General features: G+C 39.5%; 56 protein-coding genes and 2 riboswitches (2 of these 58 running past the window's edge). Of the genes, 26 read left to right on the plus strand and 30 right to left on the minus strand.

Going from position 1 to position 57671, the window contains the following annotated elements:
• From V6C17_RS13760 to V6C17_RS13780, 5 genes are all read left to right on the plus strand, one after another.
• Positions 1 to 1002: the 3' portion of a citrate/2-methylcitrate synthase gene (locus V6C17_RS13760; RefSeq protein WP_333523140.1), read on the plus strand. 108 nt of this gene lie to the left of the window's left edge; the window shows 1002 of its 1110 coding nt (coding positions 109–1110); its start codon lies off the left edge, out of view; its stop codon occupies positions 1000 to 1002.
• A 38-nt stretch (positions 1003 to 1040) separates the two neighbouring features.
• A complete protein-coding gene (locus V6C17_RS13765) occupies positions 1041 to 2972 on the plus strand; it encodes an aconitate hydratase (RefSeq protein ID WP_333523141.1) in 1932 nt (643 codons plus the stop codon).
• Between the two features lies 1 nt (position 2973).
• Complete coding sequence (locus tag V6C17_RS13770; RefSeq protein WP_333523142.1) at positions 2974 to 3969, plus strand: isocitrate dehydrogenase (NAD(+)); 996 nt, start codon at positions 2974 to 2976, stop codon at positions 3967 to 3969.
• A gap of 261 nt (positions 3970 to 4230) precedes the next feature.
• Positions 4231 to 6063, plus strand: coding sequence for a YcaO-like family protein (locus V6C17_RS13775; RefSeq protein WP_333523143.1), 1833 nt, complete (start codon positions 4231 to 4233; stop codon positions 6061 to 6063).
• Between the two features lie 679 nt (positions 6064 to 6742).
• Positions 6743 to 7465 carry a sulfite exporter TauE/SafE family protein gene (locus tag V6C17_RS13780; RefSeq protein ID WP_333523210.1) on the plus strand — a complete coding sequence of 241 codons (723 nt, stop codon included), beginning with the start codon at positions 6743 to 6745 and terminating at the stop codon, positions 7463 to 7465.
• A 374-nt stretch (positions 7466 to 7839) separates the two neighbouring features.
• Here the strand turns inward: V6C17_RS13780 and V6C17_RS13785 are convergent, their stop codons facing one another.
• The 13 genes from V6C17_RS13785 to V6C17_RS13845 form a co-directional block, all read right to left on the minus strand.
• Complete coding sequence (locus V6C17_RS13785; RefSeq protein WP_333523144.1) at positions 7840 to 8103, minus strand: hypothetical protein; 264 nt, start codon at positions 8101 to 8103, stop codon at positions 7840 to 7842.
• Positions 8104 to 8347: 244 nt separating this feature from the next.
• Entirely contained in the window at positions 8348 to 9949 is a 1602-nt protein-coding gene (locus tag V6C17_RS13790) for a (Fe-S)-binding protein (RefSeq protein WP_333523145.1), read from the minus strand.
• The gene (locus V6C17_RS13795; RefSeq protein ID WP_333523146.1) at positions 9942 to 10877 is read right to left on the minus strand and encodes a hypothetical protein; all 936 of its coding nucleotides are present in this window, start codon (positions 10875 to 10877) and stop codon (positions 9942 to 9944) included. Before V6C17_RS13795 ends, V6C17_RS13790 begins: the two co-directional genes overlap by 8 nt.
• A gap of 32 nt (positions 10878 to 10909) precedes the next feature.
• Positions 10910 to 11269, minus strand: a complete 360-nt coding sequence (locus V6C17_RS13800; protein WP_333523147.1) for a hypothetical protein — start codon at positions 11267 to 11269, stop codon at positions 10910 to 10912.
• Positions 11270 to 11389: 120 nt separating this feature from the next.
• Positions 11390 to 12754 carry a YeiH family protein gene (locus tag V6C17_RS13805; protein WP_333523148.1) on the minus strand — a complete coding sequence of 455 codons (1365 nt, stop codon included), beginning with the start codon at positions 12752 to 12754 and terminating at the stop codon, positions 11390 to 11392.
• 23 nt (positions 12755 to 12777) lie between these two features.
• Positions 12778 to 13092, minus strand: a complete 315-nt coding sequence (locus tag V6C17_RS13810; RefSeq protein ID WP_333523149.1) for a TusE/DsrC/DsvC family sulfur relay protein — start codon at positions 13090 to 13092, stop codon at positions 12778 to 12780.
• 18 nt (positions 13093 to 13110) lie between these two features.
• Positions 13111 to 14448: a sulfate reduction electron transfer complex DsrMKJOP subunit DsrK gene (dsrK, locus tag V6C17_RS13815; protein WP_333523150.1), complete on the minus strand. Its 1338-nt coding sequence runs from the start codon at positions 14446 to 14448 to the stop codon at positions 13111 to 13113.
• Positions 14445 to 15218 (minus strand): respiratory nitrate reductase subunit gamma, encoded by a 774-nt coding sequence (locus tag V6C17_RS13820; protein ID WP_333523151.1) that lies wholly within the window; start codon positions 15216 to 15218, stop codon positions 14445 to 14447. The genes dsrK and V6C17_RS13820 overlap by 4 nt, the downstream gene beginning before the upstream one ends.
• A 19-nt stretch (positions 15219 to 15237) precedes the next feature.
• Positions 15238 to 16299 (minus strand): dissimilatory-type sulfite reductase subunit beta, encoded by a 1062-nt coding sequence (gene dsrB, locus V6C17_RS13825; RefSeq protein WP_333523152.1) that lies wholly within the window; start codon positions 16297 to 16299, stop codon positions 15238 to 15240.
• Positions 16292 to 17482, minus strand: a complete 1191-nt coding sequence (gene dsrA, locus V6C17_RS13830; protein ID WP_333523153.1) for a dissimilatory-type sulfite reductase subunit alpha — start codon at positions 17480 to 17482, stop codon at positions 16292 to 16294. Before dsrA ends, dsrB begins: the two co-directional genes overlap by 8 nt.
• A gap of 22 nt (positions 17483 to 17504) precedes the next feature.
• A complete protein-coding gene (locus tag V6C17_RS13835) occupies positions 17505 to 17687 on the minus strand; it encodes an indolepyruvate ferredoxin oxidoreductase subunit alpha (protein WP_333523154.1) in 183 nt (60 codons plus the stop codon).
• Between the two features lie 126 nt (positions 17688 to 17813).
• On the minus strand, positions 17814 to 18719 hold the full coding sequence (locus tag V6C17_RS13840; RefSeq protein WP_333523155.1) for a LysR family transcriptional regulator: 906 nt from the start codon (positions 18717 to 18719) through the stop codon (positions 17814 to 17816).
• A 178-nt stretch (positions 18720 to 18897) separates the two neighbouring features.
• Positions 18898 to 19326 carry an OsmC family protein gene (locus tag V6C17_RS13845; protein WP_333523156.1) on the minus strand — a complete coding sequence of 143 codons (429 nt, stop codon included), beginning with the start codon at positions 19324 to 19326 and terminating at the stop codon, positions 18898 to 18900.
• 229 nt (positions 19327 to 19555) lie between these two features.
• Between V6C17_RS13845 and V6C17_RS13850 the strand changes: the two genes are divergently transcribed.
• The 12 genes from V6C17_RS13850 to V6C17_RS13905 all read left to right on the plus strand — a co-directional run bounded on the left by V6C17_RS13850 (position 19556) and on the right by V6C17_RS13905 (position 31202).
• Positions 19556 to 19909, plus strand: a complete 354-nt coding sequence (locus V6C17_RS13850; RefSeq protein WP_333523157.1) for a PadR family transcriptional regulator — start codon at positions 19556 to 19558, stop codon at positions 19907 to 19909.
• 29 nt (positions 19910 to 19938) lie between these two features.
• Positions 19939 to 20961, plus strand: a complete 1023-nt coding sequence (locus V6C17_RS13855; protein WP_333523158.1) for an HlyD family secretion protein — start codon at positions 19939 to 19941, stop codon at positions 20959 to 20961.
• 15 nt (positions 20962 to 20976) lie between these two features.
• A complete protein-coding gene (locus V6C17_RS13860; protein WP_333523159.1) occupies positions 20977 to 22551 on the plus strand; it encodes a DHA2 family efflux MFS transporter permease subunit in 1575 nt (524 codons plus the stop codon).
• Positions 22552 to 22809: 258 nt separating this feature from the next.
• On the plus strand, positions 22810 to 23445 hold the full coding sequence (locus tag V6C17_RS13865) for an HD-GYP domain-containing protein (RefSeq protein WP_333523160.1): 636 nt from the start codon (positions 22810 to 22812) through the stop codon (positions 23443 to 23445).
• A gap of 31 nt (positions 23446 to 23476) precedes the next feature.
• A complete protein-coding gene (locus tag V6C17_RS13870; RefSeq protein WP_333523161.1) occupies positions 23477 to 24508 on the plus strand; it encodes a threonine aldolase family protein in 1032 nt (343 codons plus the stop codon).
• Positions 24509 to 24701: 193 nt separating this feature from the next.
• Positions 24702 to 25319, plus strand: coding sequence for a TetR/AcrR family transcriptional regulator (locus tag V6C17_RS13875; RefSeq protein ID WP_333523162.1), 618 nt, complete (start codon positions 24702 to 24704; stop codon positions 25317 to 25319).
• A 233-nt stretch (positions 25320 to 25552) separates the two neighbouring features.
• Positions 25553 to 26734 carry a putative heme d1 biosynthesis radical SAM protein NirJ1 gene (gene nirJ1, locus V6C17_RS13880; protein ID WP_333523163.1) on the plus strand — a complete coding sequence of 394 codons (1182 nt, stop codon included), beginning with the start codon at positions 25553 to 25555 and terminating at the stop codon, positions 26732 to 26734.
• A 41-nt stretch (positions 26735 to 26775) separates the two neighbouring features.
• The gene (gene nirJ2, locus V6C17_RS13885; protein ID WP_333523164.1) at positions 26776 to 27771 is read left to right on the plus strand and encodes a putative heme d1 biosynthesis radical SAM protein NirJ2; all 996 of its coding nucleotides are present in this window, start codon (positions 26776 to 26778) and stop codon (positions 27769 to 27771) included.
• A 188-nt stretch (positions 27772 to 27959) separates the two neighbouring features.
• Entirely contained in the window at positions 27960 to 28499 is a 540-nt protein-coding gene (rbr, locus tag V6C17_RS13890; RefSeq protein WP_333523165.1) for a rubrerythrin, read from the plus strand.
• A gap of 159 nt (positions 28500 to 28658) precedes the next feature.
• A complete protein-coding gene (locus V6C17_RS13895) occupies positions 28659 to 29201 on the plus strand; it encodes an NADH peroxidase (protein WP_333523166.1) in 543 nt (180 codons plus the stop codon).
• A gap of 13 nt (positions 29202 to 29214) precedes the next feature.
• Positions 29215 to 29535 (plus strand): DUF1540 domain-containing protein, encoded by a 321-nt coding sequence (locus V6C17_RS13900; protein WP_333523167.1) that lies wholly within the window; start codon positions 29215 to 29217, stop codon positions 29533 to 29535.
• Positions 29536 to 29825: 290 nt separating this feature from the next.
• Positions 29826 to 31202, plus strand: a complete 1377-nt coding sequence (locus V6C17_RS13905) for an S-layer homology domain-containing protein (RefSeq protein WP_333523168.1) — start codon at positions 29826 to 29828, stop codon at positions 31200 to 31202.
• Positions 31203 to 31402: 200 nt separating this feature from the next.
• Here the strand turns inward: V6C17_RS13905 and V6C17_RS13910 are convergent, their stop codons facing one another.
• Both V6C17_RS13910 and V6C17_RS13915 read right to left on the minus strand, forming a co-directional pair.
• Positions 31403 to 31954, minus strand: coding sequence for a GDYXXLXY domain-containing protein (locus V6C17_RS13910; protein ID WP_333523169.1), 552 nt, complete (start codon positions 31952 to 31954; stop codon positions 31403 to 31405).
• Complete coding sequence (locus V6C17_RS13915) at positions 31944 to 33248, minus strand: DUF2157 domain-containing protein (RefSeq protein WP_333523170.1); 1305 nt, start codon at positions 33246 to 33248, stop codon at positions 31944 to 31946. The genes V6C17_RS13910 and V6C17_RS13915 overlap by 11 nt, the downstream gene beginning before the upstream one ends.
• A 176-nt stretch (positions 33249 to 33424) precedes the next feature.
• On the opposite strand from V6C17_RS13915, the gene V6C17_RS13920 reads away from it, so the two are divergent.
• The 8 genes from V6C17_RS13920 (at position 33425) to V6C17_RS13955 (ending at position 41515) form a co-directional block, all read left to right on the plus strand.
• Entirely contained in the window at positions 33425 to 34081 is a 657-nt protein-coding gene (locus tag V6C17_RS13920) for a TerC family protein (RefSeq protein ID WP_333523171.1), read from the plus strand.
• 353 nt (positions 34082 to 34434) lie between these two features.
• A complete protein-coding gene (locus V6C17_RS13925; protein ID WP_333523172.1) occupies positions 34435 to 35382 on the plus strand; it encodes a hypothetical protein in 948 nt (315 codons plus the stop codon).
• A gap of 78 nt (positions 35383 to 35460) precedes the next feature.
• On the plus strand, positions 35461 to 36396 hold the full coding sequence (locus V6C17_RS13930) for a YadA C-terminal domain-containing protein (RefSeq protein ID WP_333523173.1): 936 nt from the start codon (positions 35461 to 35463) through the stop codon (positions 36394 to 36396).
• A gap of 199 nt (positions 36397 to 36595) precedes the next feature.
• Positions 36596 to 37096, plus strand: a complete 501-nt coding sequence (locus V6C17_RS13935; RefSeq protein ID WP_333523174.1) for a DUF6941 family protein — start codon at positions 36596 to 36598, stop codon at positions 37094 to 37096.
• A 153-nt stretch (positions 37097 to 37249) separates the two neighbouring features.
• Positions 37250 to 37351, plus strand: a riboswitch (glycine riboswitch).
• Positions 37352 to 37517: 166 nt separating this feature from the next.
• Positions 37518 to 38684 carry an ABC transporter substrate-binding protein gene (locus tag V6C17_RS13940; RefSeq protein ID WP_333523175.1) on the plus strand — a complete coding sequence of 389 codons (1167 nt, stop codon included), beginning with the start codon at positions 37518 to 37520 and terminating at the stop codon, positions 38682 to 38684.
• Between the two features lie 156 nt (positions 38685 to 38840).
• Positions 38841 to 39455, plus strand: a complete 615-nt coding sequence (locus V6C17_RS13945) for a TapB family protein (RefSeq protein ID WP_333523176.1) — start codon at positions 38841 to 38843, stop codon at positions 39453 to 39455.
• A gap of 82 nt (positions 39456 to 39537) precedes the next feature.
• Positions 39538 to 39622: riboswitch (cyclic di-GMP riboswitch) on the plus strand.
• Positions 39623 to 39764: 142 nt separating this feature from the next.
• Entirely contained in the window at positions 39765 to 40328 is a 564-nt protein-coding gene (locus V6C17_RS13950) for an FIST N-terminal domain-containing protein (protein WP_333523177.1), read from the plus strand.
• A gap of 44 nt (positions 40329 to 40372) precedes the next feature.
• Positions 40373 to 41515, plus strand: a complete 1143-nt coding sequence (locus V6C17_RS13955; RefSeq protein ID WP_333523178.1) for a sensor domain-containing diguanylate cyclase — start codon at positions 40373 to 40375, stop codon at positions 41513 to 41515.
• Positions 41516 to 41572: 57 nt separating this feature from the next.
• Here the strand turns inward: V6C17_RS13955 and V6C17_RS13960 are convergent, their stop codons facing one another.
• From V6C17_RS13960 to zupT, 12 genes are all read right to left on the minus strand, one after another.
• Positions 41573 to 42232, minus strand: a complete 660-nt coding sequence (locus V6C17_RS13960; protein ID WP_333523179.1) for a TetR/AcrR family transcriptional regulator — start codon at positions 42230 to 42232, stop codon at positions 41573 to 41575.
• Positions 42233 to 42309: 77 nt separating this feature from the next.
• Positions 42310 to 43341, minus strand: coding sequence for an ABC transporter substrate-binding protein (locus V6C17_RS13965; RefSeq protein WP_333523180.1), 1032 nt, complete (start codon positions 43339 to 43341; stop codon positions 42310 to 42312).
• Between the two features lie 21 nt (positions 43342 to 43362).
• Positions 43363 to 44139, minus strand: coding sequence for an ABC transporter ATP-binding protein (locus tag V6C17_RS13970; RefSeq protein ID WP_333523181.1), 777 nt, complete (start codon positions 44137 to 44139; stop codon positions 43363 to 43365).
• Positions 44140 to 44149: 10 nt separating this feature from the next.
• A complete protein-coding gene (locus V6C17_RS13975; RefSeq protein ID WP_333523182.1) occupies positions 44150 to 45238 on the minus strand; it encodes a FecCD family ABC transporter permease in 1089 nt (362 codons plus the stop codon).
• Between the two features lie 21 nt (positions 45239 to 45259).
• Positions 45260 to 46987, minus strand: coding sequence for an ABC transporter ATP-binding protein (locus V6C17_RS13980; RefSeq protein WP_333523183.1), 1728 nt, complete (start codon positions 46985 to 46987; stop codon positions 45260 to 45262).
• 38 nt (positions 46988 to 47025) lie between these two features.
• Positions 47026 to 47706 (minus strand): energy transducer TonB, encoded by a 681-nt coding sequence (locus V6C17_RS13985; protein WP_333523184.1) that lies wholly within the window; start codon positions 47704 to 47706, stop codon positions 47026 to 47028.
• 3 nt (positions 47707 to 47709) lie between these two features.
• Positions 47710 to 48120: an ExbD/TolR family protein gene (locus tag V6C17_RS13990; protein ID WP_333523185.1), complete on the minus strand. Its 411-nt coding sequence runs from the start codon at positions 48118 to 48120 to the stop codon at positions 47710 to 47712.
• The gene (locus V6C17_RS13995; protein ID WP_333523186.1) at positions 48107 to 48754 is read right to left on the minus strand and encodes a MotA/TolQ/ExbB proton channel family protein; all 648 of its coding nucleotides are present in this window, start codon (positions 48752 to 48754) and stop codon (positions 48107 to 48109) included. Before V6C17_RS13995 ends, V6C17_RS13990 begins: the two co-directional genes overlap by 14 nt.
• Positions 48755 to 48856: 102 nt before the next feature.
• Positions 48857 to 50809, minus strand: a complete 1953-nt coding sequence (locus V6C17_RS14000) for a TonB-dependent receptor plug domain-containing protein (protein WP_333523187.1) — start codon at positions 50807 to 50809, stop codon at positions 48857 to 48859.
• A 443-nt stretch (positions 50810 to 51252) separates the two neighbouring features.
• On the minus strand, positions 51253 to 51615 hold the full coding sequence (locus tag V6C17_RS14005) for a GIY-YIG nuclease family protein (protein WP_333523188.1): 363 nt from the start codon (positions 51613 to 51615) through the stop codon (positions 51253 to 51255).
• Between the two features lie 26 nt (positions 51616 to 51641).
• A complete protein-coding gene (locus V6C17_RS14010) occupies positions 51642 to 52406 on the minus strand; it encodes a DUF2087 domain-containing protein (RefSeq protein ID WP_333523189.1) in 765 nt (254 codons plus the stop codon).
• A 240-nt stretch (positions 52407 to 52646) separates the two neighbouring features.
• Positions 52647 to 53441: a zinc transporter ZupT gene (zupT, locus tag V6C17_RS14015; protein ID WP_333523190.1), complete on the minus strand. Its 795-nt coding sequence runs from the start codon at positions 53439 to 53441 to the stop codon at positions 52647 to 52649.
• A 225-nt stretch (positions 53442 to 53666) separates the two neighbouring features.
• On the opposite strand from zupT, the gene V6C17_RS14020 reads away from it, so the two are divergent.
• The gene (locus V6C17_RS14020) at positions 53667 to 54779 is read left to right on the plus strand and encodes a hypothetical protein (protein ID WP_333523191.1); all 1113 of its coding nucleotides are present in this window, start codon (positions 53667 to 53669) and stop codon (positions 54777 to 54779) included.
• A gap of 292 nt (positions 54780 to 55071) precedes the next feature.
• Here V6C17_RS14020 and V6C17_RS14025 read toward each other — a convergent pair whose 3' ends face one another.
• The 3 genes from V6C17_RS14025 to V6C17_RS14035 all read right to left on the minus strand — a co-directional run.
• Positions 55072 to 56277: a GGDEF domain-containing protein gene (locus V6C17_RS14025; RefSeq protein WP_333523192.1), complete on the minus strand. Its 1206-nt coding sequence runs from the start codon at positions 56275 to 56277 to the stop codon at positions 55072 to 55074.
• A 130-nt stretch (positions 56278 to 56407) separates the two neighbouring features.
• Complete coding sequence (locus tag V6C17_RS14030) at positions 56408 to 57526, minus strand: amidohydrolase (RefSeq protein WP_333523193.1); 1119 nt, start codon at positions 57524 to 57526, stop codon at positions 56408 to 56410.
• A gap of 26 nt (positions 57527 to 57552) precedes the next feature.
• Positions 57553 to 57671, minus strand: the final stretch of a protein-coding gene (locus V6C17_RS14035; protein ID WP_333523194.1) for a S66 peptidase family protein. 829 nt of this gene lie beyond the right edge of the window; only the last 119 of its 948 coding nucleotides appear in the window; its start codon lies off the right edge, out of view — the gene reads right to left on this strand; it ends in the stop codon at positions 57553 to 57555.

The following is a 57671-nucleotide window of genomic DNA, read 5'->3' on the forward strand; positions in this document are numbered from 1 at the left end:
ACATTTGAAGAGACTGTGTACCTTCTTTGGTATGGGCGCTTGCCTAATAGGTTAGAACTTAAAGCTCTTAAGCAAGATTTAGCCGAAAATTCCGTATTACCAGAGAAGATTTATGAATTATTACGATTATACGCGCCTTGGGGTAATCCTATGGCTAAGCTTAGAACCTGTATATCCTTTCTAACGCACTTTGATGATGAAGTAATGGACCATTCTTTTGCGGCAGATCATCGAAAAGCTGTTCGTATTATGGCCCGAATTGCAGCTATTGTCGCAGCTATTGACCGCATACGCAAGGGTCTGGATCCCATAGAAATGAATACTATTTCTCCTAATTCGCTAGCCGAAACTTTTCTATGGTTATTGAATGGGGAAAAACCAGACGAAATAGCTGTTAAGGCATTAGATAAATGCCTGGTGCTTCACGCAGAGCATGAATTAAATGCATCAACATTTGCAGCTAGAGTAACAGTATCAACCATGTCTGATATATATTCTGGCATTGTTTCGGCAATCGGAACACTTAAAGGGCCGTTACATGGAAATGCTAATGAACAGGTTGCCAAAATGCTTGATGATATTGGGGATGTTAACAAAGTTCAAGAATACATCAATCGCAAAATTGATGCTAACGAACTAATTATGGGTTTTGGCCACAGAGTTTATAAAAATGGCGACCCACGAGCTGTGTATCTCAAAGAATTATCAAAAGAACTGGCCGAGTGGCAAGGGAATTTCCGCTGGTACGATATGTCAGTTGAAATTGATAGTATTGTCCAAGAAAAGAAAAAGCTTATGCCAAATGTTGATTTCTACTCTGCATCCGTTTACAAGTATCTAGGTATTCCTAGTGATTTATTTACGCTTATTTTTGCAATTAGCCGTACCAGTGGGTGGTTAGCACATATTCTTGAGCAGCACGAAAACAATAAGTTGATTCGTCCGCGAGCTCAGTATTTAGGAAAGAAAGAGGTTGCTTGGGTTGCTGTTGAAGACCGGTAATCTGTTCATAATATAAATTCACCAAAGGGGGAAATACTTTGAATCTCACACTTACCGAGAAGGTTTTAGCTTCCCATTTGGTTAGCGGAGAGCTAAAGCGTGGTACCGAAATCAGCATCCGTATCGACCAAACATTAACCCAAGATTCAACTGGTACTATGGCCTATCTTCAGTTGGAAGCTATAGATATCCCTAAAGTAAAAACAGAATTATCTGTCGCATATATTGATCACAATACACTGCAATGCGGTTTTGAAAACGGCGATGACCACCGTTATATTGAAACAGTTGCTGCAAAACACGGAATAGTCTTTTCCAAGCCAGGTAACGGCATATGTCATCAAGTTCATTTAGAACGGTTTAGCCGACCAGGGCGCACACTTTTAGGGTCTGACAGTCATACGCCGACCGCTGGCGGTATTGGCATGCTGGCTATTGGTGCTGGCGGACTTGATGTAGCTGTAGCGATGGCAGGCGGTGCATATCACTTGGTTATGCCGAAGATTTCTCGAGTAGTTTTAAAGGGAAAGCTTCCGCCGTGGTCTTCAGCAAAAGATATAATATTGGAACTTCTAAGACGTCTATCAGTTAAGGGTGGCGTGGGGCGTATATTTGAATATAGCGGCGATGGGCTTGAGCACCTTGCTGTTCCCGAAAGAGCCACAATATGTAACATGGGAGCTGAGCTAGGGGCAACAACATCGCTGTTTCCTAGTGATGAGCTGACTAAAGCTTTCCTTACAAGCCAAGGAAGGGCAGACTGCTGGGTACCTTTAGCTGCTGATAATGATGCAGCTTATGATGAAGAAGTAGTAATAGATCTAGCTGCTATTGAACCGCTTGTTGCTATGCCGCATAGCCCGGATAATGTGGTTCCAGTTAGTGAAATTCAAGGGCTGGTAATTGATCAAGTAGCTATTGGCAGTTGTACTAACTCTTCATATGCTGATTTGCTAAAGGCAGCCAAAATACTAGAGGGAAAAAGAGTCCATCCAAACGTATCTTTGGTAATCGCTCCTGGATCACGACAAGTATTAGCGCTTCTATCCCAAAACGGTGCGCTAACTTCTTTAATCCAGGCTGGGGCACGTATTTTAGAAAGCGCTTGCGGCTACTGTATTGGAATGGGGCAGGCTCCTCGTTCTGGCGGGATCTCGCTAAGAACTTCTAATCGGAATTTTGAAGGCCGCAGTGGAACGCCAGACGCAAAAATTTACTTATTAAGTCCGGAAACAGCAGCCGCCAGTGCTATTACTGGAGTATTGACTGATCCAAGAACATTAGGTGAGACACTTGTAATAAATGCAGCCTTCAAAGCTGACTCAGATGATAATTTACTAATATTTCCACCACAAGAAGGGCAAAATGTCGAGGTTGTAAGAGGACCTAATATTAAGCCATTTCCAAGGGCGAATAAACTGCCTGTTGACTTGAGCGGTGAAGTGCTGCTTAAGACTAAAGATAATATAACTACAGATCATATAATGCCGTCACATGCACATCTGCTGCCTTATCGGTCCAATATACCCTATCTTGCAGAGTATTGTCTTAGTGGAATTGACCCAGCTTTCCCGGCAAGAGCAAAGGCGAAAAACGGCGGATTTATAGTTGCCGGGGCGAATTATGGTCAGGGATCAAGTCGCGAGCATGCTGCGCTTGCCCCATTATATCTGGGAATAAAAGGTGTTATCGCCAAGTCTTTTGCCCGGATTCATAGGGCAAACCTTATCAACTTTGGCATTGTTCCTATGACTTTTGTTAATGAAGCGGACTATGACGAGATAGATCAAGGGGATTCTATAGCGATTGCTAATTTACTTGAGCAAGCGAAGAATGGTGATATAGTAGAGGCTAAATATAATAACTCTGGTAAAAATATAAGATTAAAATTGGATTTAACAGCCCGTGAATTAGAGATAATCGCAGCAGGCGGACTTCTTAACCATACAAAAGAGCAAGGGCGGGGATAGAATGAGAAAAGTAACACTAATTCCTGGCGATGGTATCGGAGCTGAAATTACCCAAGCTGTAAAGGAAATCTTTGTGGCCGCCCAGGCTCCTATAGAATGGGAAGTATGCTCTGCAGGCAATGCGTCGCTAACAACAGCAGGGACACCTCTTCCTGAAGAGACTCTGGCTAGTATCAGAAAAAATGGTTTGGCATTAAAGGGGCCGCTTACCACTGAGGTCGGTAAGGGACACCGCAGTATAAATGTTACTTTGCGGCAGACCTTTGATCTATACTGCAACTTAAGGCCGGTAAAAAATTTAGCTGGGGTTAAAAGCCGCTATGACAATATTGATTTAGTTGTTTTTAGAGAGAATACTGAAGACCTGTATGCCGGAGTAGAACATAAAGTAGGAAAAAGGGCTGCTGAATCAATTAAAATAATTACCGCCGAGGCCTCATTGCGTATTGCAGAAGCAGCGTTCAAATATGCCGTACAGCATGGTCGGAAAAAAGTAACCGCTGTGCACAAAGCGAACATTATGAAGCTTACCGATGGTTTATTCATCGCATGTGCAAGGGAAGTGGCAGAAAAGTATCCTTCGGTAGAGTATAATGAAGTTATTGTTGATAATCTCTGTATGCAGCTAGTTATAAAGCCTGAACAATTTGATATTTTGCTTGCACCTAATCTTTATGGTGATATAATTTCAGATTTGTGTGCAGGCTTAGTTGGTGGACTAGGAGTAGTGCCGGGGGCAAATATCGGTGCAGATTGTGCTATCTTTGAAGCGGTCCACGGAACAGCACCAGATATCGCTGGTAAAAATATAGCTAATCCCCTCGCGATGCTGTTATCGGGAATAATGCTGTTAAGACATGTTGGTGAAGAGGCTGTGGCTTCACGCATTGAAGCTGCTGTAAACAAGGTTCTAACAGAGGGAAGGGTGTTGACACCTGATTTAGGCGGGGCAGCTACCACAGAGGAACTAACTAAAGCTATTGTAAGCAAATTATAGATAATGTCAAAATAACTAATTATGTTAAAAACTAAGATCGGTACTTAATAATATCGGTCTTAGTTTGTTTTTGTAAATAGTTAGTGAGCTATTCAACTTAAGGTAGCGGTAATATAAGTACGAAGAGGCATGTGCCATTTTAAATGGATGTATGCCTCTTTTTTATCGTTCAATAATTATGTAATACCATTATTGTCACAATTTGGGGCTTCCGCGAATAAATTAAATTGGATTCATAAAAAAAGGCGGGGTGTTAATCGTATGACTTTTAGTGCTTGTAAATACAAGGATGAATTGCCTTTAAAAACAATAACAAAAATACGCAATATTTTAACAGATTTAAATATCCTTGCTGTGGAAACTGGCTGGAGAAATTCTGCTGATGGATTTTACTCTGTTACTGTTACAATAAAAAAGACTACTTTGGCTACTAACGGAAAAGGAGTCACTTATGAATATGCGTTAGCGAGTGCTTATGCAGAACTTATGGAAAGACTACAGAATCAGGCGTTCTTTCGTCTTAATTATGATTTAGATGAAAATGCACTCAAGTATCGAGGATTTTACTATGCTCCTGATGAACAATGCATTAGCATTAACGATTTCCTTAATAATGGTGAAGAGTGGTCTACTATTCAAATTAATAAAACTCCTGAAGACGTAGACGTTAATGAAATGCTTAATAGATGGAAACTTGTTTCCTATGAAAAAGTTCCAGCCGACTTTACTGCGCTGCCGTACCTTAATATTGGTAGTGGACTTATTTCGAACATCCCAATAAAGATGGTATCCAAGATGTATATGTCTAACGGAATGTGTGCTGGTAATACTCCGGAAGAAGCTTTAGTTCAGGGGATATCGGAAATCTTGGAACGTTATGTGAATATGCGTATACTATTAGAAAAAATAACCCCTCCGGATATTCCGCTCGATTATTTGAAACGATATCCTAATATTAATCAAATGATACAAGAACTCGAAAGAAGTGGAAATTATAAGGTGATAATGAAAGATTGTTCGTTGGGGCAAGGACTTCCTGTTGTAGGGGTCATTTTTATTAACAAAGATAATCAGAGTTACTTTGTTAAATTTGGGTCTCATCCAATATTTTCTATTGCGGCAGAAAGGACTCTGACAGAACTTCTACAGGGGCAGGATGTTAGAGATATGATGGGAGTTAAGGAGTTTGCATATAAGTCGCCTATAGATGAAGAACATGAAAATGCACTAGGTATTCTGGTTAATGGATCGGGCTATTATCCAGCGGAATTTTTTTCTTCAAGAAATAGTTATGAATTCGCAGAATTTGATGATGTTGAAAAACAGGACAATAAACAACTTCTAAAGTATCTACTTGAACTGATTAAAGCGAAGGGCCATCAAATATTTATCAGGGATAATTCATTTTTGGGTTTCCCGAGCTTTCATATAATAGTCCCTGGCATAAGTGAAATCGAACAATTTTTTGATATAAAACCTGTAGACGAATATGCACAATACAACAAAATTAAGCGGTATATCAGAAACTTTCCGGAAATAGCGGCTGAAGAAATTGATGAAATTATCACGTTTTTTGACAAAATCAACTATCATCGAGGAAGCTCTATTGCTAATATACTAAACCTAACAATAAAGAAACCTCTTCCTTGGTACTATATGTATATTGATTTGTTTTTGGGTGCCCTCTACTACTGGAAAGGTGACTTTGCCAACGCCTATTATTCATTTGATAGGTTTTTAGATTGGTCAGGTCGTATTCAGCCTGAAATATTTGATCAAGGCTTATTGAGTTTTTACAAATGCGTTCGGGATTATTTCGGTGCTCGTGCCGATGAAATAGGTGAGGGTCAAATGATTAGTCTTTTAAACAGATTCTATCCTGAACAAATAGTTCAAGGGGTGTTAAAAGAGTTCGGTGGTGCAAAGCGGTCTCTTGCTGGATTTGGTTATCTTCCCTGCTGGGAGTGTGAAAAATGTGATTATCGAGAAGTCTGCTCATATAACTATAATGAAACGATATATAAAATATTGAAGGATCGATATTCAGAAGTACAAATAGATCAATCGGCTTTAGCAAAAATATCGCTACCATAAGTTTTAAAACAAATAAGCCCGCTTGCGCGATCAAAATCATGATCGGCTGCGGGCTTATTTGCACATAAAGTAGGAGATTATCTAGCCATGCAGTTCATGCAGCTCATTGATTTCATACAACTCATACATTTTGTTTTTCCAGTGTCCATACAAGACATGGACTTGCAGGTATCCATTGATTTACAAGAATCCATACAAGACATAGACTTGCAGGTATCCATTGATTTACAAGAATCCATACAAGACATAGACTTGCAGGTATCCATAGACTTACAAGAATCCATACAAGACATAGACTTGCAGGTATCCATGGACTTACAAGAATCCATACAAGACATGGACTTGCAGGTATCCATAGACTTACAAGAATCCATACAAGACATAGACTTACAGGAATCCATGCAAGACATAGATTTTTTTTGGCCCATATAATATACGCCTCCCAAAAGTAATTAATGAGGTATCTAGTAACATAATATGTATACTAAGAGGAAAACGTTACATGCTTTAATTTTGGAGTATATTATACGGCTTCTTATCTGCTAAGGAAATAAGCAGGAGTTTTATACCTAAATAGTAAAATATAAAAGGTAGGATTAGTTACATTTGAGAAATGTCCACGCTTAAATAATAGTTACATAAGAATTTGATCTAAGATGGGGTAAAAGTTTTGGATATTATGACAAGTATTATAGTACTAATTGTTTTCTTTTCGTCTTTCGTACAGTCAATTACAGGGTTTGGATTTGCTATCGTTGGTACACCGCTGTTGCTATTTTTTTTAGAACCAAAGCCAGTTGTTACATTAATGGTTTTAGGTGCATTAATACTGAATCTGCTTGTTATCTATAAGACAAGAGGGAAGTCAGACCCTAAGGTTATATTGCCAATGTTTATGGCAAGCCTATTAGGCATAATCCCGGGCGTTTACATTTTAAAAATAGTAGATGGTTCAGTATTAAAGTTATGCATTGGAATACTTATTCTAATTGTCGCATTTGTTATGGCATCAAATCGTGTCTTTACCGTTAAGCGCGAAAAACTAGCGACATATATAGTTGGTATTGTAAGTGGTTTTATGGGGGGATCAACTAGTTTGAGTGGACCGCCTGTTGTATTATTTCTTATGAACCAACAGCAGGATAAAGAGGCATTCCGGGCAAATCTTGTTCGATACTTTTGCCTTGGAAATATAGCGACCCTTATCGTTATGTATTTTATGGGAACTATTGATACCGACGTGATACAACAAGGGGTATATACAATTCCCGGAGTATTATTAGGCGTTTGGTTGGGAGAAAAGGCTTTCGAGAAAGTTAGCCCAGTACTTTTCCGTCAGATTACTTTAGCGGTTATATTCTTCTGCGGTGCAATTAGCGTTACTAGTGAGTTAATAAAGTAGAGACTTAAAGCCCAACTGATAAGTTGGGCTTTAATCAATCTTTGCTATCGTCTTTGTCGGATATTTTATAACAAAAGACCGAAACAATAAGTACATAAAAGACAACTAGCATGGAAGTTACTAGATAGCCATCCATAATATTAAAGCTCCTTTTGTTAAAGCTACCTAATATAGATTATTCAAGATAAGAACATAATGTTAGCATAAAACATTCTAACTAAAAAATTAAACGAGGATAATAGTATCCTCGTTTTTAATCGTTCTTCTCTAGCAAATATAAGTTTATTTACGGCCTCCACCGTTGCCATTACCAGCAGCAAGGCCATATGCTTTTGATATTTCTCCGTAACCTAATCCAGTTGAACGACTAGTAGCTACGTCTTTGCGGTGATGGATAGTCCATATGTTTTGTTGATTGCGTCAGCTAGATTGTGATCTTGTGCTGTTGTTGCAACAGGTGAAGGCGCGGGTGTTGTGGAGGCAGTAGTATCTATTGTAGTGGTAGTAGTAACTTCAGTAACACTTGTTGTGGGTGTTTGCGTGGTTTCAGGAGAAGTTTCAGCAAAGACTGGTAATGAGTGCATTGTAAGCATCGAGGATAGAATTAGTGCGGAAAGTGCTTTTTTTGCATTTAGCATTTTTTGTACGCCCCCTAACAGTTTATGTAATCTAAGTCTAACAAGTAAAATAATCTAATGCTATAGACTGACAGTTGCGTCTTGGTGGGACTATTGATTCAATTGTTGGCTTTTTGAAGATACAAAAACTCTAAAGCGGGGAGGTAGTGGATGAAAACTAGCTTCCTAAATTGTTCTCGTAATATTAAATGGCCACCACACTTGTTTTGATATTAGTGGAGGCCATTTTTACTCTTATATGTTTTTAAAACTCATCTTCCCAGCTGATGAAAGGCTGCGGAATATCTTCCATGGCATTAACCATCAATTCAACGAGTCCCCCATATGTAATATTATACTTATCCTTAAATCCGAAATGCTCTATAAGTGCATCACGGGCCGAACCTTTGCAATTTGAGCATGGTGCACAATAATACTTTGGAATTGAAGGGTCAAGACAATCTGAAAAGGCATCGAGTACTTGACGTGCTTTCATTCGGCAGGACAAATTGTTTCGCCAATCGGGGAAATTGTGGGAATTCATTATGGCAAAGCCGCTGCCGCCGCCGCAGCAATAATTATTAGTTCCGGCATTAGGCATTTCACGATACTGTCCGTCTGGCAGGATGCGCTTCAAAATATTTCTCTGAGGTGAAATGATTCCCATTAAACGCACTATATTACAAGGGTCATGCATAGTCACCGGGAAATTATTTCGTTTCGGATTAAATTTTATATTGCCGCTGAGTACAATGCTTTCCAACAGCGGGAGACATGACTCGCGAGGAATCGCCAGATCATCAACGCACAAACGATCAGCAATAGTAACTAAAGCTTTGGTGGCATGGCCACATTCACCGACAACTATTTTTTTTACTCCCAGCTTTTTTGCTGCTTGAATCTGAGCAAGTGCTATTCGAGAAAACTGTATGTCATCGTACCAAACACCGTAGTTAACTCCTTCGTAGCCCATCTGTTCGCTTGATAGGGTCCAGTTTAAACCCGCAGCATCAAATAATATTGCGAAGGCGGCTGGGTTTTCAGGCCATGCCATGTATTCTCCAGCATTATGGATTAGCAGAATGTCAGCATTCTTTTTATCGATAGGAATTTTGATACGGCGACCAGCCTTCTCTTCGATAATATCTTCGATAAATTCGATGTTATCGATAAATGCAGCTGGTGTCATACCTGTTGATGAGCCGCTTTTTAAATGTTGTATAGTACCAGACTTGTGTACATTGTCGGGTGCTATGCCCATTTCTTGGCTAAATAGTTTTCGGATTTCTCGAGTAAGCAAAGCGTTATCCACACCTAAAGGACATACGGAGGCACAGCGGCGGCAAATAGTGCAGCGGTAGGAGAGTTCTGCCAAATGATAAACAACACGCCAGTTTAGCTCTAAGTCAGCTCCGGCCCATTTGCCCAATAGTTTTCCGGCAGGGGTAAAGTAACGACGGCAAATTCGTCGAAGTACTTCTGAACGGAAATTAGGACGGTATATATCTTTTTTTCCGCTCTCAATATATATAGGGCAGGCATCATTGCATGTATTGCATTGCATGCAGTACTCTGTATTGAGCACTGTCATCTGCAAAAAGCCCCAGTTATTGTTTTTGTCGAAGAGTTTTTCCAGGCCCTTAAGGAAAGACGCAACAATAGCATCTTCCTCTTGTTTGTTTTTGGGAATAGGTAAAGAAAGTGCCGAAAAACCATCGAGAGAGAAATCGTACTTTGTTTTAATTTCTGGCTTGGGTTCTTTAAAATTGAATGTTTCTGTTCCTGACAATGGTCGAAAATCATCAGAGTTTACGGGGGAAAGTACAGGTGCATCTGAGCCAAAATCACGAATTTTTACTTTATCCATGCTTATCCTGACCTCCATCTTTACCGTTCTTTACTTGCTCCAGCCAGGACTTTCCTTTAGCTACATGGCTAGCTGACCAATCTACAGGATAGTTCAAATAATTACTGACGCTATTTTCTAACTTACTGTTGGCCTTCATAGCTTCGTCATCCCACATTATCTTGTGATAAAAAAAGTATTTAGCAGAGACATGAAACATGCGACTGAAAGGGAGATAGATAATAAATAGGCAGAAAGTAAATAGTTGTACAGCCAGCAATGGATGAGGCACTATAGAAGGATTAAGCGTGATAAGCGATATTGCATGATGTCTGATAAGTTCGAATGTGGGATCAACAAACCACCATGCTAAAGTTGCAGAACCAAACAGCGAAATCATAAGATATAGATTGACATAGGTAACGAAGTCAGACATCGAACGCAAGTGATTGTCACTATATCGTAACCCAAGAAGAATAAAGCTTCCTAAAAATCCGAGACTAAATCCGATTGGCCCGGTAAATAAAGTAGCGTAATAAACCAGTGAAGGTAAGAGATTATCGGTTTGTGCAGTTACCTTTAACCCGTATAACTCTAATAGTGCCCCTACAACTAAAAATGCCAGCCACAGACCGGAAATATACAAACCAATATGAAGCGGGAAAGATCCTAGCCATAGCTTAAGGTTATGAACAAAAGCCTTTTTGATAAGAATCATCTCGCCCATCATCTCTTTGCACTCGTAGAAGAGGGAGAATTTTGCAGGTGCCTTATGGAAATCCACCTTTTGGTATTTGGAGCCGTCCGCTCCTTGATGCGGTACGGGGTATAAGTCCCAGCGCAGATGTCTTGGCATAGTTATATATGATCTTAATTTAATTGCGGAAAATACAATAAATATAAAAAGCGAGAGATAAATAAAGGGACCACTTAAAAACCAGTACAGCATGTCCGAACACCCCCTCGCAGTAATAGTCTGACCTATAACATACCCCATCCTCGTGTGTATTCCAGAACGATTTGGTACTCCCTATCTTTAAATCCCGCTTCGGTTAGCATTCGTTTTATTTCATGAGCCTCGACTTGTCGAGAATAGCAATAGACAGTTTGTTCTTCAATATAAAAATCAAAATCCTTTTGAGCCATAAGCTCCACCATAGCAGCTACACGGTTAAGCCAATTGTTAGAAATCTGGCGGTATTGCTGTATGATATCAGAAGAAACTTGTGTGTTATTAATTAAGTAATTGTAAGTTTCGGGGTCCGGAACTAATTTGAGACTAACCCTAGTAATATGGGTGACGATGGGAGGTTTTGTACAGAGGTTAGCATTATAGCCCATGCTTTTTTCACCCTCCATTTATTAGCTGTTTTTAAAGTAAGAGGTAAGGATATCGGCCGGACTTATAGATCCGGCCGATTATTACTGTACAATAAGAAAGTTCACTCTCTTACTAAAAACTTACTTAACAGACAGCCAGTAATCAACAAATATGACGTTAGATAACCAATAGCCAAGCGGTACATTGATTAATACACCAATTGTAAACGCCAAGAATGGTTTCCAGCCAGCTGCTGCTAAATCACGGAACCTTGTTGTAAACCCGATGCTCAAGAAGGTCCAGGTAAATGTCCAGCCGCGAAGATTTTTAATAACTCCTAGAGCATCTTTGGAGTAAGCTGAGCCAAGTTTAGGGTCTAAGTTTGCAATTATTAAAGTAGTGAATATCGAGGCTACAAAGAAACCAATGACAAACTTAGGGAATCTACGCCAGACTTCACCGTAATCGATGCGTTCGGACTGCGCTAGATTTTTCTTTTCCCATAAAGTTACAGACAGAATAGCAGCAAGTAATGCCCATAAGCCAACAAACATATCTCGTCCGACGACCTTCATAAGGGTAAATGTTTTCACTGCACGATCGTCTCCTTTAGGAAGATCGGCCAGTGCATTATATTGCTCTGCGGCTGCAAAGCCGGCAGCATCAGCAAATTCGGATGTGCCTATCCACGCACCTGCCGGTCCAGGAGCCATGCCGATATGTTTTGCAGCTGCAGGTAAAATGGCGATCATAATTACAGCCCAAATAACAACAAGTGAAATTGCGATAGATACATGCTCTTTCTCCGCGCGGCAGGCACCGCCGACTGCTATTGAACCAGATACCCCGCAAATTGAGCCGCCTGCGCCGAGGGTTGCTCCGAAACGAGGATCGAGGCCGAAGAGTTTAGTAGCCGCGAAGTAAATAGAGAAGAAGGTTACAAAGGCAACGATGGTTGCTTGCAGCATTGCCAATGGGCCCGCTTTCATAATTATAGTAAATGGGAGGGTTGCCCCCATAAGCACGATGCCTGTTTTTACGTAAAATTCAGTCCGTAGACCTTCTTGGAACCAGTTTGGCAGCTTAAACAAATTACTGCCAATCATACCAATCATCAAAGCTAGTAACGGTGTTTCTAATTGATAATCTTTCATAAATTTGTTTGAGCCAAGGATGGTGATAATGACAGATAAGATAAACAGCACAGTAAAAGCTGCAACAAATCTTTTGACGTTATAACCCATAACCTTTGCCCCAAGGGTAAATGCCACTAAAAAGAAACCGAACAGTAGATATAATCCCGCTGGATTTTTGTTAAGCCCGGCAGTTACTTTGCTAAAATCATTTGACCAACTGGAAATACTTACTGCCATTGATTTAAATAAAGCAAAACCGCCGCTTAAATAAGTTATTGTAATGACAGTAGTTAAAGCTAAGGCAATAATAATAGCCCAAGTATCTTCTCTTTTAATCCAGGGTAGATTAGATTGCGGAGTTCCGGCCACACTAATTCCTCCCCTATACTTTATTACACACAGCCTGTTGGTTTAGGTAAACCAGCTAATTTACAAGCTCCCTTTGCTGGTCCCGATGGGAATAGTTCATAAATCTCCTTTAAAGTAAAACCAGTATCTTTACACAGTTTTCGAATCATAGGAGCAATTCCAAATTTCTTGAAATAGTCCCGTAGGTAATTAATGACTTTCCAATGCTTCTCCGTTAGATCACCGACATCTTCCGCTTTAGCGAAATACTCGACAATATCTTCATTCCAAAGTCCTGGGTCGACTAGAAAACCGTCTTCATCAAGCTCAATTTCCTGACCTTTAATAACTACACTCATAGCAAACCTCCTTTATAATTATTCATTTAGCACTATTGCCTTACCCACTAAATCCATTACGCCACCCATGTTAGCAATATCGATACCATAATGGCTTAAAACATTTGGAATTTGTGCTTTGCAAATTGAGCATGGCATAGCAAGATAATCGATTTTGCCCAATGCTTTGACCTGATCGGCTTTCATTTTCCCGAGCTTCATACGGATTTCCATCATCTCATCCATGAGTATTCCTGATCCCCCGCCACAGCAGAAATTTTCATCTCGGTTGGGCGTCATCTCAACAAACTCATCAACACAAGCCCGTAAAATTTGGCGCGGCTGCTCGCAAATTTCCCCAGCTCTAGCATAGTTGCAAGGATCATGGAGCGTAACTCTAAGCGGCAATTTACGCAGCTGCAGATTATCAAGATTGAGTGCGCAAAAATCTAAAATATGGATTATCTCAAAGGGAATTGGACCGTTAACTCCTTCCGAATACATCTTGGCAGCACGCCAGCCATGACCGCACTCACCTTGGATCACTAATTTTGCTCCAAGTGATAGCGCTGCTTCTTTCATCCGGTCGTTATGCTCTGACATTACCTTCAGATTAAACAACAATCCGAAATTTGCTGCTTCTAATATTGATGATGAGATGGTCCAATTTAGACCCAATTTATAAAACAGCTTTGCAGCACCTATCATAGTATCAATATTAGTAAAAAAATCAGCGGAAGAAGGTATATAAAGAACATCCGAATTTGGTTTATCAATAGGTATTTTTATATCTAATCCAGTTTCTTCTTTAATTTCTTCCTCCATAAATTCTGCGCAATCAATAATAGCAGGTTTGGGAATACCCATATTGTTGCCGGACTTGATCATATTGGCAGTAATGCCTTGCATGAATTTTGGCATGATGCCAAGCTCGGATAAAATATGGCGGGCGGCAATAGTGACTTCTGCGGTATCTATACCGAATGGACAGAATCGAGCACATCTTCGACATTCGTTACATTGATAAAAATATGTGAGCCATTTAGTTAATGTTTGGTCATCAAACTCTTCGGCTCCAACGTAGCTCCCTAAATACTTTCCTCTCAAAGTTAAATAGCGTTTATAAATTCGACGTACTAAATCAGCTCGTGCCGCAGGAATGTTATTAAAGTCATCTGTACCAAGATAGCTATGACATTGGTTGGCGCAAATTCCGCATTTTGTGCAAGTTTCCATAATAACAGACAGTGAACGCATAGCGTTAACGAGTTCGTTGAGTTTGCCCACTGTTTTTTGCTGCTGTTCCTGTAACGGACTAACTGCAAATCCGATTGCCGCCAGGTCGGTTTCTTTTGCGACATGCATAGGAGGCTTCATTCTGATACTCCACCTTTCCTGAATGCAGAGATATTAGAGGCATTTAGTGAAGAAGGATATACTGGCGGCGTTGCAGTCATCATTGCTTTGTTTACAAAGAAACCAGTCATATGCAGCATTTTGGAAAACGGTAAATAGGCCAACAGAATATTAACTAAGAAATAGTGGCTGATAAAAATCCAATTTTGAGGAGTTGAAACAGGTTTAAATGTCATCAGTGAACCTAAATATGTCCGAATAGCTGGCAAATCTACCTCCAAAGATGTAAGGCGCATATGCAAGCCGCTTATAACAACAGCGAGCAGAAGAAGTATATCAAAATAATCGGCTGGATCTGATAAACGTTTAACTTCGGCATTAGAGGTGCGTCTATAAAGAAGTGCCACGAGAGAGGCAAAAATGAGAATACCAGATAGGCTGCCAAGGATGGTTGAAAGCTTTACGCTTTCATTTATGCTTAGGCCCAGTGCGGTAAACTGTTGTCCAAGGAAGTATATTCCAGTTATATGACCGCCGATTATGGCTGCCAAACATAGATGCATCATCCAGGCCCATAACCATAGCCTTCTATCGCTCTGTCTTAAGGTTTTAAATATTAGTAATTCTTGCCCGATTTTTATAAATCGCTGAGCGGTACCCACGGGAGCTGGAGATAGGGTCATTTTAAAAGGGACGGGAGTTCTAAGCCAGGTCCACAGTCTCCAGCCCATACCAGCAATAAATATACCTCCAGCCAAGTAAGGTAGTATCTGCCCGATAAAATTGAGCATAATCTATTCCTCCTGGCGGTTAGAATTTAAACTGGGTGGTCGAACGGAAAGTTGTTTTTGCATGAGTAAAATCATCGATATGTTTTTCGGTAAATGGCAATTCGGTTAATTGGAAGAATTTTTCCCAACCTATTCTCTCTATCCATTCACCCATGCGTTCGCTATCTCTGGCGTTAGCAGCCCATATTTCAACCAAATGCTTCACAGCACTGCTTACTTCCGGCCATCGAGGTGGATTATTAGGGATAAATGGAATTGCAAGGCGAGCTAATTTTGGAGCCGTGCGCGCGTTGGAAAGTTTGCCGCCAACCCATATTGAAACACCGTCGTTTTCTGGGTCCATAATTTTTATTGCCGGACACACAGAAGTACAGTTTCCGCACATCATACATTTTTCAGGGTTGATTACAACACTTTTTTCTTTTGGATTTGGGCGAATTGCGCCAGTTGGACAAGAAGCAACTGTTGTAGGAATTTCACAAATCTTGCTGGCCATGTCATCGTTAATGCGCGGTATAGTACGATGGATACCGACAATGGCTATATCTGAGCAGTGGCATGCACCGCACATATTAACACAGCAAGCTACAGCAATTCTCAGCCGTGCTGGTACTTTAATTTTGCCAGTGAAATAGTCGTGAAGTTCATCCATGACACTTTTAGTAATACCGGAAGCATCTGTTACTGCACTTTTACAGTGGATCCATCCTTGTGTGTGAACGATATTGCTAATTGATAGACCAACACCGCCAATTAGATAATCTGCAGCTTCTAAATCGTCAATAAGCGGTTGCAGTTTGGTCTCATCAGATACTAAAAATTCCACGTTGTTGCGGGTAGTGAACCGTAAAAAGCCATCGCAATATTTATCGGCTAAATCGCATATGCTGCGAATAAACTCACTGCCAACCAATCTTGGCGAAGCTACGCGTACGGTATGGAGCACTTCGCCGCTGTAGCTGACATGCTTTAAAACGCCTGGGCGAGGGACAGTGTGATATTTCCATTGACCGTAGTTCTCTTTAATAATCGGCGGAATTAGCTCCCTAAAATCGGGAGGCCCAAAATCTGTTCTAGCCATTTTTGTTTACCTCCTCTTCCTTCCAGAAAATATAAGGATTGCTGCGTGGAGCGCTGACCATTTGCGGTAATGGTTTTAGACCTACGGCTGCAAGGAACTGGCTCAAGCCCATTCTTTCGATTAGTTCACCGACGCGTTCGCGGTTTTTGCCGTTGTCAGCCCACCAGTCAGTGATTTTATCGACTATATCTTTTAGTTCTGTATAAGGCGCTTCCATTTTAATGAACGGAACAAGTACCCAGCCGATCATTGCACCCTTTACAACTGGAGCTTTTCCACCGATTAACAGAGTAGCACCGCGCTCTGATCCGATGCTAATAGCCTTAGGCATTTGATTGACACAATTCATACAGTGTGAGCAATCTTCAGGTCTCACTGTTAGCTCTTTAGTTTCTGTGTTCCAGTTAAGAGCTTCAGAGGGGCACTTGGTAATCAGTCTATTGATAATATTGAAGCCTCTATCGACATATTCACGAACTGCATCACCATCAATTTTTATGCTATCCCGCCATACGCCAATTACGGCCAAATCAGAACGGGCCGATGCTGCCGCGCAGTCGTTTGGACATGCCGAAACTTTAATTTTGAATTTATAAGGCCAAGCTGGGCGGTGGATGGCATCTTGGTAATGCTGAGTTAGCTCGCGAATGATATCCATGCTGTCGATACAAGCCTTTTCACAGCGGGCCTGACCGACGCAACAGCTAAGTGTACGCAATGCACCGCCAGAACCTCCTAAGTCGTAGCCGCAATCAGCCAGCTCGTCAACACAGGGCTGGAGGTTTTCTGTAGTTGTGCCTAATAATATAATGTCGCCAGTTGAGCCATGCATGTTATAGAGTCCGCTGCCATACTTATCCCAAACATCAGTTAACTGTCGCAGTTTTTCTGTAGTATAAAAGAAGCCAGCAGGTTGATTGACACGGATAGTATGAAACTCTTTGATGTTTGGGAATCTTTCCGGAGCATCGGAATATCGGCCGACTACGCCGCCGCCATAACCTTTTACCCCGACAATGCCGCCATGTTTCCAATGACCAATTTTTTCTTCATAAGAAGACTCTAGCTGCCTTAGCAGGTCAGCTGCACCTTGGTTTTTTTCTGCCGCTTTTTTTATTTCGGTAACAAAACTAGGCCACATACCTTGTTCTAATTCATCAAGAAGCGGTGTTTTTGTTTCCATATTGATCACCTCCGTGATTTTTTTAATATTCTTCAACTTTAATTGCTTCTACAGGGCATACAAGTGTACAACTTTGACAACCCATGCAATCATCACCAACTACTTTTGCCAGGTTTTCTTGCATTTCGAGGATTTGGGCTGGACAAGCTTTTGCGCATTCACCACAGCCAATACAAGTGCTCTCATCAACAGTAACTACAAACATCTCTCACCCTCCACATCTTGTTTACTTTATCTTTATTGTGGACTAACTGGTTTTATGACTCCTTTGTACATTAAGAAAACTGATGCATAGCATCAGTTTTCACGATACATATAATATTCCGTTGTTTTACTTGGTGTTTATCTGTGCACAATCTAAGACAAATGATCCAAACTTTTCTACCGCGCACGTTTTAAATTTATCACGGAGATATAGCATAGTATAGTTACGCTCGATGATACCCTCGTTTAACTGTATGAGTTTGACGTCATTCCATTTTACCTCACTTCGTACAGTAAGGCAGGAGATAGCAGCTATACCTACACCGGCCTTTACTGCTTCTTTGATAGCTTGTGTACTGCCTAATTCCATGACAACATTAAGTTGAGTCGGTTCATAGCCTTTTTCTACAATGAACTGTTCAAATATGCGCCTAGTGCCGGAGTTTGCTTCCCGCATTACCCACTTTTCGCTTAATAATCTGGATAATGGAATATCATCCTGTGATAGTTGGAAGTCTTTTGGTACAACGATTACTAATTGATCACCGCCGCATGGCTGGTCAACGATTGCTTCGTGACGAAAATAAGGGCCTTCAACAAAGCCCAGATTTATGCTTCCGGCTAGAACTTTAGCAATTACTACTTCAGTATTATAAATATCCATTGCGATATCTACCTGCGGAAATCTTTTATTAAATTCTACTAATATTTCTGGCATGAGATATTCACCGATTGTAAGACTGGCCCCTATATGCAGCCTGCCGCTTATGTCATTCATTAATCCTTGAACGGTTTTCCGCGCATCGTAACAGAGCCGTTCCAGTTGCATGGCGTAGGGATAAAGAGCAGCTCCAGCCTGTGTCAGCAAAATTTTTCGGTGCATTCTGTCAAATAGCTTTACACCATAATAGTTTTCTAGGTTATGAATTTGTTGACTTACCGAGGACTGGGTCATATGAAGTTCTTGGGCGGCAAGTGAAAAACTTCCCTTCTCAGCGACAGTTTTGAAAATCTTCAGTTGAATATCAAGCATACAATTCACCTTCACTCTTTAAGGACAGCTTGTTTTAGTTTTTAAATTATATTACGGAGTTAAGGTTAATATAACAATGAACATTGCAAAAATAATTACGTATCTCTTGTGGAACTTTAAATAGACCAACACGACAGCGCATGCCTTGATGGAATGCTGTCGCGTTGGTCTATTTAAACTAATTAGCTTCTTCCGGGGTATTAATATACTTAAAGGAGACGATCTTTTTTATATCGGGGTGGAGACTGTTATAAACTGGGCATTCTTTTGCAGTTAGCTCGATTATTTTCCTTTCCTTAGCACTGTAACTATCATGAGGAAGAGTGATTTCTATTATTAATTCCGTAATGCGCCTTGGATCTGTGCCCATAACTTTTGTGGTTGAGACTATTGCTCCGTCTATGGTAAAACCATGTGTTTGAGCGGCAATACCCATAATGGTTAGGATGCATGCTCCTAGGCTGGTAGCAACAAGATCGGTTGGTGAGAAGGCTTCTCCTCGGCCATGATTATCAGTTGGCGCATCGGTCACTAAGGTGCTACCGGATTGAAAGTGAGTTGATTGAGTTCGTAAGCCGCCTATATACTTTGTCTGGACGGTTGCCAAAATAATAACCCCCTTTTAATTATTAATAAATGGTAAATAGATTTCGCTAGTATTAAAGCAATTAGGTATTACTTTATAGTATTCAATCCATATTTTGGTTATATCAGAATATATAAAATATCGAGCGAATGTTTTATATTTATTTAATATTGTAATAATTGAGTTTAGTGTTATAATTAATATTATTAAAAATAACAACTTTTATTTTGCTATAGGGGAGGCTGTATATATGACAAAAAAAACGGACAATTATCAGACTTGGGTTAAGATTATAACGGGATTATATGTGTTGGTGATATTAGAAAAGGAACCAGCCCATGGAAATAAACTCGCAAGCGAAATTAAAAGACGTACCGAAGGAACTATCTCACCTAATTCTAATGCATTATATCCACTGCTTAGGATTATGGAAGAACTGGGCTATATAAACGGAAGCTGGGAAAATCCTGATACTAAAGGAAAGCGTATCTATAAGATAACTGACGAAGGCGTTGCATATATCCCAATTCTAAGAGAAAAATTTGAAAAAAGGCTAGAACAAGCGGAACAAAGACTCGAGATATTACGAAAAGACCTTTTGTAATAGCCAATAAATAGGGTGGAGGAAGCATAATGAATATAGATCGCATTAAAGAAAACAAAAAATTCCTTGCTGCTACCGCCATTATCGCTATTGTTTTAATAACCGGAGGAATTTGGTGGTGGTTTAAGTTCGCAGGTGCTGTTTCAACAGATGATGCGAGAGTAAAAGGTACAATTGTCAGTGTAAGTTCTCGTGTGTCCGCACGTGTCGAAGAACTTCATGTTAGAGAAGGTGATCAGGTTCAAGCAGGGCAAGTGATTGCAAAGTTGGAAAGCAAGGAGCTTGAGGTTCAAGTAGCTCAGGCTAAAGCAAATCTAGCGGCTGCTCAGGCGAAATTAGCTGGAGTAAAAGCTGGCAACAGGCCCCAGCAAGTCGTTCAGGCTGCAGCGTCAGCTGATTCAGCTGCTGCAAATCTTGAAAATGCTCATAAGGTATATGAGAGAACCGAGGCACTATATACTCAAGGGGCAGTATCTGCTCAACAGCTTGATGCCGCGCAATCCGCATTGGCAGTTGCCCAAGCACAGTATACAGCGGCAAGTCAATCGGCTAGTTTAGTTGCTGAGGGCTCCAGACCTGAAGACATCCAGGCAGCCGAAGCTCAGGTCGCACAGGCCGCGGCACTGCTCAAAAATGCCCAGCTTCAGCTTGATAATGCTACAATTATTTCCCCAATTTCAGGTACTGTAGCATTACGTTCAGTAAACGTTGGCGAAAGTGTCACTATGGGTCAGACAATCTTTAATGTCGTAGACAGTAGTGATGTTTGGGTTGCAGCTAATATTGATGAAACCTATATTGGCAAAGTTCACGTAGGGCAATCTGTCGAATTTACTATTGACGCATTTCCGAATAAAAAACTAAAAGGTGAAGTACGTGAAGTAGGCGCTGCTACCGGATCGCAATTTTCATTGCTTCCTACTGAAAATACTTCCGGAAACTATACCAAAGTGACTCAAAAGCTTCCGGTAAAAATTACAGTTAGTGAAACCGGAGATACTGAATTAAAACCAGGCATGTCGGCTGTAATTAATATTAATGTACGATCATAATACGAGGTATCAAAGATGATAAAACAAATAGAAACAAACAAATATACCGTATTAGTGATTGTCACTTTGGGAACAATCCTTACCTCATACGTCAGTAGTTCAATAAATATTGCCCTACCAAATATAATGCAGGTTTTTGGATTTACTATGGATTCGGTTATTTGGGTTTCATTGGCATATATGCTGCCATATGGTTCGATACTTCCCATTACAGGTAAGCTGGGTGATCAATTTGGCCGTAAAAGAATGTACTTGATTGGTTTGGCTATTTTTACGGTGGCCACTTTGTTGGCTGGCATGGCTTGGAATAGCACGATACTTATATTCTTTCGAATTGTTCAGGGAATAGGAGCTGGTTTACTGTTTCCAAACTCAATGGCCTTAGTCTCGGAAGCTTTTCCGCCGCAAGAAAGAGGACAAGCCTTAGGGCTCTGGGGTGCATTGGCTGCCGCGGGCAGTGCTTTAGGGCCCACTATTGGCGGAATGATTGTTGAGCATTTAGAATGGAGATTGATTTTTTACTCTATTTTACCGATAGCCGCCGCCGCTCTGCTTTTAGGAGCTAGAATACTGCAGGAATCAAAAGCCGAAGGCGTTGATGGGAAAATCGACTACGCCGGGGGAGTACTGCTGGTTTTGAGTCTGAGTTGTGTGCTGCTGGTTCTAAACCAAGGCGCGGATGAAGGATGGAGTTCACTGTATATTGTCAGCTTGATAATTACTGCGGCATTGTCGATGCTTGCCTTCTTAGTTATTGAAAGTATAATCGAAAAACCTATGGTCGATTTAACATTATTTAAAAATCCTACTTTTACTATTTCAAATATTGTTGGATTCTTATCCTATATGGCGATGTTTGGGGGATTATTTCTTCTTCCGTTCTATCTTCGTAACATCCAGGGATTTAGTGCAATTAAAGCTGGTGTTTCAATGCTGCCGTTAACCCTTTCGATGGTCTTGCTAGCTCCTATTGGCGGTAAGCTAGCCACTAAATATGGCTCTAAAATACCCGCATCGCTTGGGATGGCGATAATGGCTTGGTCACTATATACTTTCCGTTTGCTTAATGATCTTACTCCGTACTCTTATATTGCGATGGGTTTGATTATTATGGGTATTGGTCTAGCGCTGACAATGTCTCCTCTGTCCAATGGAGTTATGGGATCATTGCCTAAAGATAAGCTTGGTGTTGGTTCCGGGGTATTTAACCTGTTTAAGAATATTGGCGGTAGTGTTGGCGTTGCAATAATGGGAACACTCTTAGATACGCGGCAGGTATTTCATGCTGCAGCTTACAAAACATACCTTAACAACAGCGCCGAAGCGGTAAATTCAACTCTAGCCATGCTTCAAGGTGGATTTATTCAGAAGGGTTTCACAATCGCCGAGGCAAAGGGTTTAGCTATCAGTACTTTAAATGGGATGGTAAGCAAGCAAGCTTCGATCGCTGCTTTTGGAGATGTATTCTTTATAACAGCGATAATATGCGCAAGTGCAGTTATTCCGGCTCTTTTCATTAGTGATCCTAATAAAGCGGCACTACCTAGTGAAAAGTCAGTAAAGCAAGAAATGGTATCAAATGCTGTATAAATAAAGGAGCAGTTAATCATTTTTGATTAGCTGCTCCTTTATTGAAAAGTAAGAATGTTAAATTTTGAGATGAATGCCTTATTTCTTCGACTGACTGTCATTGTTTTCATATAACAGTAATTTCGTTATTTCGATATATGAAATAGTATTCATTGACTTTAAATAGTTTCAGTTTTTTACCAGATTTATAATATTTCGACAAGGGCAGGAAAGGTTTAACAGTTTGCAGAAATAAAGTACATCAACTGAGAATTAACTATGTTAATTTATTTTAATAAGGTGGAGTGTAAACTATCAATTATAGATAAAGTTAATATGGAAGCTATAGAGGATTTTTGTCGTCAGGTTTACTATTGTGATCCCTATACCTCTATGCATGCTGAGCATGTAGCTGAATTAATGGCCGGATTAGCAAGCCAGATGTGTATGTCAACTGAGGAAATCAACCTCGCTTTTATTGTTGGATTAATTCACGATATCGGTAAGCTAAAAATACCTGGTACTATTCTCAATAAACCAGGAAAGCTCACTGATGAAGAATTCAAAACTATGAAAAAGCATGCCGAATATGGAGCATGTATGCTGACTGGTATAGCGGGTGCTGAGGCTATCGTACCAATTATGCGTTATCATCATGAAAGATATGATGGAAAAGGATACCCAGAGGGAATTTTAGGCAAAGACATCCCACTGCTTAGTAGGATGCTGGCAGTATGTGACTCTTTCGACGCAATGACGACTAACCGATGTTACCGTGAGCCCATAACACTCGAGGAGTGCATTGAAGAAATTAGAAGATGTTCAGGGTCACAGTTTGATCCTACCATCTGCGATTTGTTTATAGATTTTGTTAGGGAGCGGTTTGGCTTCATGATGGAGGTTGCAAGCTGTTAAAATTTAAGTAATAACTAAAAGGGGATTTTTAATGTATAGCTTTAAGAATGATTATAGTGAAGGGGCACACCCGCGAATATTAAACGCCTTAGTAGAGTCGAACTTCGCACAGGTTGAAGGGTATGGTAAAGACATTTACACACTGAAGGCGGCTGATCTTTTAAGACAAAAACTTGGTCACAGCGATGTTGATATACATTTCTTTTCGGGCGGTACGCAAGCCAACTTGACTGCCCTATCGGCTTTTTTACGGCCGCATGAAGCCGTTATAGCGGCTAATACAGGTCACGTTCTAGTTCATGAGACAGGGGCTATTGAAGCCACTGGACACAAAATAATTTCGATTGAAGTTAGTGATGGTAAACTTACAAGCGAGCATATTAAAGCGGCTGTTGAGGCTCACACTGATGAACATATGGTCAAGCCGAAGTTGGTTTATATATCAAATCCGACTGAGCTTGGCTCAATCTATACTAAAGACGAGCTTAAACAACTTAGTTACTGCTGTAAGGATAATCGTCTTATTCTATATGTTGATGGCGCAAGGCTAGGTTCAGCTTTATGTGCCAAAGATAATGATCTTGCATTATCGGATCTTCCTAATCTAGTAGATGCATTTTATATTGGCGGGACTAAGAATGGAGCTCTCCTAGGTGAGGCTATGATAATTTGCTGCGACACGTTGAAAACCGAATTTAGGTTTCATATGAAACAAAAAGGCGCATTGCTGGCTAAAGGGAAGCTGCTTGGTATACAGTTTTTGGAGCTTTTCCGCGATGATCTGTATTTTGAATTAGCAAATCATGCTAACAATATGGCTGACATATTACGACGTGAAATTGACCGTTTAGGCTGCAAATTTTTAATAGATTCTCCATCAAATCAGGTTTTTCCAATATTGCCGAATTACGTAATTGCAAGACTTCAAGAAAAATATGATTTTTACATATGGGAAAAAGTAGATGACGATAAATCAGCAATTCGTCTGGTAACTTCATGGGCAACTAATGAGACAGCAGTGCTGCAATTAGTTGGTGATCTTCAAAAAATTATGAAGTCTTAATCCTGCCAAAACTCCTGTAAATCCTTTGAAATAATTTTACAGGGGTTTTTAACATTGTATTATTAAATGTATTAAGTATAATTAAAGCGGTGGGATATCGTATTGACAAATGAAAGAGTAGGATGTTTTTATATTTACTCAGTAGCTGAAGCCAGGCGTAAGCCTTCAGTTTTTGTATTTAGGGGGAAAACAAGTGGTTTCAATTAACCGACGCGAAAGAAAAAAGCTTAATTCGAAAAAGGCTATTATTGACGCTGCCGTTAAATTATTTATTACAAAGGGGTATAAGGATACTGCTATAGCCGAAATAATGAACGAAGCCGATTTGGGTATTGGAACTTTCTATAATTACTTTGAATCCAAAGAAGAAATCTTAAAGCACTTCCTTACCGAAATTATCTCGAAAGCTAATAAACATTGTTTGAGTTTACTAGATGAACCGAAATCTTCTTCGGAGATATTAACCGAGATGTTTCTATTCACTGGTAGGATTTTAGATGAAAACCGCTTTGTGTTGCCTTTATTCCTAAGCGCTGCTCATCGCAGCGGATCAACGGCGAAAGTTTTCTCGCATCCTACAGATGGCATAACTTTCAGGAGTATCTTTAATAACATTATTAAAAGCGGGCAGCAACGAGGGGAATTTAGAAACGACATACCTGCCGAAGTAATAACTGAAATGTTTCACTCGATTTTTCAAACAGCGTCCTTCAGCAGTTTAGAATTAAGTTTTATGCAAAACATTCAATACAAATTAAAATTAACGCTTGATGGGCTGTTAATAAGAAGCCAGAATACTCATGAGTGTTAAAATGCTGGAAGTATTTTTAACTCAGGAGATTTTCTGTGCTTGATTGACCTATAAGATAGTTGCATGATAAGATACAATTAATAGTGAATGTGGTTCACTTATGAGTCGCATTCCGTATTACCGTGTTTTAAATAATCGGCATGAGTCGGGTTTCTGTCTACAGCGAAGACATGGGTACACTTATGCTTAGTACAAAAGATATAGTTGTCAAATATTTGTAGGTGGGGTAAAAAATGATAAGTGTTACTAAATTGCTATTTACAACAGAGTACTTCGGTGATAGTCTGCGTTATAACAAGAATTCAACAGGCGCTCGCCATGGTGTAACAAGCGGGGCGGGTCCAGTAGTTGTATGGAACTCGACTAAAACTTGCAATCTAAAATGCCGTCACTGTTATATGGATTCTGATGCTCAGAAATACCACGGCGAACTAACTACTGACGAGGCTAAAAAATTCATTGACGATTTAGCCGAATTCAAAGTTCCAGTGCTGTTGTTTTCGGGTGGAGAGCCATTAATCAGAGAGGACTTTTTTGAATTAGCAACCCACGCTGCCGCTAAGGGGATTCGTCCAACGTTGTCAACTAACGGAACTCTTATTACTCCTGAAGTTGCTCGTAAAATTAAAGAAATCGGTGTTGGTTATGTCGGTATTTCATTAGATGGCTTACGGGATGTAAATGATAAATTCCGTGGTAAAGAAGGCGCTTTCCAAGCGGCGATGCAGGGAATACAGAACTGCGTAGCTGTCGGTCAGCGAGTTGGCTTAAGGTTTACTATTAACAGACACAACATTCAGGAACTTGATAATATATTTGATTTCATTGAGGCCGAAAATATTGATCGTGTTTGTTTTTATCACTTAGTATACTCTGGCCGAGGCAATCAAATGATGGATGAAGATGTAACACCAGCTGAATCACGTCAAGCAATGGATACTATAATTAGGCGGGCGAGAGATTTCGAAGAGCGCGGTCTAGCTAAAGAAATCTTAACAGTCGATAATCATTGCGATGGAGTATATATGTACTTAAAAGCTCTTCAAGAAAACAACCAAGAGCTTGCTGATAGAATCAAGAGTTTAATTTCAATGAATGGCGGAAATCGTTCAGGAATTGCTTTTGCCGAAGTTGATCCTAACGGTTATGTTCATCCTGATCAATTTACTCAGCATCATACTTTTGGCAATGTTCGGGAACGGAAATTCGGCGATATATGGACAGATAGTACTCATCCTATTCTTGCTGGTCTCAAAGATCGCAAATCTTTATTAAAAGGCAGATGTGCAATCTGTAAATATCTTAGTAATTGTAATGGTAACTTCCGAACACGGGCAGAGGCTAGGACCGGTGACTTTTGGGAATCAGATCCGGCATGCTATCTGACTGACGAAGAAATAGGTATAGTAAAGTAAGTGTCAGTAAGTAAACTTCACAGTTAGAAGGAGGCAAACGGATGATTATTTCCTGGAATACGACTAATGCCTGTAATATGTACTGCGATCACTGTTATAGAGATGCTGGCTGTAAAGCTGACGAGGAGCTGAATACAGCTGAGGCTAAAACTCTTTTGGAGCAGATCGCTAGAGCTGGCTTTAAGATTATGATTTTTAGCGGCGGTGAGCCGCTGACTCGTCCTGACATTGTGGAATTAGTCGAGCATGCAACTTCATTAGGGCTCCGTCCCGTATTCGGAACTAATGGTACCTTAATTACTTTAGATATGGCTAAAAGACTAAAGGACGCGGGAGCGATGGGTATGGGCATTTCCCTTGACTCTCTAGATCCCCAGAAGCATAATGAATTTCGCCGCTTTCCCGGTGCCTGGGAAGGGGCAGTCCAGGGTATGCGCAACTGCCGTGCAGTCGGATTGCCATTTCAAATTCATACAACAGTAATGGACTGGAATGCGCATGAAATCGAGAGCATTACTGATTTTGCAGTAAAAGAGGGAGCAGTAGCACATCATTTCTTCTTTTTAGTTCCTACTGGTCGCGCAGTTTCGATAGAGGCCGAATCTCTAAGAGCAGAGGCTTATGAAGAGACACTGACTAGAATTATGAAAAAGCAGCAGCAAGTTGAAATTGAGTTAAAGCCAACCTGTGCGCCGCAGTTTATGCGAATTGCTAAGCAAATGGGTATGAATATGCGATTTGGCCGCGGCTGTTTAGCTGGAACATCGTACTGTATTATCAGCCCTAAGGGGCAGGTTCAGCCATGTGCTTATCTCAACCTTCCACTAGGGGATGTTCGTGAGACTCCTTTTGATGAGATTTGGCGTAATAATGAAGTATTGCAGAACCTAAGAACACTTGAGTACAAGGGCGGTTGTGGTGCTTGTGAGTATAAGCGAGCCTGCGGCGGATGTCGTGCAAGAGCTGCGTATTATCACGAGGGCGATTACATGGCAGAAGAACCATGGTGTTTATATCACGGCCGTAAGGGTATATAAATTCAATGTTTAAAGATCGTCATAAGACGGTCTTTTATTTTAGATACCATATGAAAGTGTATAGTACTATTCGTAGATGTTTTGCGTCACTTACAGCTGGTTTAAGTTAATTAAACAGCAATTTGGAAGGTAATTCTAATTATTATGTCGAATTAGATTAAGGAAAACCAACTAGGAGTGTGATATCAATGACTGAAAAATTAAAAGGTTCAAAAACAGAAGCTAACTTAAAAACAGCTTTTGCAGGTGAATCAATGGCTAGAAATAAGTATTCTTATTTTGCGAGCGTAGCAAAAAAAGAGGGTTATGAAACGATTGCAGCTACCTTCCAAGAGACTGCTGACAATGAGGCTGCTCATGCTAAAATCTGGTTTAAACTGTTAGACGGAATTTGTGATACTAAGGCAAACCTTAAAGCGGCAGCTGAAGGTGAAAATGATGAATGGACCTGCATGTACAAAGAATTCGCTGAAACGGCGGAAGCTGAAGGGTTTAGCCAAATTGCAGGTTTATTCAGACGTGTAGGCCAAATCGAGAAAGAACATGAAGAACGATACAGAGCTCTTCTTCAAAATTTAGAAAATGAAACTTTATTCAAGAAAGAAGAAGCTCAAACTTGGCGCTGTCGAGTTTGCGGACATCGCCATGAAGGAATTGAGGCACCAAAAGCCTGTCCGACTTGCCAGCACCCGCAAGCTTATTTTGAAATCGCCTACCAAAACTTTTAATATTATAACTAAACAACAAAAAGCATTGAGGAAACTTCCTCAATGCTTTTTGTTGTTTAGTATCTCGTATGTAAACTCCATTTTTATGTATTAAACATAAATGAAAATCCAACAATATCTTAGTAGATAGTAGTATTAATTTTAGTTTGGAGGATCGCGATGAAAAAGTTTGTTTGTACAGTCTGTGGATATATCCATCAAGGAGAAGAAGCACCGGAAAAGTGTCCAGTATGTAAGGCTAGTCAATCTCATTTTAAAGAAATGACAGGTGAATTAGCTTGGGCAGACGAGCATAGAATTGGCATTGTTAAAGATGTTCCGGTAGAAATCCTAGAGGGATTACGTGCCAATTTCGTCGGCGAATGTACGGAAGTAGGAATGTATTTAGCTATGTCGCGTCAGGCAGACAGACAAGGCTATCCAGAGGTAGCAGAAGCTTATAAGAGAATTGCCTTTGAAGAAGCCGAACATGCTGCTAAGTTTGCAGAGATTTTAGGTGAAGTTGTAGTTGCTGATACCAAAGCTAATCTTAGTGCAAGAGTGGAAGCAGAGTACGGTGCGTGCGATGGCAAAAAGAAACTTGCAACTATGGCTAAGCAGCATAATCTAGATGCTATTCACGATACAGTTCACGAGATGTGCAAAGATGAAGCAAGACATGGGTGTGCATTCAAGGGCTTGCTTGATAGATATTTCAAATAGAGGAGGATGTAAAATGAATAGGATTAATTGCAATGTAACTAGTTGTTCGCACAATAAATCGCGTGTATGCTATGCCAATTGTGTTGATATAGTTGGAAGTTCGGCTAAAGAAGAACATAATACTAGCTGCGGTGCTTTTCTGGACAGATCAGTTTATTCTGAGCTGACGAATAACGTATTAAGTTCAGGCTCCTGTGATTGCTTAAAGTGTACTGTAGATACCTGTTCCTATAATAGTAATCACTTGTGTACGCTAGAAAGTATTCAGGTTAATGGTGACGGATCAGATTATTACACTCATACCGAGTGCTCAAGTTTCAAACTTAGAAGATAGCTAGAAAATGGTCTTACCCGCTGCTTAGTGTGGTAAGACCATTTCCTATTGCCTGCATAAAAATATGTAATAAATTTCTAAAATAACTTGAAAGACAAGCAGGAAAAATGACAAAAGTCGCCAATAATTATTCTGTCATATTAATTAAACTTAACAATGAATAACAATTTATTAGCAATACTAATATATTTATAAGCATATGTGGTTATTCCAAGCTTGTCTTATTGTCGGTAATAGGATAACGATGTTTACTAGTATGATAGATTAGAATTACATTGGAGGACTTAACGTTGAAAAAATCGATGAAAACCTTTCTGTTAACTAGTACGTTAACACTCGCGCTGACATGTACAACGTATGCAGCAAACACTTCTTTTAGTGATGTACCAGTTAAGCATTGGGCCTATGATGCGGTTACAAAATTAGCTAAGGCCGGGCTGGTTGACGGTTCCCAAGATGGAACTTTCCGAGGCGATAGAGCTATGAGCCGTTATGAAATGGCTATTCTTGTATCTAAAACTATGGATAAGTATGAAAAGGCTGACGCGGACCAAAAAGTAATTATCGATCAGCTTTCCGCTGAATTTGCCTCCGAGCTAAATAAGCTGGGCGCACGAGTGGCTAAGGTAGAATCCAAGACTAACACTTGGGTGAGTGGTGAAACTCGTATACGCTTTATGGGAGACAGCCCAAGCTCAGATATGCCAGCTAAGCTGTCCCACTCCGATCAGTTTGACTTCAGACAGCGCATTACATTCCGTGGCAATATAAATGAAGACTGGTCATGGACTGGAAGACTTGCAACCAACGGGCACACTCGTTTCGGTGAATATGATTCAACTGGTTCTGATGCCAAATTAGATCAAATGAATGTTACAGCTAAGAATGTACTAGGTCTAGATTCTGTTCGTATCGGCCGTTCAGCCCTGGATTTCTTCAGCCATGGCATGATAGGAGGTCCTGGTAATAAAGACGGTATTTTGATTGTCAATAAATTTGGAGATACCAAGTTCAGTGCTTGGACAGGCAATATTAGGCCAAATAGCGCTAGTGATAATAATGGCTTTACATCAGCACAATTAGACTGGAAAGTAAATAAAGTTAATTTGAAAACAGGATACTATTGGGGAGACGTAAAAGGGGATTCAACCAACCTTAATGTCGCAGCAGGCAATAGCTTTACTAGCTCTAAGGGTTACTTGGTAGGCTTTGACACTAGGATCGGAGATTTGCTAGTCTTTGGTGATTTTGTTGGATCTAAACTAGATGGAGCAAATGGTTTAAATGATGATCCAAATGCGTGGATGGTTCAGCTTACTAATAGTAAAACAGCTCCTGTAGCATATCAGGTAATGGGTATAGTAAATCCTACTAAAAAAGGTACAGACGCTTGGATGGCGCAATATCGCAGCATTGATCCAGGTGCTTTTGCTCCTGGCTCAGGTAACTTTGATACAGTTGCCGTATCAAATATGGGAGCTTATAACTTCTTTACAAAAGGCAGTGACAATGTAGAAGCACTCTTCTGGGCATATTCAAAAGTTGTTGCTAAAAATGTTGTATTCTCTCTTGAATATCAAGACCTAAAAATCAAGGACAAATCAGTAACAGCAATTAGTGAAGGTAAAAATAAAACATACCAAGCTAAAATCGAGATGTTTTATTAATAGATAAAAATTAATTATTTAAAGTAAATAAGCCTTGTAATCATTATAAATAATAAAACACCACCGATAATTTGATATCTTCGGTGGTGTTTCTATTTTTTCTATTATCTGTATTTACAAAAAATAGTTTAGGTCATCGTAGGAGATGAAGACTATTGAAATTGCAGATTTAGAATACTTTGTTAAATATAAGCCAGCCCTTATTTCGTATTTGAATTCCGCAAATATTCCCTAAGATTTTTATTGCCTAAATAGAGCTCTTCGATTACACCATAACCGTCTTTTAGCCGGACTGCTGCAACACTAGTTCTTCCTGCATTATTAAGATAAGCAGCTTCAGCCTCTGAGGCTATTTCCTCAGGCAGATAATAACGGCGAAACGGTAATTGTACATGGGCTGTATCTCCTTCGGTATGATTTACCCTTACTTTGAGGTATTGATAATCTGAAGGCTTTTCAGCACGTACCCCGCTGATGAAAGCTTTTCCCTCGGTATTAACGCTAATAACAGCATAAGCAGATTGACCGTATTTTAGATCAGAGTTATCGTCAATTGGGGCAGTTGCCTCACGAAATCTAAGATCAATATATCGTCCTTTGAATGCATCAAACGGATCTATGGGTTCTGTTTCCCAATAAAAGCGCTGGCCCGTTTGGAGGATGTTTTCCCAGTGCCATGCCATATAGAGTGGTGTGGCGATTTGGGCAAATACAACAAGAATAAAAATTAAGAGGATTTTGTTATTTTTCATTAGTGTCACCCGCTTCGTTTGCATTCCTGCGAACCATCAGAAGGTTTGCTGTCAGGAAGGCTACACCAAGTATTACGAAAGCTATTCCTCTAATTACAAAACTAAAATTCATATCGAGAAAGCGAGTAACTATTAATAAAGCAATCATAAGCATACCAATGTTGGCGACACCGATGCTATGCTTGCGAAAGCCGATACTAATAACAATTATGCTTAAATATAACATGTAGGCATTCATTAGAAGCGTTGCACTAATGCCGGTTGCATCATAGAAATGCAGGAGATATGCAATGCCGATAAGTATTGGTGCTAACGCAAAAGGAACATTATTACCATCAGGCTTTTTCAGTGTAAGCAGAAAAGTCCAAATGGTAAGTATGCCTATTGCAAAAAGTATCGGGATATCATATTTTAGAACAGCGGATTCCAAAGTTAGGTTATTCCAGAAGTTATTAGATGTCATGAGAAAAATTAGTCCGCTAGTACCAGTCAGGCCAGTTACCTTAAAAGGTGATAGCGAATGTTCCCTGATATTCGGTGATAATAAAATGCCGATATTATAATTTAAAGCCGTTAGCAAAGCAAAAATAAGTGGACCCAGCTTATCTATATAAGTGCCGAATGTTACAGCAAAGAAGACATAAAAGCAAATATTAAAGATCCAAGATAATATTAGTGCAGCATTAGAATAAATTGCTTCACTAAACTTGATCCGGTAGTAAGGAAAAACTGCTGCAAGCAATGCCCAGCTAAGCATTTTATCAAAATGGTAATAGCCGTTCGAAGCCCAGAAGGTAATGCCGACTAAATATAACCCAGCAAGTATATTTGCTTTTAGCAAATATACCATCGGTAGTGATAGTAACATCCAAGTTAGTAAAAAGGCGTCGGTATCTTCGGTGAGATGATACGTTTGCCCAACTAGTGCTATTGCCGCACCTATAGCTAGCATGTGGAAGACTGCCGATGATTCGCGCCAAACTACGCTTTCACGCCTAAAATATAGGGCAAATCCAGAAATAAACTGTGCTAATATTATTAGACTAATTGATATAAGCAGGCGCGTCAGCTTAGTTAGTTCATCCCAGTTATGGGCTAAGATCAGAATAATACCTAGACCAACAAAAATAACACCCAAAATACCAAAGACTAGAAGAAACGATTTGGAGCTTGATGTATTTTGGATAGGCCCATAATGGCTTTTTATTCTTTCGGCTGCTTCAGCTGATAGTATTCCTTTGGCAGTAAGCTCCGGCAGTTGCTGATATAACCAGGATACAGCTTTTTTATTCATTTGCAACCTCCCCGAATAAAAGATTGTTTTTAAATTAAAGAATTATAATTATATAATAATCTAATTGCTACGTATGTTAAAGCGATTTAATGGACAATTTATGCAAATTCGTTTAGTGAACCTTTAGGATAGAATGTCCCACTTTTGGTCGATACTATTCTGGGAGGTATCGATCAATGCCTGAAACTAACTTTTTAACTGGATTATTAACTATTGTAGTACTTGACCTTGTGCTGGCGGGTGATAATGCTGTAGTTATAGCCTTGGCATCACGTAACTTACCAGTCGAACTAAGAAAAAAAGCAATATACTGGGGAACATTTGGAGCCATTGCAATCCGTGCGGCAATGACGCTTATAGCCGTGTGGCTGCTGCAGATTCCTTACTTGCAGGCAATTGGAGGATTGCTCTTGATACCAGTTGCTCTAAAGCTTTTAAGCCAAGAGGATTCAGAAGAAAACGTCAATTCCTGTGACAATTTTTGGGGAGCAATAAAAACCATAATTATAGCAGACGCAATTATGGGTGTAGATAATGTTTTAGCTATCGCTGGCGCATCACATGGAAATATGACCTTAGTAATATTAGGCTTACTTATCAGTGTTCCAATCGTAGTTTGGGGAAGTAAGTTTATATCAGATATGATGGTAAAATACCCAACGCTCATTTATGCTGGAGCTGCGATCTTAGCATGGACGGCAGGGGGAATGATTATGAACGACCGCATAGTTGGAACATATTTAAGAGATATCTATTTGGCTACAAGTTGGCTTGTCCCGCTTGCTGTCACTGTATTTGTTTTAGCAGTTGGCAGAAGAAGGGCTAAAGCATAGTAAATAATCACGGGATCACCGTTAAGGTGGTTCTTTTTTATTTGCGAAAAAACAGAGAAATTAGGCGCACAAATTTGGAAATACAAAAATCTTAAAAAACATAATAAAAATGGAATAAAAACTTCCTATTATGGATAATATTGGAACGAGGGATTGTACAGCTTTATAAATTGAGATTTCATTGGCTTAAGTAGGTGTGTCAGGGGTCAACGTACAAGCGAGATTTTCCTCATTAGTATGCACTAATAGATTGCACTATTTAATAACGGGGGTGAGCAGCTTTTAAAGCAGCTTAGTATTTTTAGATTAGACAGGCATTCTATCCCAAAAATTAAATTTATGGAGGTATTAAAATGAAAAAAAGTTCAAAAAAAGCAGCTCTAGCTGTAGCTGCAATGTTGGTAGGTTCAGTTTTCTGCACACCGGTGTTTGCAGGAACTGTAAATGGTACTGGCGCGATTGTTAAACACGGGAGTTACAATAATACTGTAAATAACAATATTGGCGCAATAATTCAACCTGGCACAAACTCAGGCATGAGCAACAGTTATAATGTTATTGGCATTGGCGCAAATCTCACTAACGGTGTATATGGTAATAATGTTTATCAAAATTTAGGGACTTTTGTTGGTGCATATTCCAGTCCTACAGCAACCGGAACCGGCGCACTTATTCAGAATGGGGCATATAATAATACGGTTTATGGAAATACTGGTACGCAATTAATGGGCGGTCACCATATTACAGCCACAGGAACCGGCGCTATTGTTGATCATGGCAGCTATTCCAATACCGTTTATAATAATCTTGGAGCTAACGTTCTTGGCGGAGGAACTGGCTTCGGTTCTAATGATACGGTTAGTGTTAAAGTATTTGGAACTGGTGCTCTTATTGATAGGGGTAGCTACTCGAATACTGTTCGCGACAATATTGGTGCTGTTGAAGATGCCACAACTGCCGCATGGGTACCGTACAGTCAAGGACCAGTGGCACCAAAGGTTTTTGATTCCGTTACCGGCACCGGCGCTATTGTAAGTAACGGAAGCTATGGCAATAATGTATACAGTAATATCGGTGCAATTATGAAAACAAAGGATGGCCATGCTGTAATCGACGTTACGGGTGCTATTGTTGATCATGGCAGTTATTCAAATACAGTGTATCAGAACCTTGGTGCTATAGTAACAAGTGCTAACTGGGCAACTGTTACTGGAGCAGGAGCAATTGTAGATTTTGGAAGCTACCAGAATAACGTTCATGATAATACTGGGAATCAAGTAGGTACTGTAGCTCAAAACTAGTAGTCATATTTGCAATGGAGCAATTCAACGTTAGAGAGGAAGTCACACTCTAACGTTGAAATTTAACTGGAGGACTGTATGAGCCGTTATAAGGGAAATTTGTTGTATGTGATAGTTACGTTGGCTAGTGTGTTGACTTTTATACCTAATAATGTATGGGCAGATACTCCATCAAACCAAACTGGTCCAATCAATCTTAGTATAAACGTTAACAATAATGTAGGTACACAGGTTGTCGGCGGAGAAAATCTGAATCTTGGCGTTGGGGCAGTAGTTTCAGTAGCGCTTGGCGATTCTAATACCGCTGTGGCAACAGGAATACAGGTAAATTCGCAAGATCCAACGGCAGATTACAATGTCGGCATTGGATCGGTATCAAGTGGTGGTGGGAACAATGCTACAGGAGCTTGGACAACGGCAATCGGATATGGTAATACTGCGTTAGGTGCCGGTGCAACTGCAACTGCAGGAGTTGGAAGTACAGCCTTAGGTGCATATTCCTACGCTTATGCACCCGGTAGTGTTGCACTGGGAGCAGGATCTATCGCCGATCGTCCGGATACCGTATCTGTCGGCCATCCAGGATACGAACGTCAAATTACTAATGTTGCACCAGGCTACTACGACACCGACGCAGTTAACATGAGTCAGTTAAGATCTCTAGACAGCAAAGTAGAACGGGTGGGAGCAATGGCGTTTGCGTTATCTGCTTTAGCCCCTATGCCTTATGATCCAAAAGATCCTACTCAATATTCAGCAGGCATTGGAACCTATAATGGCGAAGGCGCAATAGCGCTTGGTGTATATCATTATTCCAAACCAACCGTGATGTACAATGCAGCTATTGCAATGAGCGGAGATGGTTGGGAAAAGTCAGCTCGTGCTGGTATTACTTGGCGGACTGGTGGTGCCAAACCTAAGGTGTTAGTACCTGCTGTTTCACCTATTAAGCCTGAAGAAAAAAATGATATTGTTTCAAAAGTAAATAAAATACTAGCTGAGTATGAGAAGTAATGATAATTCGGCTGAGAGGCGAAGGAATGGAAGTGTTCCTTTGACTCTCAGCCGAATTTATATTATAAAGTTCAAGTAATAGAACTAAGTGCGCTTTTTGCCAATATATGAAATAATATGTTCTGTTAAAATTAGCAGGAAATATTTGTAAACAGGGGGAATTTTCTAGTTATATCCTATTTGCAGGAGGTTTTTAAAATTGCGTCGAAGAAGGGCTTTCTTTGTATTAATAGTTATAATCACCTTATTATGCTCATCTCATGCTTACGCTGGCATCAAAGTAACCAGTGGTGATAAGCCTGTTTTTATTTCAAGTCATATGATGGGAACAGAGGTTATCCGTGAACGTAACGGGATGGCATCTCTAAGTGGGTTAATTACAGGATTTGGCGTTTCCCAATTTCCTTTCCAGGTTAGATTTAAAACGCTAACAAACTTCATAGGTACGGCCCGATATGATTCTCCAATAAGCTCATTGGTTTTGACAGATGAAACAGGCAAAGAAACAGTAGCAAGATATGATTTTAATATGTTCTTGGACAGACCTGGGGCCACGTATTCTCAGGTGATTGACTGGAAGGTTACCTTTAAATCCGAGGGGTTCTATGCTTACAATGTATTTGTAGATGGAACTCTTGTAGGTTACTATCCTTTCTATGTATGGACAAACGGCATTAATATAAATCAACTTCCTAGATAAGATTAAGTTTTGAATGGTAATTTATACTTGACATACACTATAAATAGTATTATTATATAAATGTACTAAAAATTTAATACTAGTGTCCGTGTGAAGTTTGCGGAAAACACGCTATATCCACGTAAAGAGGATTTTAAGGCGACTACCGTAAATGGATGGAACTCTGGAGAGCCCCTGTCAGCAGGGCGCCGAAGGTGCAAATCGGTATAGAATTATACTGGTGAAACTCTCAGGCAAAAGGACAGAGCATGTTGGTATATTGCAATTCATATTGCATTTTATGTACCTACTTGTTGTTCTTCAGAGTCAAATCATATGATTTGACTCTTTTAGTTTTTTAGGACGGATTACTAGAGAATGCAATCATTTGTAATGACTGGTATGATCGGTCGTGATGTAGTGAAAAAAAGGGGAGAGTTTTATGAGAAAAAGTAGCTTTAAAATGGTTTCAGTATTGATGGCAGTGTTATTAATGGCAGGTGTCTTGGCAGGGTGCGGCGGTACAGCATCTAACGACATCAAAATTGGTATTCTTAGTGAAATGACTGGTGGTAACGCGACGTTTGGTAACTCTATGGCTAACGGAGCGAAAATGGCAATAAAAGAAGCTAATGCTAAGGGTGGTCTCTTAGGCAAGCAAATTACAGCTGTAATTGCTGATAATAAAAGCGAGCCTTCAGAGTCTGCAAATGCTATGACCAAACTTGCAACTCAAGATAAAGTAGTTGCGGTAACTGGTGTTTTCTCCAGCTCTAACGCAATCGCTGCTTCAAGCGTAGCTGAAGCTAGCAAAGCTCCGTTTTTGGCGGTTGGTGCAACTAATCCTAAAGTAACTGTTGACGAAAAAACCGGCAAAGTAAAAGACTATACTTTTAGGGTATGTTTCATCGATCCTTTCCAAGGTACAGTTGGAGCAAACTTTGTCCTAAATACTTTGAAGTTACAAAAAGCTGCTGTCTTAATTGATAATAGCAGTGATTATAGCAAGGGATTATCTGCATTCTTTAAAGATGCTTTCACTAAAGGCGGCGGAAGTATCTTAACTGAAGAAGCTTACTTACAAAAAGACCAGGACTTCAAAACTGTTTTAACAAAGGTCAAGGCTTCAAATCCTGAAGTCATATACGTACCTGGCTATTATGAAGAAGTAGGAAAAATTGTTAAGCAGGCGCGTGAGCTTGGCATTACAGCTCCAATCGTTGGTGGAGATGGATGGGATTCTCCTAAACTCGTTGAGGTGGCATCAGCAGCAGCCTTAAACAACACCTATTTTACTAATCATTACTCGGTAGATGACACCAGCCCAATATCTAAGGCATTCGTAGACGCATATAAGAAAGAATATGGACAAGCACCTGATGCCATGGCTGTACTTGGTTATGATGCAGCAAATGTTCTTATCGATGCAATAAAACGTGCTAATAGTACTGAGTCTGGCAAAATTCGTGAGGCTCTTGCCGCAACTAAAGACTATCCGGCAGTTACTGGCGCAACAACATTAAATACTACTCATGACGCAGTTAAAAGCGCAGTTATAATTGAGATGGTAGATGGTAAGCAAACTTTTAAAGCAACTGTTAAACCTTAATTATTTTTGAAGTATTGTTTAGCTAAAAAGACCTGAATCTTCAATATTGAAGATTCAGGTCTTTAGTTATATAGATAAAAATAGGGAAGGATAACAATTAAGAAATAAATGTGAACTTTTTGCTATATTAAAACAAAAACAAGGAGCGAGAAAAATATGCCAAAGTATCTAGCAATGATCGTGCTTACACTTGTTTTACTTGGATGCAATAAGATTCCTGATTCAAGTATGAGCCAATCGCAAGAGGTCATCAACGACGTAACTAAATACTTTCCAGCTAAAATTCACAGTACTTGGATATATCAAGGCGAAGGCAATGAATATGCAAGTTTTAGCCGTAAAATAGTAGCTTTGAACAATAATAGAATTCAAGTTATCGAAAATAATGGTGGGACCCAACAGACGATGGTATTTAAAATTTCGTCAGATGAGATTAAAAGAACGTTTTTTCTCCCGGAATTCTATACAGAAAGCACTATATTAGATGAGCCGGATAACGCTTCTGAGATGATATTGAAAGCCCCCTTAAGTAAAAATGCAGTGTGGGAAGATTCTATTTCACGCCGGCAAGTAGTAAGTGTCAACGAACAGGTTACAGTTCCTGCTGGTCATTTTAGTAATGTCATTATGATTAAAATTACGTCAATAAAAGAGCAAGTGAACGATAGTCAATTATTTGAATATTATGCGCCCAATGTAGGACTAATCAAGAGAGAGTATACAACGGGGGACAACTATAAAGTAATATCAAAGTTAGCCTCGTACAAATAAAAAGCGGCATCAATTACTTAGAAATTTAAATATATAGACAAATTAGACTATTGATGCTACATTTTAAAAGTCAAATCAAATATTGAGATTTAGGCAAACTTACCGAAAGGTGGGGGCGCAAAGCTAAGGATCTAAGGGCTTAAGCCTAAGATAGCCTGGTTGCATGTTCACTTATTTATTAGAACACTTCTAGCTAGGCGTGACCTAGCTATTTATTTTTTTATGAATTTTTGGCGTATTAGTTAAGCTGTCGTTTTTAGTTTCGTAATGGAAGCATTACATATTTCATTAGGACAGGCAGGTAGTTTAGTGAAAACATTAAGTTTATTTTACGAAAACTTCACATCACTTTCCCGATTTATTCAGGATAATTGTGAGATCTTTTTGAACCCTAATAATTCCGCGATATTGGTCCAGCTCTTTAGCAGTCGTTGTGAACAAAGCTTCTATAAAGAGCTGTTACACGAAATTATAGAGCTTATACCTACTGCTGTTATCATAGGAACGACTTCTTCTGGTGTTATCAAGGATGGTGAGGTCAGCGGTGTTGATACAGTTATTTCATTTTCGATTTTTCAAAAGACTAACATCAGAACAGCAATATACCGAAAAGATGTAGATGAGCATAAGTTGGGTCAAATAATCGCAAAAGACATGGTAACTGACCGTACTAAGCTATTGATGATGTTTACAACTAGCGGCAATCTAAATGTAAGCCATTTACTGCATGGAATTCAATCGATTAGAAAAGCTCTGCCAATGGCCGGTGGGGTAGCTGGGAACGCTCATTTAGGCAAGAGCTTTGTATTCGATAACAGTGAAATTGAAGATTTAGGGGTAGTATGCGCAGTTTTGGAAAGTGACGACTATTAATTAAATCTTACGCCTACCTAGGTTGGCAGCCTATTGGCAAAGTAATGACTGTTACGAAGGCAATAGATGAGCGCGTGTATACTATTGATAATATGCCAGCATATGAGATATATCGTAAGTATCTTGGTATTGACGAGATTGGAAATTTCTATAACGCAATTGAATTTCCTTTGATTATTCAGCGTAATAATACGTATACTGCTAAGTCACCTGTGGTCCACTATGAGGATGACTCACTTGGATTTGCTGCTGAAATAAAAGAAGGAGAAAACGTTCGCTTTGGTTTTGGCCATGTCGGGATGATATCTGAAAAAATCAAAAGTCTAACTTACGATATAAAAAATAAGCCTACCGAAAGTATTTTTATTTATTCCTGTGAATGTAGAAGGGGTTTTTTACAAGAATTAAGCCACATCGAGGTTGAGCCTCTTGCCGAAATTGCGGCAACTGCAGGATTTTATACTGGTGGCGAAATTTTCTTTGATGGGATTGGTAGTCATCTGCTAAATGCAATGATGACTATATTGACTTTATCAGAAACCCCATATACAGAAGTACCTACTACACTTATACCTGAAACTAGTATGAATCAAGACAAAAAGCTATGGCCACGTAAAGACAATGTAGCTGGCAAGAGTGTAGGTGTTTTAAAAGCCTTAACGAATTTAATCAACAAAGTAACCGAGGAGCTCGAAAGCACAAATAAAGAACTAAAATATATTAGCTTGCACGATTCACTCACTGGCTTATATAATCGAACTTTTTTTGAACAGGAAATGAAGCGTTTTGAGGCGTTAGACTGTCAGGTTGGTATTATTATTTGTGATCTAGATAATTTAAAGGAGACGAATGATCAACAAGGTCATAGCTCAGGAGATCAACTTCTAAGAACTGCGGCTGAACTGCTTGAACACTCAGCTAAAAAGGGAGAAATTGTCGCTCGAATTGGCGGAGACGAGTTTGCAATTTTAATTCCAAATGCTAAGGATGCCTATCTTAAAACAAAATGCAAAAATATCTTATATAAAGCGGGATGTTACTCTAAGAGTAATAATAATTTGCTGTTATCTATTGGCTATTCAATTAAGGATAATGTTAATGTTACATGCATGGAAGAAGCGTTTAAAATGGCTGACGAAAAAATGTATCAAGATAAAGCAGCTAGAAAATCTAATTTGTTTTCCTAAATTAAACTGGTAAAAGAATAAAAGCGTGATTGAGCTGACATGCAGCCAATCACGCTTTTATTCTTTTACCAGTTTAGGTACTTCTAACTTAATACTGCCAGCAGGGGCACCAAATAGAGTTTCAAAAAGATTTGCAGAGATTTGCAGTTTATTTCTAACAATATCTAGATCAGACTCATGTCCATATTCTAATGGAGAGCTGACTTCTAGTAGAGCGCCCATTATACCGCCGAAAAACCATAGAGTTTCTTTGATATGAGTAACATTTGTTAAGCCTTGCTTATTACACTCTTCGATAATGCTGGTTAACAATGGGGTTGTAATTATGTTGGTTTGTCGCCACAGCTTGTTTATTAGTAAGCCTTGCTTTTCTTTATATAAAATCTTTCCCAGCAAGCCTGGCTCACCAATATAGGACAGTTTATAAAAACGATTTATAAATTGTTGTAATTTCTCTATTCCTGTAATTTTTTCAAGAGAATGAACTTCTTCTACCAAATTTTTCACATTACGTTCAATAATTGCTTCTAGAATAGCTTCCTTTGATGAAAAATAGTAGTAAAAGGTACCTTGAGCTACATTAACTTTTTTTACAATATCTTGTACTGTTGTCTTTTGATAACCTAAAGCAAGAAACAGATCAAGTGCTGTATCCATTAACTCAGCTTGTCGTACCAAAGGATCTTTAGTAACTCTAGAAATAGCGGCCACCTCCATCGTATGACTGACTAATGTCAGTTAAAATTGTAAGTTAAAAGCATAATTTTGTCAATTTAATGGGCATGGCTATCGATTTATCTAAACTTTTCTGGGTATAAGGCATGGGCGATTTTCTCGATACTATCAACTGTTCGGATTCCCCCATTGTTTACCGTAAAGAAGGGCAGGTTTATAATTTTGCCTTCTTGTATAGCTCGAATGTTTTTTAATTCCTCTATCTGGTTTAAATGTGTGATAGCTTCTTGGTCGGTAAGGTCCTTATTACTGCCGTTTCTATTCGTTGATACATATATAATAAAGTCTGGGTCATAAGAAAGTACTCTTTCTGCTCCAACAATTGATTTCATATTATCAGCAATGTGTATACCGCCAGCAACTGAAATCATATCGCTGATAAGATAGTTTCCGTCATAAAGTGAGTAATTGCCGTTGCCGTGGTCCTGCAATACCATGACGGTTTTTTTTGTTTGAATGTCTGCAATTGACTGTTCGATGTACGAAATACGGCGCTGATACTCTTGGATGTACAAATTTGTTTTACTTTGAATATCAAATATTTTGCCGATATCGTTAATTAAGCTATAAACCGCACTATCAATAGTTGGTTTATGTTTAGATAATGATACTGGCATAATATACGTTGCAATTCCGCGGTCGTGCCATGTATTTACATCACCCAATGCACTATCGTGAAAGTGGTGTGACCAGCCGATTATCATATCAGGCTGCATTATAATTAATTCTTCAACTGAAGGAGTATAAACAGCCTTCATGATATTGAGCTTGGCATATTTCTCTGTATGTTTAGGCAGAGGGGCGCCATAAAGAGCGATGGTAGACAAAATATGGTTTTCTAATCCCAGGTCGAGCATAAGTTCAGTAGCGCCTGGGTGGGTAATTACAACCTTGCGGGGTGCCTTATAATAAGTATAAACTGCAGGCTTTTCTCTAGAGTCATAATTAATAATTTTTACAGGATACTGAGTGTTTGAGGGGATTAACGGGGGTCGAGCTACAGTTTCGATATGCTTTGATTGCCCACAGCCAGTTATTATAAAAAGGATTAGTGAAAGCACTAATACCATAGTTTTCCTAAATTTGTTCATTAACTAAAAGTCTCCTTGCAGTTAAGCGTAACGATGATTAGGGTGATAAGTAATGGATAAATATCCAGTCTCAGGATTTTCATAAATATCACATTCTATTTCATAAACATCTCGTACCATATCCGGAGTTAAAATTTTCTTAGGTGCTCCACTTGCCATAATTTTACCATCTTTCATTATATACAATTTGTCGCAGTATATAGCTGCCAAGCTAAGGTCATGCAGCGCAGCAAGTACGCCTATGCCTAGTGATTTAACAGTTGACAATAGCTGCAGTTGGAACTTTATATCTAAATGATTAGTAGGTTCATCAAGTATTAAAACTTCAGGCTGCTGAGTTAATGCTCGGGCTAATATAACTCGCTGTTTTTCTCCGCCAGAAAGAGTTGAAAAACCACGTTTAACATGGCTATCCATACCGACTTTTGCAAGTGCTGCCATAGCTATTTCAAAATCTTGCGTTTTATCTGTTTCGAGTAAATTCTTGTGAGGAGTACGACCCATAAGTACCATTTCCAATACAGTAAAGTCAAAACTTAAATGATTAAATTGCCCTACTACACCAAGCTTTTTTGCAGAATCGGCAAGTTTGATCTGTTTTAGATTTTTTCCATTAAGAAGAATGGCACCGCTTTCTGGCTTTATTATTCGATAGGCAGAGCGGAGAAGAGTAGATTTTCCACTTCCGTTCGGTCCAATAATACCAACAAATTCACCTTTTTTAACATCAAGTGAAATATCGCGGATAATAGGTACGTTACCGATGTTAATGTTAATATTTTGAAATGATAAATCCATCTCATACCTCCTATTTGTCGCCAAAGCCAAAGGCGCTCTTAATCATAATATGCATAAGGAATGGTGCACCAATAAGTGCTGTAATAATACCGATGGGTAATTCACCGCTGCTTAAGGCGGTACGCGCTAGCACATCCGCCCAAGTGAGAAAAAGTGCACCAGAGAGGATTGCTGCTGGTAGTAACTTACGATGATCTGAGCCAACAAAACCGCGCACGATATGAGGAATGATTAAACCAACGAAACCTATAATGCCACAGGAAGCAACAATAAGTCCTGTGAGTAGGGCGGTAACAATAATATTATTACGACGAAGCTTAATCAAATCTACACCTAAAGTAGTAGCTGCTTCTTCTCCAAGCAGCATAGTATTAAGATTGCGGGCTTGAGAAAGAAAAAATAATGTACAGCCAACAACCCCAATAGCAGGTAAGGTTAAGTTACTCCATTTGGCAGACGCCAATGAACCCATAGTCCAAAACGTAACAGTTCTGATACCTTCGGCATTATTAGCCATATAGATAATAAAACTGGTAAAAGCACTAAATAAGGCATTTGCGATAATACCTGATAATATCATTTTGACGGCTGATGACTTCCCGCCAATTCCAGATAATATCATGACAAGAAAAGATGCGGCTAAAGCTCCGGCAAATGCCCAAAAAGAAGTGCCAAATTCAGAAAATATTCCATAAGAACTTAATAAAATAGATAAAGTCGCGCCTAAGGATGCTCCGGCAGAAATACCGAGAATATAGGGATCTGCGAGCGGATTTTGGACTGAGGACTGCATTACTGTTCCGCAGAGAGCCAGGCCGACGCCTACTATTACTGCCATAAGTACTCGAGGAAAACGGATTTGCCAGATGATGTCAAAGTGGGTGAGAGGAATCTGCTTAAGGTTATCTCCAAAACTTAAGTGAAACAGTTTATATAAGATAATCTGATATGCTTTTTCAGGCTGGATATTTACAGTCCCGATACATACAGCAAAAAGTATGGATAAGAGAAAAAAGATAAATAACCCGGACATACCAAACATATAGCTCTTATTATTTTGCTCAAATGGAATCCGGTAGTTAACATTGTCTTGCAGCATTATAAAAATCTCCTATTGAATTTATGCCGTTTGTGATGAACACAGACGAGCGTATAAACCGCCTGTAGCCAATAACTCTTCGTGACAGCCTTGTTCTACGATATTGGCATTATCTAAAACGATGATTTTATCGGCTTTGCGCACTGTAGAAAGGCGATGGGCAATAACAACTAGTGTCCGAGTGCCGGCAAGCTCTTGAATAGCCTGTTGAATTTTCCTTTCAGCCTCCAAATCCACTGATGCGGTAGCCTCATCCAAAATAAGAATAGGTGTATTACGAAGTAAGGCACGGGCTATTGCAATACGTTGTTTTTGCCCGCCAGACAGCAGTATGCCTCGTTCTCCTACCAGAGAATCATAACCATTAGGGAGTGTCGTGATAAAATCATGGATATAGGCCTTTTTTGCTGCCTGAATAGTTTCTTCTCTAGTTGCGCCCGGCTTGCTATAGGAAATATTTTCGGCAATAGTACCATTAAACAGAAAGATATCTTGTGAAACAACACTAAGTTGACTTCGCAGCGATGCTATAGAAATATCACGTATATCTACTCCGTCTAGCTTAATTTGACCTGACTTAGGGTCATAGAAGCGGGCAATAAGAGAAGTAATTGTGGTTTTACCCACACCTGTAGGGCCTACAAAAGCTACCATTTTTCCCGGAGAAATTTCGAAGGAAATATCATTGAGCACAGGCGAACCTTTTTCATAGCTGAATGAAACGTTTTCAAAAGATAAATGCCCTTTTGAATTTATAATATTTACAGCGTTAGCGTTATCTTTAATATCAGGATCAGAATCCAATAAAGCAAAAACGCGCTCAGCTCCAGCAGTTGCTTGAAGGAGGCTGTCAAAAGACGCAACAAGAGTTGCAAGAGGTTGATAGAAGAGGCTCAAATAGAGTAAGAAACGGACAATTTCGCCAACGCTCAGAGCACCTTCCAAACTCATAATTCCCCCGAAGCCTACAACGATGACCGTACCTAAAGATAAGATGCTTTCGACTGTGGGATGATAGATTCCGCCTAGCCATACTACATTCATTACGGCGTTCCGCCATTGGTAGGTCTGGTTTCTGAAAACGTTTGAAGCGGCCTTTTGGCGACCCAAAAGCTGAATCTCTTTTAAGCCTGACAAGTTATCTTGTAATACCGCGTTCATATTGCCTAAACAGTCCTGATGAACACTATACGCAGGGTAAATCCGCTTAGTATAATACCAGGTAAAAGCTGCCAGAAAGGGCAGAGGTATAAAGGTCAGCATTGCTAGCTTAAGATTGATAGTTAGCAATAATATTGCCACTCCAATGATTATGAGTATGCTGCTTAGAATATTTGGAATTGCATGAGCGATTAATAGTTCAAATTGAGCGGTATCGTTAATTACTTTGCTCATAAGATGGCCAGTTTGCTTATCGCTATAATAACGCAACGATAGCTTTTGCAGGTGGTCGTATACTTTGACCCTCATTTCGGCAACGATATTCCAAGCAGCATAATGAGCTAAGTAGTCACTAGCGAGCTTAAAAACTGCCCGAATTAAATAACTACCTAGCAGTAATAGTGCAATCTGCTGTATTTTTGGAACATCGAACTTGTTAAAGTTTCCAGTTAAAAGATCAATTAAATCACTAATAAGGCTAGGACCTATAAGATTAATTGCGGTGTATGCAATGATAGAGAGGGCTGCTCCAGCTAGCATCCAATAGTATTTTTTAGACTCGTAAATCAGCCGAATAATGCAGTTCATCTAACATCCCTCCTATGTATTGAAGTAGAAAAATAGTGCTACTTTAAGCGAAAAGATATTGGGAGCGAGGTATAGCAGACAATGGACCGTCCGCTGTCGAGCTCTTTGGCTGGCACAAAGCGCCACCGCTGAACAGCTTTAATGGCCGAATCATCTAGCGAATCATTCCCAGAAGTGCGCTGAACTGAGATATCACCAGGCCGACCGTTATCGAGAATTTCTACTCGGAGAATAACAGTGCCTTGCATTCCAGCTTGGCGAGCTGAAGCTGGATAGTCTGGCTCAATTTTAGTTAAAATACGGGGAGGGGCAAAGCCGCCGCTTTTACTGCCGCTGCCTGTGGCGGTATTAGTTGCACTGCCGGATGAAACTGGGGCAGAAGTGTTAATTACATCTCTGCTGCCGCTATTTACAGGGGGGAGTGCTGATACTAATGGGATAACATCTGAAGTTGTTACAGCGGGAGTAAGGCTTGCTGTTTGGGAATCAGGTATAATCTGCTGCTGAGGCTGAAAGTTTTCTGAGGTGTGGCTGGTTTCAGTGGGAGTGGATGCATTGTTTGAAGGAGTAGGCGATAAGTCTAGCTCTATATATTGTTCAATCACTGGCGGCGCAGCAAATAATTGCGTTGCCAGCGAGCTGATAATTATAACGGCAAAAAGATGGAATATAAGTGAGAAGACAATAGCTTTTCTCCACTTTCCTTTAAAGCTCAGCATATGCTACCTCGCTTTCAATTCACTAGCTAAAGCTATCCGATGGGCTCCGGCAAGTTTTATTTCATCTAATGCGGCAATTACCTTTTCATAGTTTATTTGCTTATCTGCTCTAAGGGTGAATACTGTATCAGGCTGTGCAGCCATTGCAACACTAACCCGTTTTGCGAGCAGTGGCAGAGATATTTCTTCCTGATCAAACATGATACGTCCGTCCTGCAGAATAGTCACATTGACACTAAGTGGCTTATCTTGCTGGACTGCTGCAGCTTGCGGCAAGTTAACGGGAATAGTATGCTGTTCTACCATATATAACGTACTCATCATAAAAAACACCAGCAGAAAAAAGACTATATCAATCATCGGGATAATCATTAATTGCGGCTGGCTTTCAACTCTCAAGCTACGCAATTTCATGGTTTTCCCTCCGGAGTGCTCGTTTTTGAGATAGCGAGTTTATTATAAGGCCGCTTACTTGCTCGATATCAGTAATTAGGCTGTCTAAGCGATGTGAGAAATAAGAGTGAACAATCAGTGCCATAGCTGCAACACCCAATCCGGCTGCTGTAGCTACCAAGGCTTCGCCAACCCCGCCGGTAATCGCCATTGGCTGTCCAGACTGAATATTAAATATACTAAATGAGCCAATCATACCAATTACTGTACCTAGCAACCCGAAAAGAGGGGCAAGAGTAACAATGGTGCTAAGATAATTTAGATACTCGCGCATCCTAGCTGCAGCTAGTGAAGCAGTTGTGGTTAACGAATTTTCAATATTTCCGCCATGCTGATAAGTCTGCAAACCTTTAGCAGCCAATTGTCCGATAACAGCCGGAGTCTGCTCACACAGTTGAATAGCTTCTGCGATGCGCTGACGTTCCAGCAGCGGCTGAAGACGATTAATAAAAGAATGGGGATTTATAATCATGCTGCGGTAATAGTTAAATCTTTCCACAGCTATAGTAACTACGGCCAGCGAACATAGCAGTAGTAAATACATGACTGGGCCGCCTTTGTGAAACATACCTAAAGATTGTGATAAAAAATCCATATTTAAATACCTCCGTATTATTGATGTTAATCTGTTTGACGATATCAATATATATAAAGTGGGGAAAGGAGATTGTCTGTTGGCAATCTCCTTAGTTTTATATTAGATTTTGTGCTGAACTCCAAGGTAGAAGCTGCGCGCAGGCATTGGATAGGCACCAGGTACTCCCCATTGACCTGGGCTAATTGATTCATAAGCTTCATTGGTCAAGTTAAACCCTTTAAAGTAAACATTTGTTTCAGGGCTAATTTTATAATTTACTGCCATATCCAAGGTGAGATATGATTCGTTGGTAAATCTGCTAAGATTTCGACCAGTTGCACTGCGAAGTGTTAAGCTGCTATCCCATTTATCCTGCTCAAATTGTACATTTAGACGATAACCATTAGGTTGGCTGTTGTCTGGGTCGTTAATATAAGAGGCAGCGGAATTTGTTTTGTTTTGAACTTTAACATAACTATATCCAGCTGATACGCTCCATAATTGTGATAGTTGACGTGAGAGGCTAATGTCGAGACCTTTGCGCTTTTCATTGTCGACATTTATATATTTGGTATAGCTGGTACCTGGTCCAGGACCATCCCAATCTTGGAACTTCCAATTAATAGCGTCTTTTATATCACTTTGATAGACATTAGCCTGCAGTATTGTATCATTAGCAAGTTTAGTGTTAATGCCTAGGGTTATTGTTTCACCGTTTTCTGGGCGAAGGTCAGGATTGCCTTTCCACCATATTGTGTTACTAAATAATTGTGCAATTGTTGGGTTTTTAACATATTGCCCCCAAGATGCATAAATGTTTGTTGTTGAGTTGATTTCACGATTTGCAGTAAGGCGCGAAGTGAATTTTCCACCGGCAACACTATGGTCATCATAGCGGGTGCCTACTGAAACTGTCCAGTTGCTTGGGAGCTGCCAACGATCTTCAAGGAAAAAGGCAGTTGTGGTAAAATCTTTGTCGATTGAGTCCTCATCATTTAGCGCTTCATTACGCCAGTCGGCGCCGCCAACAAGGGTATGCTTATCGTTTAACTTCCAATTTTGCTGCCAATCTATTCCTGTTGCCGAAAGGTCATAGGTATAAGGGGATACACCATCAGATTTAAATAGCGAACCGCCATAAGCTATAGAATCAGACTGATTATGATAAACACGCACTGTATTATCGATTCCTTTGTCTTTTCCCCATTGATATGCTAGTCCGAAATTCTTATGGTTAGTTATAGTATAAGCGCCAGGGTAATGGCTGGTGCCATCTGGATTAACATAAGCTCCAAAGCCGGAATTGTCCTCTGTGTTTTCTAATTGTAATGAAATTGAACGACCGTCTGTTAAATCTTTGTCAAGGCGCAGTGTTAAAAGCTGTTGGTCTTGTTGAGTATCAGCAAAGGTTTTGGTTTGGCCAGTTTTTGAATCTTTATATTCAAAGCTGTCGCGCTTTTTCTTTTCTGCAGTTATTTGATATCCGATATCTTTTGTCTTACCTTCAGTTGTCAGACTGTAACGCTGAGAACCCCAAGCTCCGAACTCTGTTCCAACAGTAGTTTGAGTTTTATCAGCTTTACGAGTAATGATATTTATTACCCCACCAACGGCATCACTGCCATATAAGGAGGAAGCTGGACCACGGACAATCTCGATTCGTTCAATATTATTTACAGATACTTGATCTAGATTTACTCCAGCGTGGTCATTACCGCTAATAATAAGGTGCTCCCAGTGCATTCTGCGGCCGTCTACTAATACTAGAACCCGGTCATCTCCATTTAGAATTGGCACAGAAGAATTGGCTGTTTTTTCAATAGTTACATTACTCTTTTTTAAAATATCGGGCACACTGTTAAAATTGCCTTTTTCAATTTCTGCTCTATTGATTACTGTAACGTTGGCTGCAATTTCGGTGCGTTTCATGGGGATGCGGTTAGCTGTAATTATGTATTCATCTAAAGAATATTCCGGCTGGACTGACTCCTCAGCCCAAGCTGCTTGTGATGCGCCTAGCACTATTGCACTCGTTAATAGAGAACATAAGAGTTGTTTGTTCTTCTTATTCACTAAAGATCTCCTCCAAATATATCATCTTGTGGTAATAATCAACCGACTGACGACAGTCGATGAGTAAGTTTTGTGTTGCATGAATTTGATAAGCGATAAAATAATATCGCTTATCAAATTGAACCAAACATAATTGACTGACGACAGTCAATTAGTGATATAAATGACAATGAAAACTATTATCAACTAGATTATAGCTACAGTCTTTAAATAGGTCAATACTTTTTTTACTACTTTTGAAAAACTATATGATTAAAAAGATTTTATTTACAAGAACAAATTAAAGATGGCTAAAAGGTATTTAAAATAAAAGTACCTTTGTATTATGAATTTTAATATGCTAGAAACGTTAGTAATTTTAACTTGCAAGATTAGTAGTACAATTGTAATACTATGAAAACAAAACGCATGACCTAGTGTTTTTCTAAGTCATGCGTTTTGTTTTATTTTTCAGCTTTCTCTTTATTATAGCCAAGCTCACCGTATGGTTTTAGTTTCTTAAGCCACTTTTCCTCTAGCTCATTAACCTTATTACGCCAATCGTCCGGTGTAATATCCTGGTATTTAAGTGTTTCAAGTATCTCAAAAGTAAATGCTTCTGGGCCAAGTAAATTATAATCAGCTTGGAAGGCTTTGTTAGAGTGACCGCCCATTTTAAGCTGAAAATCAATGCTGTTCTTCTTACCGGGAAGATTCATGCTGCTGCCTACTAAAATTTTTCCGTTAATATTATTTTTGTACAGGTAAACACCCATCGGCTGTGGATTTTGCTTATATGCTAATTTAAGTTCTTTACGTCTGTCCATTTTGATCAATTCCTTTCATTATTTGGTTAAAGCTTAACCCAATAGGCGCTGCCATCAGGATTTCTATCCATAAATCCATATTCTATTAAGTGACGACGAAGTATTACATAATCATTGTAAAATTTCTTTAAGATATCATTTGTTTCTTTTTCAGTATACTTTTTATTGATATCGAAAGATTTAATGATGTGCTTTAATATAGTAACTCGTTTTTTTTCTTTTAGTGGATAATTATGGATAGGTCCGTTTTGTCCTTGAGTGAAATAAGCAGCTAGAATATTTTCCGATTCCTGCTCTGTGATGGCAAAGCGATCATCGACTTGTTTCGAATTACGTGGTATTTCAATAAAGGTGTCTTTCTTAGGAACTTGTTCTCCGAACAGCTCCATTACCGCTAAAAAAATTTTAGCTTGCTTTTGTTTTTCTCTAAGAGAAAAGCGATGGTTTCGAATTGTCGACGTACTACCCACGTTGAGGGTCTTGGCTATCTCATTGTCACTGTGTCCTTCGTAAAAAAGTTCAAGAATAGTCTTTTGGTGGTCAGTGAGTCCGGTTAATTTTTTATCTAGATTGATTAAGACATGGAAGACTGAACGATGTTTTTTTGCTATATGAACCTGAATATATTTTTTTGCCTCATACAGTTGATCATCGTCACAATAAATTATTCCATTTGTTAATTTTTTGCCGCATATTAAACAAATGAACTCATCAGACTCTTTGCAAAAAGAGTAGCCTTTTTTTATATCTTCCAATGTGGACTGCCAAAACAGTTCTGATATATCATTCACTACAAACACCTCTATTCAATATCTATTGGGTACATAGATATTATATTCAAAAATCTAGACAATAATCAAGTGTAATTTTTGGATATGTCTATCATGACAATAGATAATATCGAAAATGTTTATTTTAAGGGGTTAGCCAGGTCGGCAGTTGATTAGCGAATCAGCCGACTCTGGCAGATCTGAGTTCCAACAACTGTTTATAGCAAAAAAAATCCTATGGGCTGCAGCCCATAGGATTTTTTAAAATAAGAGCAAGCTGATCGCCATAACCAGCATACCAATAACCAAGCCTAACATTTCAGTGTGTCCATTACCTGACTCCCGAGCCATTGGAAGTAATTCGTCTAAAGAAATATAAACCATTATACCGGCAACAACAGAGAATGTAATTGCCATTAATTCATCGCTAATAAATGTTCGTAGTAATAAATATCCTGCCACAGCACCGATAGGTTCGGCCAATCCCGACAAGAGAGCATAGCCAAAAGCTTTTGTCGAATTTCCTAATGCGTGGCAAAGTGGTAAGGCGATTGCCATGCCTTCAGGAATATTATGAATTGCTATGGCAATTGCTAAAGACACACCTAATTTTGGATCTTCCATTGTACCAATAAAAGTCGCTAAGCCTTCCGGGAAATTATGTAATGCTATTGCGAATGCAGTAAAATAGCCCATCCGGCTTAAGCTATTAGAAGAAGTACCTGTCTGGCAGGTGCTTTTTGCATCCAACTCGTGATAGCTTAACTTATCTGGGACTAACTTATCTAGAAGCATCGATAAAGCAATTCCGCCGAAAAATCCTGCTATGGCTGTCCATTTGCCGGCATCGCCAAGGTGATTAACTAAAGTATGTTGTGCCTGCGGCATTAGCTCCATAAAAGAAACATAAATCATAACACCTGCAGAAAAGCCTAAGCCTACTGAAAGTATTTTGGTGTTCTTACGATCTAGAACTAAGGCTAAAGCTCCGCCTAATCCTGTAGACAAGCCGGCTAAAAGAGTCAAGGAAAAAGCTAAGATTATATTTCCTTCCATAAAATCTCCTCTTACCTAAGTATCAAATAGTAAGTATTATTAATTACTATTCTATTTAACTGCAAACAGACCTTCTTTTTATGCTAAGAAACTGAATTGTTTGCAGTGAAAGCTAAAGATATGCCAAAAATCCTATTGTGAGTCTTGTGGGTTTATTGTTAACATGTAAATATAGATTCGTTAAGGTTTAAATTTAATAGTGTTTACAGAAATGAGGCGATATTGATGGTGTATTTAAAGAATAAAAAAATATGGGGTGTTTTATTGGTGAGCTTAGGCTTAATAACTGGAATAGGGGCTTTTGAACAAGCCGAAGAACCCAAAAACGGAACCCAGCAAATGAATATTGGAGCTGCTAAAACTGTAGCTGCTAAAAGCCCTGCGGTTAGGTTAGAACAATATAATGGGAATTTTTTCACGATTAATAAGCCTTCAGGATGGAACATCACCACAGCTGGGGTTGGTCCGACACTGGCTGTATGGATGAAAGATCCACAGGAACCAGCAAGGCAAGCATTTTTCTTTGGCGCAGTTGGACCGTTCTATCTTAGTCATCAGCAGAAAGCAATTGATCAAAATTACATGGCAAGTGGTGGTTATCCTATTCAATGGGTTGACATGCCTGTTGTTGCCCCACAAACGGCAAGCAACTTCTTAACAAAATGGAATAGTGTAGCTAACAGCAGGATTGCGCAGGGATTTATGGCAGAGCGTCCAATCTTTAAAGATTTAACAATTATTTCAACACAGCCAATACCGAACCAGTTCGGCGGAAGCAGTGAGCTGATTAGGGCTATTTTTGTTCAGAACGGCAAAACTGTCGAGGGCTTATTCACAGCAACAATCTATCAGAACGTGCCGTTTATGAACGGTCCTGGTGGCCATCAAGGCTATGCACTAATGTTTTCAGGAGTGACCGCACCAAAGAATGAATTTAGCGACATACAGCCGATATTAGTCAGTTCGCTTGGGAGCTTTAATTTAAGTGAGCAGTATGTTCAAAGCTACATTTCTTCAAGTAGAGAAGCTTTTGCAGGAGTAATGAGAGCAGGGCAAACTTTGCGTGAAACATCTGATATTATAACAAAAGGTTGGAATCAACGCCAAAAGATTCATGATATTCTTTCTGAAAAACGCAGTGATGCTACGCTCGGCAAAGAAAGAGTATATGATCCAGCGACGGGACAAGTTTACGAATTTCCGAATGGATGGTATCAGAAATATGATATTAACCGCAACAAGTACAACAAACCAGGGCTGCAGCCCATACCTGATAACGATCATATAACCTGGACTTCCCCAACCCAAAATGGGCCAAGCCAAGTATACATACAGTAGTTCTTGATGCCTAGGAGTATTTGTGAAAAACACTAAGCTTAATTTGTTGTTATACACCTTTGGCATCTTTATGTCGGCCCCGCTCACATTGTTAGTGCTATATGGTTTTGGAACTATGATTTCTGCTATTGCAAATTAGCTTTTGGTCCTGTAATCATTTCGGCATTTATTTTTGTTGTATTATTAGATTTAAAGATTGCTAGACGGTTTATAGCAGAAAAATAGCCAAGAGGAGTTGATAATTCATATCAGCTCCTCTTGGCTATTTTCCTAACAGAAATTAAGTAAATTATTAGTTGCCATCAAATATCCTATAGGCATTCTTAGTTATTTTAGCCTCATACATTGCAATATCAGCCTTTTTAAGCAGTTCATCTAAACTAATTCCATGCTTAGGATATAATGCAATTCCCATACTAGCTGTAGGATACAGTGTTAATTCATTAATTTTAATGGGAGCAAAAACGGCCTTAATGAAATTACTTAAAACATGGCTAATAGTGTTTTCATCAACATCGCTAATGAATAATGCAAACTCGTCGCCACCAAACCGTGCGCCGCATAGCTTTTCATGTGAAATAGCTTTAATTCTAGTGCCAATGAAGGTTAAAAATTCATCACCAGTGGTATGGCCATAAGAGTCATTAATTAGTTTGAAATTATCCATATCGAAAAATACTACTGCACCCTTTTTATTATTAAGCCAAGCAGAGGTTAATTCTCTGCTTAATGTACTCTGGAAGGCATATCTGTTTGCAAGGCCAGTAAGGCTATCTTCATAGGCGAGCTGTTTTATCCTAAGATTTTTCGATGCCAGTAAAGCATTTTTCTCAGCTAGTTCGCCAACTTTGGAAAGCAGCAGCTTTTCACTTGAAAGAATATTTCTAAATGCTATCCAGATGATGCAGAAAAAAACGGCTACAGCTGTAATGGTAAATAATATAATATTTTGTTTTGACTTTTGCGCTATATCAGAGACATTTATAGTCTGCTGAGCAACGTCATTTTGGTGATATTCCACAATCATTTTCATTCCATTATTTAGACGCTCTAGATAAAGTAGGCTTTTGGATATATTGTTTTTATTTTTAATGATATCACCATTTGCATCGGCAGTGATAGTCTCTAAGACGATAAGTTTATAATCGTACCAGTTTTTGTATACGTAATTATATAATGCTAATTTATCCTGTTCTTCCTCAAAAATAAAAAAGGAGTTGCCATCAATGGTTCTTATCTGATCTTGTAATTGTCTGGCCAGATATTGCTTCTTCTCACTAGTATCTGCTTCAATAAATTTCCAAAGTAATAATGGAACTTTATTAATTTCAGCTTGGATGTCAATAACTTCGCGAGCATGATTTATATGTTGTTCACGGACATGTGTAATAGTGTTTTCTATTATGGTAAGTTCGCGGTTAAAGAAGCTGTGTGAATATAGGATAATGCCAAGAATGCTGCAAAAAAGAATGAATAACAAGGATTTGTTGGATTTCAAAAAAAAGCCCCCTAAAAAGCAAAGCTAATATAACGAAAAGAGCCATAAGTCTAAAATGGCTCTTTTCGTTATTGGGTAAGTATATACCTGCTTTTAATATGGAAAAATATGAGACTAATCATAAGGTGGATTAGAGAAGGTCAATTGCTGTCATTGCCATAGCTTTAGCACCTACTAAAATTCTTTCTTGAGCATAGTTGGAGCCGGCAGCTAGGGCGAATTCTGGGGTATGAGCTGATATATTACAGCCTATTGAGATGTCAGGATGAATAGTTGGTGCAGCATGGCTGACGTTTCCAACATCTGTTGAACCATCAGCATCCGCTGGATCGAGGATAGTAACTGACTCACCTAGTAAGATCATGTTCTTATGGAATAAGTCCATAAGCTTTTTATCATTAATTAATTCTTTAAATAGAGGCTCATAATGAAAGGCTGTGACTCTTGTGCCTGTTGCTAGCGCCACTCCGTCTGCTAACTTTCTAACTGCGGGAATCACCGTATTTTCTAAGTAACTTGAGGATAAAGCTCGGATAGTAAGTTTAGCCTCGGCTTCATCTGGCACGATGTTAGGAGCAGTACCGCCTTTTGTTATGATACCAGTAAGGATAGTTTCTTGTGTAAAAGTTTGACGCAGAGACTTTATTCCACTATAAAACATGACCAATGCATCTAAGGCATTGATTCCTTTATCGGTCTTACTGGCAACATGAGCAGGTCGACCGTGAAAGGTAACTTGCAGGGGGTGAGTAGCATAGGCTGTTCCACCCAGATTATTATTATCTGAAGGATGAACGATCATTGCGGCGGATAAGCCGTCGAATATACCATCTGAGGCCATTGCAGTCTTAGCTCCAGTCGTTTCTTCAGCTGGACAACCTATCAAATACGCACAAGCCTGATTACCTGCTGCAGCTGAAAAAGCAACTGCCGCCCCCAAGCTCATAGCAGCAATTAAATTATGACCGCAGGCATGGCCAAGTTTAGGCAATGCATCGTATTCGGCCAGAAATGCGATTTTAGGGCCAGTGGTTCCCTTGCTCGCTATAAAGGCAGTTTCATACCCGCTTATATTTTGTTTAATTGAAAAGCCATGCTGATTTACTGATTCAATTAGTCTTTGAGCAGCCTTGTACTCCTGTTCACCTAGTTCGGGATTTTTATGTAGAAATAAGCTTATTGCTTTTAGCTCGTCGGCTAAGATATCCACTGTCTCTATCACTTTATTCTTTAAAGCTTGTTTATCCATAATTGCCTCCAACTTTAAAAATTGCTTTATTCTATAGTTGCTGATTCGGTAATTACTAGTCCGTCCGCTAAATCTCCGAGGTTAGCCGTTAGCCCAAACGGTATTGTTGCTTTATCGGCAGTATGGCCGAAGTATAAATTATAAA

Source organism: Dendrosporobacter sp. 1207_IL3150 (assembly GCF_036763085.1).
Lineage (GTDB): Bacteria > Bacillota > Negativicutes > DSM-1736 > Dendrosporobacteraceae > JBAIYU01.

Coding starts and splice junctions, on each gene's coding strand:
- V6C17_RS13770 (WP_333523142.1), top strand. CDS start 2,974: ATGAGAAAAGTAACACTAATTCCTGGCGATGGTATCGGAGCTGAAATT.
- V6C17_RS13775 (WP_333523143.1), top strand. CDS start 4,231: ATGACTTTTAGTGCTTGTAAATACAAGGATGAATTGCCTTTAAAAACA.
- V6C17_RS13780 (WP_333523210.1), top strand. CDS start 6,743: ATGACAAGTATTATAGTACTAATTGTTTTCTTTTCGTCTTTCGTACAG.
- V6C17_RS13785 (WP_333523144.1), bottom strand. CDS start 8,103: ATGCTAAATGCAAAAAAAGCACTTTCCGCACTAATTCTATCCTCGATG.
- V6C17_RS13790 (WP_333523145.1), bottom strand. CDS start 9,949: ATGGATAAAGTAAAAATTCGTGATTTTGGCTCAGATGCACCTGTACTT.
- V6C17_RS13795 (WP_333523146.1), bottom strand. CDS start 10,877: ATGCTGTACTGGTTTTTAAGTGGTCCCTTTATTTATCTCTCGCTTTTT.
- V6C17_RS13800 (WP_333523147.1), bottom strand. CDS start 11,269: ATGGGCTATAATGCTAACCTCTGTACAAAACCTCCCATCGTCACCCAT.
- V6C17_RS13810 (WP_333523149.1), bottom strand. CDS start 13,092: ATGAGTGTAGTTATTAAAGGTCAGGAAATTGAGCTTGATGAAGACGGT.
- dsrK (WP_333523150.1), bottom strand. CDS start 14,448: ATGAAGCCTCCTATGCATGTCGCAAAAGAAACCGACCTGGCGGCAATC.
- V6C17_RS13820 (WP_333523151.1), bottom strand. CDS start 15,218: ATGCTCAATTTTATCGGGCAGATACTACCTTACTTGGCTGGAGGTATA.
- dsrB (WP_333523152.1), bottom strand. CDS start 16,299: ATGGCTAGAACAGATTTTGGGCCTCCCGATTTTAGGGAGCTAATTCCG.
- dsrA (WP_333523153.1), bottom strand. CDS start 17,482: ATGGAAACAAAAACACCGCTTCTTGATGAATTAGAACAAGGTATGTGG.
- V6C17_RS13835 (WP_333523154.1), bottom strand. CDS start 17,687: ATGTTTGTAGTTACTGTTGATGAGAGCACTTGTATTGGCTGTGGTGAA.
- V6C17_RS13840 (WP_333523155.1), bottom strand. CDS start 18,719: ATGCTTGATATTCAACTGAAGATTTTCAAAACTGTCGCTGAGAAGGGA.
- V6C17_RS13850 (WP_333523157.1), top strand. CDS start 19,556: ATGACAAAAAAAACGGACAATTATCAGACTTGGGTTAAGATTATAACG.
- V6C17_RS13855 (WP_333523158.1), top strand. CDS start 19,939: ATGAATATAGATCGCATTAAAGAAAACAAAAAATTCCTTGCTGCTACC.
- V6C17_RS13860 (WP_333523159.1), top strand. CDS start 20,977: ATGATAAAACAAATAGAAACAAACAAATATACCGTATTAGTGATTGTC.
- V6C17_RS13865 (WP_333523160.1), top strand. CDS start 22,810: ATGTTAATTTATTTTAATAAGGTGGAGTGTAAACTATCAATTATAGAT.
- V6C17_RS13870 (WP_333523161.1), top strand. CDS start 23,477: ATGTATAGCTTTAAGAATGATTATAGTGAAGGGGCACACCCGCGAATA.
- nirJ1 (WP_333523163.1), top strand. CDS start 25,553: ATGATAAGTGTTACTAAATTGCTATTTACAACAGAGTACTTCGGTGAT.
- nirJ2 (WP_333523164.1), top strand. CDS start 26,776: ATGATTATTTCCTGGAATACGACTAATGCCTGTAATATGTACTGCGAT.
- rbr (WP_333523165.1), top strand. CDS start 27,960: ATGACTGAAAAATTAAAAGGTTCAAAAACAGAAGCTAACTTAAAAACA.
- V6C17_RS13895 (WP_333523166.1), top strand. CDS start 28,659: ATGAAAAAGTTTGTTTGTACAGTCTGTGGATATATCCATCAAGGAGAA.
- V6C17_RS13900 (WP_333523167.1), top strand. CDS start 29,215: ATGAATAGGATTAATTGCAATGTAACTAGTTGTTCGCACAATAAATCG.
- V6C17_RS13910 (WP_333523169.1), bottom strand. CDS start 31,954: ATGAAAAATAACAAAATCCTCTTAATTTTTATTCTTGTTGTATTTGCC.
- V6C17_RS13915 (WP_333523170.1), bottom strand. CDS start 33,248: ATGAATAAAAAAGCTGTATCCTGGTTATATCAGCAACTGCCGGAGCTT.
- V6C17_RS13920 (WP_333523171.1), top strand. CDS start 33,425: ATGCCTGAAACTAACTTTTTAACTGGATTATTAACTATTGTAGTACTT.
- V6C17_RS13925 (WP_333523172.1), top strand. CDS start 34,435: ATGAAAAAAAGTTCAAAAAAAGCAGCTCTAGCTGTAGCTGCAATGTTG.
- V6C17_RS13930 (WP_333523173.1), top strand. CDS start 35,461: ATGAGCCGTTATAAGGGAAATTTGTTGTATGTGATAGTTACGTTGGCT.
- V6C17_RS13940 (WP_333523175.1), top strand. CDS start 37,518: ATGAGAAAAAGTAGCTTTAAAATGGTTTCAGTATTGATGGCAGTGTTA.
- V6C17_RS13945 (WP_333523176.1), top strand. CDS start 38,841: ATGCCAAAGTATCTAGCAATGATCGTGCTTACACTTGTTTTACTTGGA.
- V6C17_RS13955 (WP_333523178.1), top strand. CDS start 40,373: ATGACTGTTACGAAGGCAATAGATGAGCGCGTGTATACTATTGATAAT.
- V6C17_RS13960 (WP_333523179.1), bottom strand. CDS start 42,232: ATGGAGGTGGCCGCTATTTCTAGAGTTACTAAAGATCCTTTGGTACGA.
- V6C17_RS13965 (WP_333523180.1), bottom strand. CDS start 43,341: ATGAACAAATTTAGGAAAACTATGGTATTAGTGCTTTCACTAATCCTT.
- V6C17_RS13970 (WP_333523181.1), bottom strand. CDS start 44,139: ATGGATTTATCATTTCAAAATATTAACATTAACATCGGTAACGTACCT.
- V6C17_RS13975 (WP_333523182.1), bottom strand. CDS start 45,238: ATGCTGCAAGACAATGTTAACTACCGGATTCCATTTGAGCAAAATAAT.
- V6C17_RS13980 (WP_333523183.1), bottom strand. CDS start 46,987: ATGAACTGCATTATTCGGCTGATTTACGAGTCTAAAAAATACTATTGG.
- V6C17_RS13985 (WP_333523184.1), bottom strand. CDS start 47,706: ATGCTGAGCTTTAAAGGAAAGTGGAGAAAAGCTATTGTCTTCTCACTT.
- V6C17_RS13990 (WP_333523185.1), bottom strand. CDS start 48,120: ATGAAATTGCGTAGCTTGAGAGTTGAAAGCCAGCCGCAATTAATGATT.
- V6C17_RS13995 (WP_333523186.1), bottom strand. CDS start 48,754: ATGGATTTTTTATCACAATCTTTAGGTATGTTTCACAAAGGCGGCCCA.
- V6C17_RS14005 (WP_333523188.1), bottom strand. CDS start 51,615: ATGGACAGACGTAAAGAACTTAAATTAGCATATAAGCAAAATCCACAG.
- zupT (WP_333523190.1), bottom strand. CDS start 53,441: ATGGAAGGAAATATAATCTTAGCTTTTTCCTTGACTCTTTTAGCCGGC.
- V6C17_RS14020 (WP_333523191.1), top strand. CDS start 53,667: ATGGTGTATTTAAAGAATAAAAAAATATGGGGTGTTTTATTGGTGAGC.
- V6C17_RS14030 (WP_333523193.1), bottom strand. CDS start 57,526: ATGGATAAACAAGCTTTAAAGAATAAAGTGATAGAGACAGTGGATATC.